This is a genomic window from Hansschlegelia sp. KR7-227, assembly GCF_049446035.1.
Classification (GTDB): Bacteria; Pseudomonadota; Alphaproteobacteria; order Rhizobiales; family Methylopilaceae; genus Methylopila.
The window spans coordinates 509,113-562,860 of the sequence record NZ_JBMSEA010000001.1 but is presented as its reverse complement, the minus strand read 5'-3'; the positions used below and the strand labels follow the sequence as shown (position 1 = coordinate 562,860).

Annotated in this window: 58 protein-coding genes, 2 tRNA genes and 2 pseudogenes (1 of these 62 only partly in view); 22 read left to right on the top strand and 40 right to left on the bottom strand. The window is 65.2% G+C overall.

The annotated features are described in order from the left end of the window. Positions 1–232: 232 nt before the first annotated feature. Entirely contained in the window at positions 233–1,582 is a 1,350-nt protein-coding gene (gene gdhA / locus ACO2RJ_RS02595) for an NADP-specific glutamate dehydrogenase (RefSeq protein ID WP_423266447.1), read from the top strand. Positions 1,583–1,639: 57 nt separating this feature from the next. Here gdhA and rnk read toward each other — a convergent pair whose 3' ends face one another. The 11 genes from rnk to ccoN all read right to left on the bottom strand — a co-directional run bounded on the left by rnk (position 1,640) and on the right by ccoN (position 11,208). Beyond that, positions 1,640–2,101, bottom strand: a complete 462-nt coding sequence (gene rnk, locus ACO2RJ_RS02590) for a nucleoside diphosphate kinase regulator (RefSeq protein WP_423266446.1) — start codon at positions 2,099–2,101, stop codon at positions 1,640–1,642. Positions 2,102–2,845: 744 nt separating this feature from the next. Next, complete coding sequence (locus ACO2RJ_RS02585; RefSeq protein ID WP_423266445.1) at positions 2,846–4,030, bottom strand: NnrS family protein; 1,185 nt, start codon at positions 4,028–4,030, stop codon at positions 2,846–2,848. Positions 4,031–4,095: 65 nt separating this feature from the next. Continuing rightward, the gene (locus tag ACO2RJ_RS02580; protein ID WP_423266444.1) at positions 4,096–4,227 is read right to left on the bottom strand and encodes a hypothetical protein; all 132 of its coding nucleotides are present in this window, start codon (positions 4,225–4,227) and stop codon (positions 4,096–4,098) included. Beyond that, positions 4,211–4,486, bottom strand: coding sequence for a cbb3-type cytochrome oxidase assembly protein CcoS (gene ccoS, locus ACO2RJ_RS02575; protein WP_423266443.1), 276 nt, complete (start codon positions 4,484–4,486; stop codon positions 4,211–4,213). Before ccoS ends, ACO2RJ_RS02580 begins: the two co-directional genes overlap by 17 nt. Beyond that, positions 4,483–6,732, bottom strand: a complete 2,250-nt coding sequence (locus tag ACO2RJ_RS02570) for a heavy metal translocating P-type ATPase (protein WP_423266442.1) — start codon at positions 6,730–6,732, stop codon at positions 4,483–4,485. Before ACO2RJ_RS02570 ends, ccoS begins: the two co-directional genes overlap by 4 nt. A 3-nt stretch (positions 6,733–6,735) precedes the next feature. Beyond that, positions 6,736–7,554 (bottom strand): DUF2189 domain-containing protein, encoded by an 819-nt coding sequence (locus tag ACO2RJ_RS02565; RefSeq protein ID WP_423266441.1) that lies wholly within the window; start codon positions 7,552–7,554, stop codon positions 6,736–6,738. Between the two features lie 11 nt (positions 7,555–7,565). Continuing rightward, a complete protein-coding gene (locus ACO2RJ_RS02560; RefSeq protein WP_423266440.1) occupies positions 7,566–7,757 on the bottom strand; it encodes a hypothetical protein in 192 nt (63 codons plus the stop codon). Further along, a complete protein-coding gene (ccoP, locus tag ACO2RJ_RS02555; protein WP_423266439.1) occupies positions 7,754–8,635 on the bottom strand; it encodes a cytochrome-c oxidase, cbb3-type subunit III in 882 nt (293 codons plus the stop codon). Before ccoP ends, ACO2RJ_RS02560 begins: the two co-directional genes overlap by 4 nt. Next, positions 8,626–8,796: a cbb3-type cytochrome c oxidase subunit 3 gene (locus ACO2RJ_RS02550; protein ID WP_423266438.1), complete on the bottom strand. Its 171-nt coding sequence runs from the start codon at positions 8,794–8,796 to the stop codon at positions 8,626–8,628. Before ACO2RJ_RS02550 ends, ccoP begins: the two co-directional genes overlap by 10 nt. A 17-nt stretch (positions 8,797–8,813) precedes the next feature. Continuing rightward, entirely contained in the window at positions 8,814–9,566 is a 753-nt protein-coding gene (ccoO, locus tag ACO2RJ_RS02545) for a cytochrome-c oxidase, cbb3-type subunit II (protein WP_423266437.1), read from the bottom strand. Between the two features lie 4 nt (positions 9,567–9,570). Continuing rightward, positions 9,571–11,208: a cytochrome-c oxidase, cbb3-type subunit I gene (gene ccoN, locus ACO2RJ_RS02540; protein WP_423268892.1), complete on the bottom strand. Its 1,638-nt coding sequence runs from the start codon at positions 11,206–11,208 to the stop codon at positions 9,571–9,573. A gap of 560 nt (positions 11,209–11,768) precedes the next feature. Here ccoN and napE point away from each other — a divergent pair. The 7 genes and pseudogenes from napE to ACO2RJ_RS02505 all read left to right on the top strand — a co-directional run bounded on the left by napE (position 11,769) and on the right by ACO2RJ_RS02505 (position 17,883). Continuing rightward, positions 11,769–11,951 (top strand): periplasmic nitrate reductase, NapE protein, encoded by a 183-nt coding sequence (gene napE, locus ACO2RJ_RS02535; RefSeq protein ID WP_423266436.1) that lies wholly within the window; start codon positions 11,769–11,771, stop codon positions 11,949–11,951. Positions 11,952–11,997: 46 nt separating this feature from the next. Beyond that, the gene (locus ACO2RJ_RS02530; protein WP_423268891.1) at positions 11,998–12,300 is read left to right on the top strand and encodes a chaperone NapD; all 303 of its coding nucleotides are present in this window, start codon (positions 11,998–12,000) and stop codon (positions 12,298–12,300) included. After that, positions 12,297–14,797, top strand: a pseudogene (gene napA / locus ACO2RJ_RS02525) (periplasmic nitrate reductase subunit alpha). The gene ACO2RJ_RS02530 and the pseudogene napA overlap by 4 nt, the downstream one beginning before the upstream one ends. Beyond that, positions 14,797–15,267, top strand: a complete 471-nt coding sequence (locus ACO2RJ_RS02520) for a nitrate reductase cytochrome c-type subunit (RefSeq protein ID WP_423266435.1) — start codon at positions 14,797–14,799, stop codon at positions 15,265–15,267. The pseudogene napA and the gene ACO2RJ_RS02520 overlap by 1 nt, the downstream one beginning before the upstream one ends. 11 nt (positions 15,268–15,278) lie before the next feature. Next, entirely contained in the window at positions 15,279–15,992 is a 714-nt protein-coding gene (locus ACO2RJ_RS02515; protein ID WP_423266434.1) for a cytochrome c3 family protein, read from the top strand. Positions 15,993–16,355: 363 nt separating this feature from the next. Further along, positions 16,356–16,595, top strand: a complete 240-nt coding sequence (locus ACO2RJ_RS02510) for an L-histidine N(alpha)-methyltransferase (RefSeq protein ID WP_423268890.1) — start codon at positions 16,356–16,358, stop codon at positions 16,593–16,595. An 832-nt stretch (positions 16,596–17,427) separates the two neighbouring features. Then, positions 17,428–17,883 (top strand): MucR family transcriptional regulator, encoded by a 456-nt coding sequence (locus ACO2RJ_RS02505; RefSeq protein ID WP_423266433.1) that lies wholly within the window; start codon positions 17,428–17,430, stop codon positions 17,881–17,883. Between the two features lie 249 nt (positions 17,884–18,132). Here the strand turns inward: ACO2RJ_RS02505 and ACO2RJ_RS02500 are convergent. From ACO2RJ_RS02500 to ACO2RJ_RS02485, 4 genes and pseudogenes are all read right to left on the bottom strand, one after another. After that, positions 18,133–18,727, bottom strand: a pseudogene (locus tag ACO2RJ_RS02500) (IS3 family transposase); the annotation flags it as partial. A 1,038-nt stretch (positions 18,728–19,765) separates the two neighbouring features. Then, positions 19,766–20,347, bottom strand: a complete 582-nt coding sequence (locus ACO2RJ_RS02495) for a hypothetical protein (RefSeq protein ID WP_423266432.1) — start codon at positions 20,345–20,347, stop codon at positions 19,766–19,768. 17 nt (positions 20,348–20,364) lie between these two features. Further along, complete coding sequence (locus ACO2RJ_RS02490; RefSeq protein WP_423266431.1) at positions 20,365–20,901, bottom strand: hypothetical protein; 537 nt, start codon at positions 20,899–20,901, stop codon at positions 20,365–20,367. Positions 20,902–21,621: 720 nt separating this feature from the next. Beyond that, entirely contained in the window at positions 21,622–25,635 is a 4,014-nt protein-coding gene (locus tag ACO2RJ_RS02485; RefSeq protein ID WP_423266430.1) for a bifunctional DNA primase/polymerase, read from the bottom strand. 652 nt (positions 25,636–26,287) lie between these two features. Here ACO2RJ_RS02485 and ACO2RJ_RS02480 point away from each other — a divergent pair. Beyond that, positions 26,288–26,941, top strand: a complete 654-nt coding sequence (locus tag ACO2RJ_RS02480) for a hypothetical protein (RefSeq protein ID WP_423266429.1) — start codon at positions 26,288–26,290, stop codon at positions 26,939–26,941. Next, positions 26,938–27,393, top strand: a complete 456-nt coding sequence (locus ACO2RJ_RS02475) for a dATP/dGTP diphosphohydrolase domain-containing protein (protein WP_423266428.1) — start codon at positions 26,938–26,940, stop codon at positions 27,391–27,393. Before ACO2RJ_RS02480 ends, ACO2RJ_RS02475 begins: the two co-directional genes overlap by 4 nt. Here ACO2RJ_RS02475 and ACO2RJ_RS02470 read toward each other — a convergent pair. The 7 genes from ACO2RJ_RS02470 to ACO2RJ_RS02440 all read right to left on the bottom strand — a co-directional run bounded on the left by ACO2RJ_RS02470 (position 27,390) and on the right by ACO2RJ_RS02440 (position 32,374). Beyond that, positions 27,390–27,887, bottom strand: a complete 498-nt coding sequence (locus tag ACO2RJ_RS02470; RefSeq protein ID WP_423266427.1) for a hypothetical protein — start codon at positions 27,885–27,887, stop codon at positions 27,390–27,392. The two genes, ACO2RJ_RS02475 and ACO2RJ_RS02470, sit on opposite strands and share 4 nt — an antisense overlap. Next, the gene (locus ACO2RJ_RS02465) at positions 27,884–28,927 is read right to left on the bottom strand and encodes a hypothetical protein (RefSeq protein ID WP_423266426.1); all 1,044 of its coding nucleotides are present in this window, start codon (positions 28,925–28,927) and stop codon (positions 27,884–27,886) included. Before ACO2RJ_RS02465 ends, ACO2RJ_RS02470 begins: the two co-directional genes overlap by 4 nt. A 163-nt stretch (positions 28,928–29,090) precedes the next feature. After that, positions 29,091–29,879, bottom strand: coding sequence for a restriction endonuclease (locus ACO2RJ_RS02460; protein ID WP_423266425.1), 789 nt, complete (start codon positions 29,877–29,879; stop codon positions 29,091–29,093). 106 nt (positions 29,880–29,985) lie between these two features. Further along, positions 29,986–30,867, bottom strand: coding sequence for a hypothetical protein (locus tag ACO2RJ_RS02455; RefSeq protein WP_423266424.1), 882 nt, complete (start codon positions 30,865–30,867; stop codon positions 29,986–29,988). A gap of 90 nt (positions 30,868–30,957) precedes the next feature. Then, positions 30,958–31,683 carry an SOS response-associated peptidase gene (locus tag ACO2RJ_RS02450; protein WP_423266423.1) on the bottom strand — a complete coding sequence of 242 codons (726 nt, stop codon included), beginning with the start codon at positions 31,681–31,683 and terminating at the stop codon, positions 30,958–30,960. Continuing rightward, positions 31,676–32,104, bottom strand: coding sequence for a GNAT family N-acetyltransferase (locus tag ACO2RJ_RS02445; protein WP_423266422.1), 429 nt, complete (start codon positions 32,102–32,104; stop codon positions 31,676–31,678). Before ACO2RJ_RS02445 ends, ACO2RJ_RS02450 begins: the two co-directional genes overlap by 8 nt. 45 nt (positions 32,105–32,149) lie before the next feature. Continuing rightward, positions 32,150–32,374, bottom strand: a complete 225-nt coding sequence (locus ACO2RJ_RS02440) for a hypothetical protein (RefSeq protein ID WP_423266421.1) — start codon at positions 32,372–32,374, stop codon at positions 32,150–32,152. A gap of 61 nt (positions 32,375–32,435) precedes the next feature. Between ACO2RJ_RS02440 and ACO2RJ_RS02435 the strand changes: the two genes are divergently transcribed. Then, positions 32,436–32,684: a hypothetical protein gene (locus ACO2RJ_RS02435; RefSeq protein WP_423266420.1), complete on the top strand. Its 249-nt coding sequence runs from the start codon at positions 32,436–32,438 to the stop codon at positions 32,682–32,684. Between the two features lie 783 nt (positions 32,685–33,467). On the opposite strand, the gene ACO2RJ_RS02430 is transcribed toward ACO2RJ_RS02435, so the two are convergent. From ACO2RJ_RS02430 to ACO2RJ_RS02390, 9 genes are all read right to left on the bottom strand, one after another. Beyond that, the gene (locus ACO2RJ_RS02430; RefSeq protein ID WP_423266419.1) at positions 33,468–34,451 is read right to left on the bottom strand and encodes a metallophosphoesterase; all 984 of its coding nucleotides are present in this window, start codon (positions 34,449–34,451) and stop codon (positions 33,468–33,470) included. Positions 34,452–34,619: 168 nt separating this feature from the next. After that, positions 34,620–34,958 (bottom strand): hypothetical protein, encoded by a 339-nt coding sequence (locus tag ACO2RJ_RS02425; RefSeq protein ID WP_423266418.1) that lies wholly within the window; start codon positions 34,956–34,958, stop codon positions 34,620–34,622. After that, a complete protein-coding gene (locus ACO2RJ_RS02420) occupies positions 34,955–35,248 on the bottom strand; it encodes a hypothetical protein (protein WP_423266417.1) in 294 nt (97 codons plus the stop codon). Before ACO2RJ_RS02420 ends, ACO2RJ_RS02425 begins: the two co-directional genes overlap by 4 nt. Then, entirely contained in the window at positions 35,248–36,807 is a 1,560-nt protein-coding gene (locus tag ACO2RJ_RS02415; RefSeq protein ID WP_423266416.1) for an AAA family ATPase, read from the bottom strand. Before ACO2RJ_RS02415 ends, ACO2RJ_RS02420 begins: the two co-directional genes overlap by 1 nt. 99 nt (positions 36,808–36,906) lie before the next feature. Next, a complete protein-coding gene (locus tag ACO2RJ_RS02410; RefSeq protein ID WP_423266415.1) occupies positions 36,907–37,236 on the bottom strand; it encodes a hypothetical protein in 330 nt (109 codons plus the stop codon). A 59-nt stretch (positions 37,237–37,295) separates the two neighbouring features. Further along, positions 37,296–37,457, bottom strand: a complete 162-nt coding sequence (locus tag ACO2RJ_RS02405) for a hypothetical protein (protein ID WP_423266414.1) — start codon at positions 37,455–37,457, stop codon at positions 37,296–37,298. Between the two features lie 262 nt (positions 37,458–37,719). Further along, the gene (locus tag ACO2RJ_RS02400) at positions 37,720–37,866 is read right to left on the bottom strand and encodes a hypothetical protein (protein ID WP_423266413.1); all 147 of its coding nucleotides are present in this window, start codon (positions 37,864–37,866) and stop codon (positions 37,720–37,722) included. After that, a complete protein-coding gene (locus ACO2RJ_RS02395; RefSeq protein WP_423266412.1) occupies positions 37,863–38,183 on the bottom strand; it encodes a hypothetical protein in 321 nt (106 codons plus the stop codon). The genes ACO2RJ_RS02400 and ACO2RJ_RS02395 overlap by 4 nt, the downstream gene beginning before the upstream one ends. Positions 38,184–38,236: 53 nt before the next feature. Beyond that, a complete protein-coding gene (locus tag ACO2RJ_RS02390; RefSeq protein ID WP_423266411.1) occupies positions 38,237–38,359 on the bottom strand; it encodes a hypothetical protein in 123 nt (40 codons plus the stop codon). Between the two features lie 333 nt (positions 38,360–38,692). Here ACO2RJ_RS02390 and ACO2RJ_RS02385 point away from each other — a divergent pair, with 333 nt between their 5' ends. From ACO2RJ_RS02385 to ACO2RJ_RS02370, 4 genes are all read left to right on the top strand, one after another. Then, positions 38,693–38,896, top strand: a complete 204-nt coding sequence (locus tag ACO2RJ_RS02385) for a hypothetical protein (protein WP_423266410.1) — start codon at positions 38,693–38,695, stop codon at positions 38,894–38,896. Between the two features lie 173 nt (positions 38,897–39,069). Further along, positions 39,070–39,987: a hypothetical protein gene (locus tag ACO2RJ_RS02380; protein WP_423266409.1), complete on the top strand. Its 918-nt coding sequence runs from the start codon at positions 39,070–39,072 to the stop codon at positions 39,985–39,987. Beyond that, a complete protein-coding gene (locus ACO2RJ_RS02375; RefSeq protein WP_423266408.1) occupies positions 39,984–40,277 on the top strand; it encodes a hypothetical protein in 294 nt (97 codons plus the stop codon). Before ACO2RJ_RS02380 ends, ACO2RJ_RS02375 begins: the two co-directional genes overlap by 4 nt. 188 nt (positions 40,278–40,465) lie before the next feature. Further along, the gene (locus tag ACO2RJ_RS02370; RefSeq protein WP_423266407.1) at positions 40,466–42,484 is read left to right on the top strand and encodes an ATP-binding protein; all 2,019 of its coding nucleotides are present in this window, start codon (positions 40,466–40,468) and stop codon (positions 42,482–42,484) included. Between the two features lie 272 nt (positions 42,485–42,756). Here the strand turns inward: ACO2RJ_RS02370 and ACO2RJ_RS02365 are convergent. From ACO2RJ_RS02365 to ACO2RJ_RS02355, 3 genes are all read right to left on the bottom strand, one after another. Beyond that, positions 42,757–42,833: transfer RNA gene (locus ACO2RJ_RS02365), tRNA-Arg, on the bottom strand. A gap of 16 nt (positions 42,834–42,849) precedes the next feature. Further along, on the bottom strand, positions 42,850–43,158 hold the full coding sequence (locus ACO2RJ_RS02360; protein WP_423266406.1) for an ETC complex I subunit: 309 nt from the start codon (positions 43,156–43,158) through the stop codon (positions 42,850–42,852). 37 nt (positions 43,159–43,195) lie between these two features. Next, positions 43,196–43,272 (bottom strand) — tRNA-Pro (locus ACO2RJ_RS02355). A 305-nt stretch (positions 43,273–43,577) separates the two neighbouring features. Between ACO2RJ_RS02355 and ACO2RJ_RS02350 the strand changes: the two genes are divergently transcribed. From ACO2RJ_RS02350 to ACO2RJ_RS02330, 5 genes are all read left to right on the top strand, one after another. After that, on the top strand, positions 43,578–44,930 hold the full coding sequence (locus ACO2RJ_RS02350; protein ID WP_423266405.1) for a DUF1800 domain-containing protein: 1,353 nt from the start codon (positions 43,578–43,580) through the stop codon (positions 44,928–44,930). 5 nt (positions 44,931–44,935) lie between these two features. Further along, entirely contained in the window at positions 44,936–46,219 is a 1,284-nt protein-coding gene (locus tag ACO2RJ_RS02345; RefSeq protein WP_423266404.1) for a DUF1501 domain-containing protein, read from the top strand. Positions 46,220–46,385: 166 nt separating this feature from the next. Next, a complete protein-coding gene (locus ACO2RJ_RS02340) occupies positions 46,386–46,949 on the top strand; it encodes a hypothetical protein (RefSeq protein WP_423266403.1) in 564 nt (187 codons plus the stop codon). Positions 46,950–47,008: 59 nt separating this feature from the next. Next, entirely contained in the window at positions 47,009–47,323 is a 315-nt protein-coding gene (locus tag ACO2RJ_RS02335) for a BrnA antitoxin family protein (RefSeq protein ID WP_423266402.1), read from the top strand. A 25-nt stretch (positions 47,324–47,348) separates the two neighbouring features. Then, on the top strand, positions 47,349–47,621 hold the full coding sequence (locus tag ACO2RJ_RS02330) for a hypothetical protein (protein ID WP_423266401.1): 273 nt from the start codon (positions 47,349–47,351) through the stop codon (positions 47,619–47,621). Positions 47,622–47,651: 30 nt separating this feature from the next. Here ACO2RJ_RS02330 and ACO2RJ_RS02325 read toward each other — a convergent pair whose 3' ends face one another. From ACO2RJ_RS02325 to ACO2RJ_RS02310, 4 genes are all read right to left on the bottom strand, one after another. Continuing rightward, positions 47,652–48,056: a DUF2177 family protein gene (locus ACO2RJ_RS02325; RefSeq protein WP_423266400.1), complete on the bottom strand. Its 405-nt coding sequence runs from the start codon at positions 48,054–48,056 to the stop codon at positions 47,652–47,654. 8 nt (positions 48,057–48,064) lie between these two features. Next, a complete protein-coding gene (locus ACO2RJ_RS02320) occupies positions 48,065–48,505 on the bottom strand; it encodes a DUF192 domain-containing protein (RefSeq protein WP_423266399.1) in 441 nt (146 codons plus the stop codon). Between the two features lie 193 nt (positions 48,506–48,698). After that, positions 48,699–49,292: a cold-shock protein gene (locus ACO2RJ_RS02315; protein ID WP_423266398.1), complete on the bottom strand. Its 594-nt coding sequence runs from the start codon at positions 49,290–49,292 to the stop codon at positions 48,699–48,701. 141 nt (positions 49,293–49,433) lie between these two features. Next, positions 49,434–50,195, bottom strand: coding sequence for an SIR2 family NAD-dependent protein deacylase (locus ACO2RJ_RS02310; protein ID WP_423266397.1), 762 nt, complete (start codon positions 50,193–50,195; stop codon positions 49,434–49,436). A 36-nt stretch (positions 50,196–50,231) separates the two neighbouring features. On the opposite strand from ACO2RJ_RS02310, the gene ACO2RJ_RS02305 reads away from it, so the two are divergent. Continuing rightward, positions 50,232–50,651, top strand: a complete 420-nt coding sequence (locus ACO2RJ_RS02305) for a VOC family protein (RefSeq protein WP_423266396.1) — start codon at positions 50,232–50,234, stop codon at positions 50,649–50,651. Positions 50,652–50,666: 15 nt separating this feature from the next. On the opposite strand, the gene ACO2RJ_RS02300 is transcribed toward ACO2RJ_RS02305, so the two are convergent. Continuing rightward, positions 50,667–51,707 (bottom strand): phytanoyl-CoA dioxygenase family protein, encoded by a 1,041-nt coding sequence (locus ACO2RJ_RS02300; RefSeq protein WP_423266395.1) that lies wholly within the window; start codon positions 51,705–51,707, stop codon positions 50,667–50,669. 540 nt (positions 51,708–52,247) lie between these two features. Between ACO2RJ_RS02300 and ACO2RJ_RS02295 the strand changes: the two genes are divergently transcribed. After that, a complete protein-coding gene (locus tag ACO2RJ_RS02295; protein WP_423266394.1) occupies positions 52,248–53,240 on the top strand; it encodes a crotonase/enoyl-CoA hydratase family protein in 993 nt (330 codons plus the stop codon). 105 nt (positions 53,241–53,345) lie between these two features. Here ACO2RJ_RS02295 and ACO2RJ_RS02290 read toward each other — a convergent pair whose 3' ends face one another. Next, positions 53,346–53,748, bottom strand: partial view of an ATP-binding protein gene (locus ACO2RJ_RS02290; protein WP_423266393.1) — the 3' end only. It continues 2,210 nt past the right edge of the window; 403 of the gene's 2,613 nt are visible here — the last part of the coding sequence; the start codon falls outside the window, past its right edge; the stop codon is at positions 53,346–53,348.

Genomic DNA, 53,748 nt, shown 5'->3' with positions numbered 1-53,748 from the left:
ACGCGTCAGCGGGGTCGATCTGAAACGCCCGGCAGAACGAGGCGCTGGCGGGCGCCTGCACGACACGAGGTGGCGATCACTCATCGCGCCAGCCCGGGACCGAGCTTTTGCGCTCAGCTGCGCTAAGGCGCCGACGGCGTAAAAGCCTGGGCGCTCGACAGAACTGGCGTGACCCGGCCTACCTCGGCTACAAGCGCCCTCTTTAATGGCAGATGCCTAGAATGAGGGCGCCTTGGTCAATATCGATGAGAAGCTGGAGCCTATCCTGGCGCAGGTGCTGAGCCGCAACGGCGGCGAGGCTGAGTTCCACCAGGCGGTTCGCGAGGTGCTGGAAAGCCTGGGCCGCGTCGTCGCCAAACATCCTGATTATGCCGACGACGCGCTGATCGAACGCATCTGCGAACCTGAGCGCCAGATCATCTTCAGGGTCCCCTGGGTCGACGATCAGGGCCAAGTCCAGATCAACCGCGGCTTCCGGGTTCAATTCAACTCTGCGCTCGGCCCCTACAAGGGCGGCATCCGATTCCATCCCTCGGTGAACCTTGGGATCATCAAGTTCCTGGGCTTCGAGCAGACCTTCAAGAACGCGCTGACCGGCATGCCGATCGGCGGCGGCAAGGGCGGTTCCGACTTCAACCCGCGCGGCCGCTCCCAAGGCGAGATCATGCGCTTCTGCCAGTCCTTCATGACCGAGCTGCACCGCCATCTCGGCGAGTACACGGACGTGCCCGCTGGCGACATCGGCGTTGGAGGCCGCGAGATCGGCTACATGTTCGGACAGCACAAGCGCCTCACCAACCGCTATGAGGCCGGCGTGCTTACCGGCAAAGGGCTTGTCTATGGCGGCTCCCAAGCGAGGCGGGAGGCGACCGGCTACGGCGCGGTCTATTTCGTCGAGCGCATGCTGGCGACGCGCAAGGAGGCGCTCGACGGCCGCCCCGCGGTCGTCTCCGGCTCGGGCAACGTCGCGATCTACACGATCGAGAAGCTTCAGCAGCTCGGCGCCCGGGTGATCGCCTGCTCCGACTCCAACGGCTATGTGGTGGACGAGGCCGGGGTCGACCTCGCGCTCCTAAAGGAGATCAAGGAGATCAGACGCGCCCGCATCTCTGAATATGCGACGTTGCGCGGCGCGGGCGCGCGCTATGTCGAAGGCGGCTCGATCTGGAGCGTGCCGTGCGAGATCGCCATGCCCTCGGCGACCCAGAACGAGCTCACCGGCAAGGACGCGAAGACTCTGGTGAGAAATGGGGTGGTCGCCGTCGGCGAGGGCGCCAACATGCCGAGCACGCCCGAGGCTGTCCGGATCTTCCAGGCGGCCGGAATCCTCTACGCGCCGGGCAAGGCAGCCAACGCCGGCGGCGTGGCCACCTCAGCGCTCGAGATGCAGCAAAACGCCTCGCGCGACAGCTGGTCGTTCGAGCAGACAGAGGCCCGGCTGGCCGCCATCATGCGCGGCATCCACGACCGCTGCGCGGAGACCGCCGAAGAATATGGCGCGCCCGGCGACTACGTGCTCGGCTCCAACATCGCCGGCTTCGTCCGCGTCGCCGAGGCCATGCGCGCGCTCGGCGTCATCTGACGCCGGCGCGAGCCGGCCAAGCGGCGGCATCCGCCGCCGCCGGCGGGAACAGCCGGATCAGCGCGGCGGGGACGCCGCCTCGGAGCCCACGGGCGCCCGGCCGACGCCGACGTTGTCTGGCAAATCCTGTCCCACTGCGACGATCAGCAGTCGCTTGAGATCGCCGCCCGTGGTCTTCCAAGGCATTGTCTGCCCTGGCGACAGGCCGAGAAGCGCCGTTCCGATCGGCGTGAGGATGGATACGCGACCGGCGTCGATGTCCGCCTCTCCGGGATAGACGAGCGTAACTGTCCGCGGCGCGCCTCCTTCGATCTGGTAGGTCACGGTCGCCCCCATCTTCACGACGTCGTCCGGCAGGCTGTGATCCGGCATCAGCTTGGCGCGCGACAATTCCGTCTGCAAAGCGTCGGCGATGTCGGGGCTTCGCCGGAAGATCGTTGCGGCCAGCAAAGCCAGACGATCATGATCGGCCTCGGAAAGAGCGATCTTCGGCTTATAGGTAGATGACGATTTGGACATATGGTCACCGGCTGCGGATCACCCGCCAACGCGCGTCTCCGCCGCGTTGGCGGGTCAATCGAACTGCGTGTTCTGTGAATGCCGCCCGAGGCTGCGATGAGGCAACGAAAGGCCGTGCGGCGCAGACCAGGTCTGGCCGCCTTTACAGTCCTGCGATAGGACAGCGCCGCAGCGGGCGGCGCGTGGCTTCGAGCTTTCTCATCGTGCCTGTCAAGGTAAGGACGACGCGCCCCCGGGTCAATCCGAGGAGATCGGGAGCAGCTCCGACTGACTGATCAGATTGCCTGCGGCGCGCTTTCCGCGCCGTCTTGCCTTGCACCCCGCGCCACGGTTGTCAGCGCGCCGTCCGCCAGCGGCCGTTGTGCTTGGCCTCGTCCAAGTTCGCCCGCAGCCACGCGTCGATCTCCTAGGGCGTCGTGAGATCACCGGCATGGCCTTCGGTGGATTGGATCACGACCGCGTTCGGCTCGATCGTGAGGAAGCCGTACAGGTTGCAGGTGACCTCGCAAACGTGACAAGCAGGAGGACCGTGCCCATCGAGTTGAGGCCGAGCTCAAGAGGGGCGCCGTAGGCGATCGAAAGCAGGGCCATCGCCGGAAAATCGTCAGTCCGATCGTCGCGCACGCCGAGCCGAGAGCAAGGTTCACGCTCTTCTGCAGCTTGTTCGCGCGCGCCGCTCGCACGGCCGCGCTGAACTCCGGGAGCAGGATGAGGAAGGCGACGAGACGTTCGGGACTGCCGGAACTAGCGGTGCCGTTTGGACTCGCCGCTGAGAATCGGCCCGAAGACGCAGCCGAACCCCAGGAAGGCCGCGGCCCAGGCGCCTGCGGCGACATGCAGAAGCGCATCGCTCTGCGACGGCTCGATCGCGGCACAGATGCGAGCGAGCGCGGCGACGACGACCGCGAGATAGATCGCCTGCGTCGCCGGCGACGCGACGAGCGGCCGCCCCGTGTGGCCGAGGGTCGCCCGGGTCATCACGGCGAGCGTCATGATTCCGGCTGCGCCGACCATCCAGGCGTGGAGCCCCGCGCTCCGCGGAAGAAGGTCGAACGCGGCGGCGGCGTTCAGCAGGAACCCGAGCGGCACGAAGAGATAGCCGACGTGGAGGATGAGAACGAGACGATCGGCCAAGGTCCGGTCTCCGGCCCATCGCCCGAGCCGCGCCAGCTGCAGCAGGCCGGCCAGGCCAAGCGCTGTTCCCGGAAGCGGCCCGTCGGGGCGGAACACCCAGAGCGAGAGCGCCGCCCCGCTGATCGCAAGGCTCGCCACGTCGAAGGGGCCGAACGCCGACGGCAGCCGTCCGGGATTTTCGCGGGCCAGCCAATTGCGCGTGAAGCTTGGAATGATCCGCCCGCCGATCAGGGCGATCAGGAGGACCACGACCGCGACGCCGGCGCGGATGCTGTAGTCCGCCGTTCCGCTGTAATGCGCCTCCAGATGGAAGGCGCAGTTTCCGGCCAGCAGCAGCCCGACAAGGAGGACGAGGCGGAGGTTGCGCCAATTGGCGCCCGCGACGATCTCGCGGGCTATGGCCGTCACGATGGCCGCGAGAAAGCCGACATCGATCACCGCCGCCGGCGCCCAGCCGAAGTCCGCGGACATCGTCACGGCGACCCGGCCCGCGAGCCAGATCACGACCAGGACGAGCAGCGGCCTCCCCTGAAGCGGAAGCCGCCCCGTCCAGTTGGGGATCGCGGTGAACAGGAAGCCCGCCATTACGGCGGGCAGATAGCCATAGAGCATCTCGTGGACATGCCAGTCCCGGGGCGAAAACGCGGAGCGCAGCGACAGTTCGCCGTAGAACGCCGGAAGCCAGACCAGAACGGCGAGGCCGGCGTAGACGCCCCCCAGCAGGAAGAACGGCCGGAAGCCGTAGGACAACAAAGCGGGCCCCTCATAAGGGCGCAGTCGCGGCACGGGGGTCATGACGGCGTCCTGATCGATCGGTCGGAAATCACCACGCGGCGGAAAGCCGATCCGCCGGCGGGCGCCTAAAGCAGCGCCACGGCCACCGCCAGAAGGGCCGCGGCCAAGGCGGCGAGGCTCGGAACGATCACCGCGACGCCGGATATGAGAGCCAGCGCCGCCACCCAGTCGAACGGCTTGTCAGCGGTCCCGGTCATGGCCTTCTCCTTGCGATCCGCTCGTTGCGACGACGTGCGCCTTCGGCGCGCTCCTGGCGCGCGCTGGCGCCTTCCTGGTCTCGCCGCCGACCCGCCCCGCCGCCGGCAAAGGGGCGTCGGCTGCCTGCGCGAGGAGGACCCTTTCGGCGGCCCCGTCGGGGTCGTCGTACTGGCCGCTCCGCATCGACCACATGAACGCCATGAGGCCGACCACGCCCATCCCCAAGGCTATCGGCACAAGCCAGGCGAGATAGCTCATGCCGCCTCCGCGAGGCTCGCGCCGACAGGGCGCGCCGATGGCGACGCGGGGAGCCGGTCTCCGGAGAGACGCAAAGCGTTGCCCACCACGAGAATCGACGAGGTCGACATGGCGACCGCCGCCATCAGCGGCGTCACGTAGCCCGCGATCGCGAAGGGCACGACCAGCACGTTGTAGACGACCGCAAGGGCGAGGTTCTGCCGCACCAGCCGCGCCGCGGCCCGCGCGACGCCGATCGCCTGCGGGACGGCTTCGAGACTTTCGCCCAGGAACACGAGATCGGCGGCGTTGCGCCCGACATCCGCCGCCGACGAAGGGGCCATCGAGACGTGAGCGGCGGCGAGCGCCGGCGCGTCGTTCAACCCGTCTCCGACCATCAGCACGCGCCGGCCGGCCGCAGCGAGCGTCTTCAGGCGCGCGACCTTGTCGTCAGGAGTCGCGCTGTGGCGAGACTCGCCGATTCCCACCGCCGCCGCGACCCGGCGGACCGCCTCCGCGCGGTCTCCTGAAAGCGCCTCCGTCTGGAGTCCGAGCTCCACCAGCCTACGGATGGCGGCGGCTGCGCCGGGACGCGTCTCGTCGGCGACGGCGAAGGAACCGGCCGCGCGCCCGTCCCTGGAGAGCCAGACCGCGGCGTCGCCGGCGCCGTCGGCCGCGGCGCCGGCCGCCCAGTCCTTCCGTCCCAGCCGGTACACGGCTCCGCTGACGCGTCCTTCGATCCCGTACCCGGGATGCTCGCGAAATCCCTCGAGCTCCAGGCCGGAGGATTGCAGCGCGGCGACCGCCCGCGCCGCGGGATGCTTCGAAAACGAGGCCAGCGCGGCGGCCGCGGCCAGATCGCGAGCGGCGACCGTATGTCCGACGACCCGCATGACGCCCGTGGTCAGGGTGCCGGTCTTGTCGAAGACGACCGCGTCGGCCTCGGCGAGGCGCTCCAGCGCGCCGCCGTCCTTCAGGGTGACGCCGAGATCGAACAGCCGACGGGCCGCCACGACCTGAACCATCGGAACGGCCAGCCCCAGGGCGCAGGGGCACGTGATAATGAGGACCGAGATCGCGGCCGTGATCGATCGATGCCAGTCCCCGGTCAGGAGGACCCAGGCGACGCAGGTCGCGAGCGCGAGCAGGTGAATGACGGGGGAGTAGAGCGCCGCCGCGCGGTCGGCGATGCGGCGGTAGCGGGCGCGGCCGCCCTCCGCCGCCTCCATCAGCCGCACCATGTCGGCGAGGAACGAGTCGCGCGCCCGCTTGTCGACGCGGATCGTGAGCGCGCCGTCGACGCTCATCGTTCCCGAGAGAACCGCGCCGCCCGCTTGCGCGACGACGGGGGCGGACTCGCCGCTGACGATCGAAAGGTCGAGCGCGCCCGCGCCCGAAACGATCGTCCCGTCGACCGGTATGCGGTCGCCGGGCGCCACGAGAATCAGGTCTCCGGGCTGGATCTCCGACAGCTCGCGGAAGTGGCGGCCGCCGTCCGGCCCGATCACCGTCGCGCCTCTCGGCATCATGCGGGCGAGGCCGGTGACGGCGTTGCGGGCTCTTTGCCTCATCGCGTGGTCGAGGGTGCGCCCGGCGAGCAGGAAGAAGATCAGGGACGTCACCGCGTCGAAATAGGCGTGGGGTCCGCCGAGCAGAGTGTCATAGAGGCTGAGCCCCAGCGTGAGCAGAAGTCCCACCGAGATCGGGAGATCCATGCTGGCGGCGCGCTTCCTCGTCGCCTTCCAGGCCGAGACGAAGAAGATCCGGCCGGAATAGACGACGGTCGGGGCCGCGATCAGCGCCGAGATCAGATGGAAGGCGTCCCGCGTTTCGGCGTCCGCGCCGGACCAGACGGACACGGACAGCAACATGACGTTCATGGCGGCGAAGCCCGCGACCGCTGTCGCCCGCAGCAGCCGCGCCATCTCGGGATCGCGCCCGCCGTCGTCCTCTTGCGCGAGGCAGGCGCTGTAGCCGACCTCCCTCAGGGCGTCGATCATCGGCGGAACCGCGTGGTCGCCGCTCCACCTCACGGCCACCCTGCGGGAGGTGAGGTTCACGCGCGCCCCGACCACGCCGTCGAGACGCAGCAGGGCGCCCTCGATCGCCGCGATGCAGGTCCCGCAGCGCGCCTCCGGCGCCGAAAGATCCGTCTGGAAGACGCCGTCGCCGAGGTCCCGGCTCGCGAGAACGATCTCGCGCGCCGGTATATGCCGGTCCGGCCCCAGCAGCAGTGCGGCCTCGGCTCCCGCCGCGCAGCAGCTCATGGCCTAATCCTCCGGACGCGCGACGGCCCGATAGGCGTGCCAGGTGGCGTGACCCAGCAGCGGGAAGATGACGATCATCCCGATCAGATTGCTCGCGACGCAGGCGGCGAAGAGCACGAGCACCATCGCGCCCCACGCCAGCATGGGCGCGAGGTTGTTCCACACCAGCTTCATGCTCTCGCCCATGGCGGTCAGCGCGTCCACGCGCCGCTCGAGCAGCATCGGCACGGCGAAGACGCTGACCGCGAAGGCGAAGGCGGCGAACAGGCCGCCGATCGCCGCGCCGACCACGAGCATCGTCCAGCCATAGACCGTGCCGAAGAGCATTCCGAGGATATGGCCAAGGCCGGGGAACGGCGTCACTCCGAAGAACAGAGCATAAAGGAGCACCGCCGCGCGCATCCACAGCAGCATGAGCAGGCAGAGCAGCAGGCCCGCGAAGAAGACCTGCGCGCCGGCGCGGGGCCGCACGAGGAGCATGGAGCCGAAGCCGATCGGCGCTCCGCCTTCGATCGACCGGCTCTTTTCATAGAGCCCGATCGCCAGGAACGGAGCCACGATCATGAATCCGGCGAGCGCCGGAAACAGGATGTAGTCGCGTCCGAACGTCACGAGCGTCCAGACGAAGGCGACGGACATGAGAAACAGCGCCAGCCCATAGGCCAGGCTCGGGGCGGGTCGCGTCCAGAGATCGCGCCATCCGGACGAAAGCCAGTCGAGACCCGCGAGCAGCGGAAGTCCGCGGTCGAGGCGCGGATCGCGCGTTTCCCCGACGCCCGAAGTCTCGCTGAGCAGCCAGTATGACTTGTCGGCCTCGCTCATCGTCCGCCTCCTCAGCACGCCGGCCTGGCGGCGCGATAGACTGGACCGTCGCCGGCGGCCTTCTGCTCGACGCAGTCCGGTTGCGACCGGACCGCCACGTAGACGAGATGCGCGTTGGCGCCGATCACCAGGAGAAGGCCAGCCGGCACGAGCAGCCAGACGAGCCATTTCATCCCGCTCGAGGTTTTTGCGCGCCCGCTCATGGCGCCCGCGTCCCGAGGTCGTGGACGTAGAGCGCGAGCGTCCTGATCTCGGCGGTGGTCAGCCGCTCGTCCCAGGTCGGCATGTGGCCCTGCCGTCCGCCATGCACGGAGGCGATGATCGTGTCCAGGTCGCCGCCATAGATCCAGCGCGCGTCCGTCAGGTTGGGCGCGCCGAGCTCCCGGCTCCCCTTGGCGTCTTCGCCGTGGCAGGCGGCGCAGGTCGTGGCGAACACCTTCCGCCCCGCCTCGATCTGCTTGACGTTCTCCGGCGTCGAAGCGCCGGGATTGCTCAGCGAGTGGACATAGGCCGCCACGCTTCCGACCTGGTCGCGGTCGAGCATCTTCTCGCGTCCGAAGGCGGGCATCTGGCCGGCCCGGCTTTCCGGGTGCTGGGCGTTGATCCCGACGCGCAACGTCCGCTCGATATTCTGCGGGCCCCCGCCCCACAACCAGTCGTCGTCGGTGAGGTCGGGGTAGTTCGCCCGGCCCTTGCCGTCCCGTCCGTGACAGGCGGCGCAATTGTCGCCGAAGAGTTGCCGCCCGGTGGCCCGCACGGTCTTCATCAGCGCTTCGTCGGCGAGGATCGCCTCGTAGCTCTCGGTCTCGATGCGGTTCGTCCAGCCGGCCCGATCGCGCTGGACCTCGACCAGCTTCGCCTCGACCGTCCGCTTCTGCTCGACCCCCAGAAGCCCCTTCGTATAAGTCGTTCCCAGGGGCCAGGCGGGCACGAAGAACCACCAGGCGATCGCCCAGACATGGGTCACGATCAGGAACATGAGCACGCCGCGCGGGACCGGGGTGTCCAGCTCCTTGATGCCGTTCCATTCGTGGCCCGTCGTCTCGCGGCCGCTGACGGGATCGCGCTCCGTCACTTCCATGGCTTGTCGTCCCGGTCGAGGATGCTGTGCTTGGCGCGATCGAAACGCCCCCGGTTCGACGGCCAGAACGTGTAGACAAGCACGCCGAGGGCGAGCGCGATCAGGTAGAACAGACCCCAGCTCTTGGCGAATGCGACGACGGCGTCGTGGTCGAGGTCCATCTCGAAATCCTTTGCCTTCAGCCGCCGGGTTGCGGCTCCTTCTCGGGAGCCGCGGTGTTTTCGTACGCCGCTCCCGTGAGCCGGCCGAGCACCTGGAGATAGGCCACGAGCGCGTCCATCTCGGTGACGTGCGTGGTCATGCCGTCGAACGCGCTGACCTGTGTCTTCTCGCCGTAGCGTTGGACGACGCCCGCCGCGAAATCCGTGTCCGGGGTCGCCTGGCCGTAGGCGTCCCGCGTGGCGTTCTCGACCATCTCTTCCGTGTAGGGCACGCCGAGCGCCCGCTGCGCCGCGAGGTGCGCAGGCAGGTCGTCGACGTCGAGCGGCGTGCGGGCCAACCAGCGGTAGGCGGGCATGTTCGACTCCGGCACGACGTCGCGCGGATTGATCAGGTGCGCGACATGCCAAAAGTCCGAATACTTGCCGCCGACTCGCGCAAGATCCGGTCCCGTCCTCTTGGACCCCCAGAGCATCGGGCGGTCATACCGCGACTCGACCGCGAGCGAGTACGGCCCATAGCGCTCGACCTCGTCGCGCAGCGCGCGGATCATCTGGCTGTGGCAGGCGTAGCACCCCTCGCGGACGTAGATGTTGCGCCCTGCGAGCTCCAGCGGCGTGTAGACGCGCATGTCCGGGGCCTTCTCGACCGTTTCGTCGATTGTGAAGAGCGGCGCGATCTCGACCAGCCCGCCGACGCTCGCAGCCGCGATGATGGCGATCAGGAACTTGGGCGCTGAGCGCTCCAGCTTGCGGTGAAGGAGCTCGGCCATCGCGTCACTCCCCCGGCGCGGCCGCAGGCACGGCCGGCAGATCGGCCTGCCACGGCGCCGCCAGCGGCGCGGACCGCACGGTCATCCACAGGTTGTAGCAGCCGACGATCGCTCCCAGCAGGAACAGCAGCCCGCCGAAGGCGCGGGCGATGTAATACGGGTACATCGCCACCAGGGAATCGACGAACGAATAGGCGAGCGCGCCTTCCTCGGTGTAGGTCCGCCACATCAGCCCCTGGATGATGCCGGAGTTCCACATCGCGAAGACGTAGATCAAGGTCCCGGCGATCGCGAGCCAGAAATGCACTTCGACGAGCGTCGCCGAATACATGCGCTCGCGCTTCCACAGGCTGGGCGCCAGCGTATAGAGCGAGCCGAAGGTCACCAGCGCGACCCAACCCAGCGCTCCGGCGTGGACATGGCCGACTGTCCAGTCCGTGTAGTGCGACAGCGAGTTCACCGGCCGGATGGCGAGAAACGAGCCCTCGAAGGTCGACAATCCATAGAAAATCACGGCCGCCGTCAGGAAGCGCAGCGTGGCGTCGTCCCGCACCCGGCGCCAGGCGCCGTTGAGGGTGAGGAGCGCGTTGCCCGCCGAGGCCCATGACGGAACCAGAAGCATCACCGAGAACGTCATGCCGAGCGTCTGAACCCAGTGGGGAAGCGCGGTGTAATGCAGGTGATGCGACCCCGCCCACATGTAGAAGAACGTGATTCCCCAGAAGCTAAGAATCGAGAGCCGGTAAGAAAAGATCGGCCGCTGCGCTCGGATCGGAAGGTAATAATAAAGCATCCCTAGGAAGCCGGCGGTCAGGAAGAAGGCGACGGCGTTGTGCCCGTACCACCACTGCACCATCGCGTCCTGCACGCCCGGCCACACGGTGTAGCTCTTGGCGTGCCCCAGCGAGATCGGCAGGGCGATGTTGTTCACGATGTGAAGAACCGCGACGACCAGTATGAACGCCATGAAGTACCAGTTGGCCACATAGATGTGCGGCTCCTTCCGGCGCGCGATCGTGGCGACGTAGAGGACGAAGTACGTGACCCAGACGATCACCAGCCAGAGGTCGGCGTACCATTCGGCCTCGGCGTACTCCTTGGACTGGGTGACACCCATCAGGTAGCCCGAGACGGCCAGGACGCAGAACAGGTTGAACCCGAAAAGCACGAACCATGGGCTGAGCTGGCCGGCGAGGCGGGCGCGGGAGGTGCGCTGGACGACGTGGAAGGACGTCGCGATCAGAGCGTTGCCGCCGAAGCCGAAGATGACGCCGGTCGTGTGGATCGGGCGAAGCCGCCCGAAGCTCGACCAGGCGGCGTCGAAAGCGAGATCCGGCCAAGCAAGCTGCGCCGCCACCCAGACGCCCATGAACATCGCGAAGACGGCCCACGCCATCGAGAGCGCTATGCCGACCTTGATGGGGTCGTCGTAATACGACGCCTCCCGATCCTCGGTCGGCTCGGGCGCATAGAACGAGGACATGACGGCGTAGAGCAGCCCGCCCGCGAACAGCATGACGATCACGCCATGGACGCCGAGCGCGTCGGCCCGTCCGAGCACGGCCATCGCCAGTCCGGCGAGCACGACGGCGATCGCGATGATGAGGGCGTTTTGGCGTTCCGAGGAGTTTAGCTGCCGTATCATCGGGCCTCCTCCGGGGCGTCGCTCCCCGGGCGAGCGACGCGTCGCCGCAGTTGACCGTGGCCGATGTCGAGCGGTTGGGCAAGCCCGACGCACGTCATTGCGCGAAGCCGGACAGGTCGCCGGCGACGCGATACGCATGGTCACCCGCTGTCCCTCGCGGTTGGCGCGGACGACTTTGAAGCGCCCCTCCAGCAGCAGGCAGCACAAGAACGCCGGCTCACCTTCATAAGCGCGTCCCGCCCAGGACGGCGGGGTCGATCGCCATGAATCTTCTTCAGTTCGTTTCGGGGCTTGGGACAAGCTCCGCCGCCTCCGGCGCCGTCAACGCCGCAGCGGGCGACCCGGACGGCGGGCCCTGACGCAGGAACGGCGCCACAGGCGGGGGCGAACCGCATTCGCGCGGCTTTGTTTGCACTTTGTCAAACAGGAACGCGGAACCGCCCTCGCCGCCCGAAGGCCTCATGGACAAGTCCGGCGAAGGGGCTATCCTGATTGGACCGGCTCTAAAACGGGCTCGGCGGCCATGCGGCCGCCCAAGACCTATGGAGCGTTCGTCAATGAACGCCGAGAGTTCCCAGAAGAGCGGCGCCGTCTCCCCGACGAGACGGGCCGAACTCTTCGCTTTCCTCACTCTTGCGGTCCTCATCTGGCCGATCCTCGCGGTGGGCGTGGTCGGCGGCTACGGCTTCCTCGTCTGGATGTCGCAATCGATCTTTGGCCCGCCCGGCCCCCCACATTGAGAACGAGATGACACGAAGCCACCACGGCATCGATCGACGCGGGTTTCTGAGGGGCGAAGTCCCGCCGGGACGGGAGGCCGCTCGGCCGTCCCGCTTTTTCCACATCTCGAGCGCCGTCGTGACCGTCCGTCCGGAGCGCGCGGAGGAGGTGGCCGGGCGCATCGCCCTCCTGCCGCAAACCGAAGTACGGGAGATCGCGGGGTCGAAGATCGTCGTCATCCTGGAGGGCGGGAGCACCGGCGAAGTCGGCAGCCGGCTCACGGAGATCGCGCTGATGGAGGGCGTGTTCGCCGCGAACCTCGTTTTCGAGCAGATCGAACCCGTCGACGACAACGGAGACGACGCATGACGCTGTCCCGCCGCGAGATGCTCAAGGCGCAGGCCGCGGGCGTCGCCGCGCTCGCCGCCAACATCGTTCCCTCGGCTCAGGCGCAGCCCGTCGCCGGCGGCGTCGACGCGCTGGAGATCACCTGGTCCAAGGCGCCCTGCCGGTTCTGCGGCACCGGCTGCGGCGTCATGGTCGGGGTCAAGGAAGGAAGGTCATCGCGACCCACGGCGACATGAAGGCCGACGTCAACCGCGGCCTCAACTGCGTCAAGGGCTACTTCCTCTCCAAGATCATGTACGGCGCGGATCGTCTGACGCAGCCCCTCCTGCGCAAGAAGGACGGCGTCTACGCCAAGGACGGCGAGTTCACGCCGGTCTCCTGGACAGAGGCCTTCGACACCATGGCCGCGCAGGCGAAACGCGTGATCAAGGAGAAGGGGCCGACGGCCCTCGGCATGTTCGGCTCGGGCCAGTGGACCATCTTCGAGGGCTACGCGGCGACCAAGCTGATGCGCGCCGGATTCCGGTCGAACAACCTCGACCCGAACGCGCGTCACTGCATGGCCTCGGCGGCTTACGCCTTCATGCGCACCTTCGGCATGGACGAGCCGATGGGCTGCTATGACGACTTCGAGCACACGGACGCCTTCGTGCTTTGGGGCTCCAACATGGCCGAGATGCACCCGATCCTGTGGACCAGGGTCGCCGACCGTCGCCTCGGCCATCCTCACGTGAAGGTGGCGGTGCTCTCCACCTTCACGCATCGCAGCTCCGACCTGGCCGACATTCCGATCATCTTTAAGCCGGGCACGGACCTCGCGATCCTGAACTACATCGCCCACCACATCATCGAGACCGGGCGGGTCAACACGGATTTCGTCGGCAAGCACACGACCTTCGTGCGGGGCGCGACTGAGATCGGCTACGGGCTGCGGCCCGACGACCCGCGCGAGGTCGCGGCCCGCAAGGCGGCGGATGTCGGCGCCACCACGCCGATCGATTTCGAGGCCTACGCCGCCTTCGTGAAGGACTACACGCTGGAGAAGGTCTCAGCCCTGACCGGCGTCGAGCCCGGCTTCCTCCTGCAGCTCGCCGAACTCTACGCCGACCCCACGCGCAAGGTGGTCTCGCTCTGGACGATGGGCTTCAACCAGCACGTGCGCGGCGTCTGGGCGAACCAGCTCGTCTACAACCTCCATTTGCTGACCGGAAAGATCTCCGAGCCGGGCAACAGCCCGTTCTCGCTGACCGGCCAGCCCTCGGCCTGCGGCACGGCGCGCGAGGTGGGGACCTTCGCGCATCGCCTGCCCGCCGACATGACCGTGACCAATCCGGAGCACCGCAAGCACGCGGAAGAGATCTGGCGCATTCCCCACGGCGTCATTCCGGAGAAGCCCGGCTACCACGCCGTCGAGCAGGACCGGATGCTCAAGGACGGCAAGCTCAACTTCTACTGGATCCAGGTGAACAACAACCTGCAGGCGTCGCCGAACAGCACGGGCGAGGCCTATCCGGGATATCGCAATCCCGAAAACTTCATCGTCGTCTCCGACGCCTACCCGACCGTGACGACGATGGCGGCCGACCTGATCCTGCCGGCCGCGATGTGGGTCGAAAAGGAAGGCGCCTACGGCAACGCCGAACGCCGCACGCATGTCTGGCGTCAGCTGGTCCAGGCTCCGGGGGAGGCCAGGTCGGACCTGTGGCAGCTGATGGAGTTCTCGAAGCGCTTCGTCACCGACGAGGTCTGGCCGGCGGAGATCCTCGACGCCAACCCGAACTACCGCGGCAAGACGCTGTTCGACGTTCTGTTCAAGAACGGTCAGGTCGACCGCTTTCCCGTGAGCGAGACCGACCCGGCCTACGCGAACGCCGAAGCCAAGGACTTCGGCTTCTACCCGCAGAAGGGGCTGTTCGAGGAATACGCCGCTTTCGGCCGCGGCCACGGCCACGACCTCGCGCCCTATGACCTCTACCACGAGGTTCGCGGCCTGCGCTGGCCGGTGGTCGACGGCAAGGAGACCCTCTGGCGCTACCGCGAAGGCCTCGACCCTTACGTCAAACCGGGCAAGGGCGTGGAGTTCTACGGCAACAAGGACGGCAAGGCGCGGATCATCGCCGTGCCCTATGAACCGCCCGCCGAAAGTCCCGACGCCGAATACGATCTCTGGCTGGTGACCGGGCGCGTGCTCGAGCATTGGCATTCGGGCTCGATGACGATGCGCGTTCCCGAACTCTACAAGGCGTTCCCCGGCGCGCGCTGCTTCATGCATCCGGACGACGCCCGAAAGCGGGGCTTCAACCAGGGCGCCGAGATCAAGATCATGTCCCGGCGCGGCGAGATGCGCACCCGCGTGGAGACGCGCGGCCGCAACAGGATGCCGCCAGGCGTGGTGTTCGTGCCGTGGTTCGACGCCAGCCAGCTCATCAACAAGGTCACGCTCGACGCGACCGACCCGATCTCCAAACAGACGGACTACAAGAAATGCGCCGTCAAGATCGTGCTGGTCGCGGCGTGATGCGGGGATCAGCCTTCCTCGGGGCCGCTCTTGCAGGCTGTCTCGTCCTCACCTTCGGCGCCGCCCTGTCGCAGGAGGGCGCCCCGGTGAAGATCGTGCCGCGGCTTACCGGCGCGGCGCAGCCGATGGCGCTGGAGCGGATCCCACCGCTCGGCAGGCCGGTCATCGACGATGTGAGGCGCATGCGCAACTACCCGGAGCAGCCGCCGGTCATCCCGCATTCGATCGACGGCTATCAGCTCACCCTCAACGCCAATCGCTGCATGGATTGCCACAAGCGCGAATTCACCGAGGGTTCCGGCGCCCCGATGATCAGCGTCACCCACTTTCAGGACCGGGACGGACAGGTGCTCTCCGACGTGACGCCGCGGCGCTATTTCTGCACCGCCTGCCACGTCCAGCAGACCGACGGGCCGCCGCTCGTCCCGAACCTGTTCCAGGACGCCAAAGACCTCGGTCGGAAACCATAGCGGCGGGCGTGATGGCTAAGTTGAAGTCCCTTCTCGCCTGGCTTTGGAGCGCGGCCGTCCGCTTCTGGACCGTCATTAGCCGGCCGAGCGCCTATCTCAGCCTTGGCTTCCTGACGCTCGGCGGCTTCGTCTGCGGCGTGATCTTCTGGGGCGGCTTCAACACCGTGCTCGAGGCCACCAACACCGAGAAATTCTGCACCTCCTGTCATGAGATGCGCGACAACGTCTATCAGGAGCTGACGCAGACGGCGCATTTCTCCAACCGGTCGGGGGTTCGGGCGAGCTGTCCCGACTGCCATGTGCCGCACGAATGGACGGACAAGATCGCGCGCAAGATGCAGGCCTCCAAGGAAGTGTGGGGCAAGATCTTCGGAACGATCGCGACGCGCGAGAAATTCCTCGGCATGCGCCTCGAGCTCGCCAAGCACGAATGGGCGCGGCTCAAGGCCAACGACTCGCTGGAGTGCCGCAACTGCCACTCCTCGGTCGCCATGGACTTTACGAAGCAGACGCGCAGGGCGGCCGACATTCACAGCCGCTTCCTGGTGAGCAAAGAAAAGACCTGCATCGACTGCCACAAGGGCATAGCGCACTTGCTGCCGGACATGAGGGGCGTCGAGCCTGGCTGGAAGGACGCTCCTGAACTCCAGGGCAAAGGCAGCGCCTCCCTGCACGATTCCGGCTACGCGGCGCGCGCCTACCTCGCCGAGGCCGATAAACCGTAGGCTGCAGATTCATTCGGAGCCAGAAGACGGGGATGACCGGGACGGCGTCGGCATTTCGGGCCAGACGCGGGAACGGGTCGAAAGCGTAACCCATTTCGTGGAGCAGGTGGCAACGCCGATTGGGTTTTAACTCGGAGCGGTTTCGCGCTGCAGGCGGCTGCGGCGCGGGTCAACGTTGGACTGCCCCCTGAGAGTGGTCCTCCCTGAGGTGCGACTCATGATCTCTCCTACGACGGTCGCGCGGACGACCGGTGTTGGGAACGAACAACGGAAAGCTTCGTTGGGCGTGGCGGCCGGGAGGAATTGAATTGACGGACTGGGAGAGGCGCGCGGCACGGGAGCGCGGCGGAGGCCAGGCCGTCGATCGACGAAGAGCCGAACCTCGCAGCGTTCAGTTTCGGTGAGTCGGTCGCCCACGGCATGACGCTGGAGCCGAAGCGCATCGGCAGCAAATGGCTTTACGACGCCGAAGGGTCCCGCCTGTTCGACGAGATCGTCGCCTCGCCCCGCTATTACCTGCCTCGCGCTGAAACGGAGATTCTGCAGGCGCGCGCCAGTGGTACAGCGCGACTGAAGCTCTTCAGCTCTTCCACGCTCTTTTGAAAGTCGGCGCAGCGCTCAAGCAGGTTCGCAGCGGAGCTCGATTGTTGAGGCAACGAGTGCCGACTTCCTCCTCAGCGCGATCCGGCCGCGAAACGAGGCCGCGTCATTGGCACTCGAATAGGCCTTCGTCAGCGCGGCCCTTAAGGGAGGATGCCTCGCCTACGGCGGCCGCGGCAGGCTGCAGCCCGGTTGCCTCGGCACCGCGCTAGAGGTCCCTACAGTTCTTGCTGCGCCAGCCGCTCCGCCCTCGCCGGCCTTCGCGGATAAGCCGTTGTCCGGGCACCCGCCGCCGTGCAGCCGGCGGGAGGAAGCCCAAGCTGCCGTCGTGGAGCCGATGCGCTCCCGCGCGGAGGAAGGACCCGCAGAGCGACGCGAGGCCGAAAGCCAGCGCGGCGGTCCTGTTTCCGATGCACGTCGTGCCGCCGGCGCAACCGAGATTGCCGACCCGCCGGAGCGCGTCGGGAGGACCGCTGCACCGAAACGGGATGCCGCGAAAGAACCAAGCGGCGGAGCTTGCGTCCGCTTCAGCGAAGCCGAGCATGATGCGTCGGAGATCGCGGCGCTGATCGTGAGGGAGAACCGAGCCTGATACAGTGGGGCCTGCGGCTGCCCCGATGATCGGCACAGAGCGGGAAGAAGTGTGGCGGCCGCTCGGCTTATTCGAGAGCAGGCGGGCGCAAGCTGTATTGCTACCCGGATGGCGTTCCAGCTTCTCTCGTCGCTGAATACGGTCTTTCTCGATCAGGTCGGTGAGTTGTGGGGCATTTGCACTTGCAGAACTCAGGATATAGGTTCATCTCACTCATAACCCCGAAGAGGAGTGAAGTGCGCGATGAACGATGAGATCGACTTCGTTGGCTATGCGGCGGATATAGTCAGCGCCTACGTCAGCAACAATTCAGTGGCGCCCGCTGATCTTCCCAGCCTGATCGGCTCCGTCCATGACGCGCTGGTCAAGACAGGCTCCGGCGCGGTGGCCGAGCCTGTCGCGGAGCTCAAGCCGGCGGTGCCGATAAAGAAGTCGGTGACGCCCGACTTCATCATCAGCCTCGAGGACGGCAAGAAGTACAAGAGCCTCAAGCGGCATCTGCGCACCGCCTACGACATGAGCCCGGACGATTACCGCGCCAAGTGGGGCCTGCCCTCGGACTATCCGATGGTTGCTCCGAACTACGCGGCCGCCCGCTCTGAGCTCGCCCGCAAGATGGGCCTGGGTCGCCAGCGCGCAGCCGCCAAGGCCGCTCCGGAGCCGGTTAAGGCAAAGCGCGGTCGCAAAGCCGCCGCCTGAGCTGATCGGGAGCACTCCTAGACCGGAAGGTTGTCGCACCCCTCCGATCGCGACGGGCCGGCGATGTCCAACCGTCGGCCCTTTGCCGCTCCAGGTCGTCTGGACGAGCGGCTGGCATGAGGAGGCCCGAAACACTGTCACTCGGCGTGAAATTTCCGCGCCGATTGACGTGACCCACGTTTCTCATCCAGCCGAAGCGAGAGTCCTCTTTTGATCTGAGATCGTCGATGGCGGGTGCAAGGGGCCGAAGCGCGCGTGGGGCAGCGACCGGAACAGCGTCTCGTTCAGAAGTTCGTCCCGCAGCCGGCCGTTGAAGCTCTCGATGAAGCCGTTCTGCTGCGGCTTGCCTGGCGCGATGTAATGCCATCCGACGCCGGTCTCATCCGCCCAGCCGAGGATCGCGTTGGAGGTGAACTCCGTTCCGTTGTCGCTGACGATCGTCGTCGGCCGGCCGCGCCGCGCGTACGATGTCGTCGAGCTCGCGGGCGACCCGCAGGCCGGACAGCGAGGTGTCGGCGGCGAGCGCCAGGCATTCCCGCGTGCAGTCGGTCGACCACGGCGAAGATGCGGAAGCGACGTCCGTCGGTGAGTTGATCCGACAGGAAGTCCAGGCTCCAGCGCTGGTTCGCTGCGACCGGCGTTTCGATCGGTCGACGCGTTCCCATCGCCCGCTTGCGACGCCGCGACGGCGGACCGTCAGCTTCTCCTCGCGATAGAGCCGCTGCACGCGCTTGCGGTTGACCGCATGGCTTTCCCGCTTGAGCAGCACGTGCAGTCGTCGGTAGCCGAAGCGCCGGCGCTCCGCCGCCAGCTCCTTCAGCCGACCGCGCAGGACGGCGTCGTCGGGCGCGACCCCTGATAGCGTCCGCTTGACACTTCCATAAGCGCCCACGACGCCGGCCTTAATTCCAGCAGAGTTCATTATGCCTAGCTGCACAGTCTGGAAGGTGCCACGATCTGTGTTGTAACTGATATCAACCCAATTCCTGTCGCATAAGCATTGACATTAAGCAGACTCTGATTATCACTATTAAAAGAGCTTTCGATACTCGCGCCCGCCACAATGGTGCCGATGCCATAGCCATAGGCCTGCGTCGCATCAATAGTTGCCGATTAACCACCAAATGGATTACTTATAAATCGACTTACTGTCGTATATAGACAGGCCTTAAGCTCCATACCTGGTAAAAGACGCATCAAAATTAAGACTATCCATGGTCGTCCCCTCTAATTATTTTTCGTTCACGCTCCACGCTCCGAGCTTACAAAGTTCGATTCCACGATACACGGGCACTGTAAGTAACGCTAACGTGCAAACTGACCCTATTGTTTGTATCGCAGTAAATGGTCGCGCAGGATCACCGAAAAAATAAAGCACACCCAACGGCAGCGCAACGAATATGTACATAAATGGTAGAAAAGTTCGGAGTAAAAATTCACGACCAATATTATTAATGTGATTTCTAAAAAGAAAACACTGCAAATATGTCGCGTATACACCAACGATCGCAATCGAATATGGATCGAAGTGGTGTGCAATATAAAAATCAACGCCGTAATACCTGTGAATTAGTTCTGCGGTAACATTTACAAAAATAGAGACATACATAAGTATTAATACCCATTTAATCCTTTTCTCGAATGAGATTACAGACCTAGGTATTGGATTGATCCTGGATAATTGACGCAGCATGTTCATTCACTTCAATTCGTCATTTTCGCCAAAGGCGCACTCGCTAAAAAATTCTAATTCTCGGAGTGCTACGCTAAAGAACAGTAATTCGCTTGGCACTTCTGGAAGCTGGCGCGGTTTCAGCTAACCTTGAGGTGAGACTATGGACGCGCCTAATTTGACATCTCAACCCCATATTTTACGTATTCGCTAGCGATTCTTATCGGTTTGATCAGATGGAAAGGTGATAAACAGTCGTAAAATTGCCGCAACAAAGATGAAGAGAAAAGACTGCGTCATGAGCAAAAACAAAAAAGGTAATATAACTTTCGCATCCAACACTCTAAATATGCCAGTTGGCGTAACAGGTACACCTTCAGACATGACCTTCGACGCGCCAACTCTCAACAAAATGAAAAAGGTAGCGCCGGCCAGCAGTATCGGCACGACTCTCGCCTTTGGTTGGTCGTAAGTGTTCCGGCGCACTTTGCCTTGAGCTGCGTTCCGCTTGAAATTCCTCGAATCTTCAACAATTTCGTACCGCCAGTAAATCCCCGTATATATATAATGCATCAAGTACGGAAGTATAAGAACAATTGAAAGCGCCACGAACTGGCGCGAATATGGATCGGGAAGACCTCCGAACCACGATTGCTCGAACGGTAACAGGCTGGATCGGGCAAGCCAGTCGACCATAGGTCCCGTAATAATCTCCCGGCGCTCGCTTGACAGCAGCAATACAGGTGAATACGCGATCCCCATGAGGCCGTAATTCAGCAAATACCGAACCAACTTGGGTCTCTTTCGCCTCACGTCCGGGCGTCCTCCGCCTCGCGAGCGGCCCGCGCAGCGGCGTCCTCTGTCTCGGCGAGCTTGGAGCGAAGCTCATCGAGCTGATGAGCGAGCTCTTCGGAGACATCGCGCGGTGGTTCCGGAGGCGAGAACGGCGGCGGCGCAAAGCTCGGATCGGCAAAGGCGCGGTGGAACCAGACGCCGAGCTCGCGAGGGAGCTTCAACGAAGACAGGGCCTGAGCCGCCGTGCCCTTGTTCTCCTGCGCGGCTACGTTTCCAAGCCGCCCGAGGTGGTGGAAGACGTCGGCGGCTTTCGTCGGCAGCAGGCCCGCCCGCTGAAGACGCGTCAGAATTTCGGCGAAGCCCTCACCTGAAGCGGAAAGCGCGTCTTGGCGGGCGGCGACCAGTCGCGCCAGCTCCTCCGTGAACTGACGAATCTTCAGGATGCTCGTCGGAGGATCGACGTGAAGCGACCATTCCGGCAAAGCGCCGAGCCGGGCTAGCTGCGCCGAGCTCGCCTCCAGGAACGTGAAGTTGGCCGAAGAGCTGATCATGCGTCCCGAAATCAGAGCGGATTCCACGGATCACGCCGAAGTCTGATCCAAACACAAGCGACGCAGCGCAACCCTAACGCGCCGCTTCGCAGAGCGGTATAGGTCTTGGCCTCGGAGGCGACGAAGAGGCGCCTCGGGCGACATGATCAAAGCGGGTCTCACCACGAAGCTTGAGCCGACCCATAACGACCTCTCCCGGGGAGCGACACCACTTCCCTCGGGTGTATCCCCATGGGCCGGGGACGCGGCGCTCGTTCAGCCGATCGGCGATCGGGTGTTGCGGCCATAGCCTTCAGGAAGGCCGCGGAGAGCCGCGCGCAGCTCCATCGCACTCGTGCGCGGCGCGGCTCTGAAGCGGCAGGAGCCAATCACGTGGCGCGACCGGATCCGGCGGCTTAGTCCGGCAAAGGGCGCTCGCGACGATTCGAACCTTTATTATCGTGGCGACCCGAGGCTGAAGAGATCACCCAGTCAGCGGACACAGTAAGTGTCCGCCTCGGGTCAACAACGGCTTTGGGGACGGTCCAGCCCAACTCTTGGCAATACCGCCCAGCTGCGGGTCGCGTAGTAAACGGACGCCCCTCACCAATCCGCCTTGCCGTACGTTGACTCCATGGAGAACGGTAGATCGGCCACGCTCCGCCACGAAATGCGCAGCTCGAAGAGGACAAACTCTCAGGGGCAGACCCGGCGATGGGCGTCATGCTCGGTCAAGTGGCTCTACTTCAATAGCGCTGCCCAGCACGCCTTCCGTAGTAGTTGGCGAGCGCCGGCACCAGCTCGAGCGGCTCCGGCTCGTCCTCGTCGGGCGACAGGTCCAACGGCGTCGGAATAGTCGAGCGCTGTGGGCCTCGATCGCGCCCAGGCATGCGCGGCTTCCTGGTCGAGCTGCCAGGCCGGCCGGCCAGTGATCCGCTCGATCTGGGCGTCATCGTCCAAGCAGGAGAAGACCGCGGGGTCGAGCCAGCGCAGCCACGGATAGTAGGTTGCGCGCCACTCGCCCATGATCTGCGCCTTGGCCTGGGCGAGCAGCGCCTCGGTCGGGGTCGAAGGATTCTTGGCCCGCATCTCCGAGAAACGGATCTCCAGATTCAGCGCGCCGGCCGCGCTGTGGCGGTCTTCCTCGGGGTCGAGCGCGGGCTCGGTGGAAACGATCCGGCCGGCCAGGCGGCGCGCCTCGGCGGGGGCGGAGTGCTTCACCATTGCGTCGTCGCTGAACAGCTCGTCTACGATGACATCGTCCGGCACCGCCGTGCTGTGAATCATGATGGTCGGCGGGACGCTGTCGGCAGTGCGATAGATGCAACGCGGGCGGCCGATGGTCTGCGCCATCTCCTGATCGCGCCAGCCTTCATCGATCCACCGACCGTAGCCCTCGGGCATGCTCGGCACCTTGCGGATGACGTCGTGCCCGTTCCGAAGCCGGACGACGCGATCCTCCTTCACACGGAACAGCTCGACTGCATTGCCCTTGTCGTCGATCGTGAGGCCGTCGCCGCGAAGATCGTAGGGCTGCGGCGGTACCTCGTCGTCATACCCGTAGGCCGCCGCGAGGGCATCGTTGGTCGAGATCGGAAATTGCGACCGTCCGACCGGCATCAGGCCGACATGGTTTTTCGCGCCGTCCCGCCCGCGGACGTCGCCATAGTGCATAGTGTCGAGATTATCCGGTGCGCGCCATCCGGCCTTGACGACCTTCAGGACCTTCTTCGTCGCGGTGAACAGCTGTCGGCCCGGTGCTGCGAAATCGGCGTTCATCGCGAGCGCCAGCCGGATCCTGCGGACGTTCGCTTCCTTGGCCGCGATCTGCTCGGCGTTGTCACCGCCGCGGGGTAGGATCTGGTAGTCGCTGTAGCTGCGGTCGACGCACAAGGCGACGCGCTGGTGCGGGATGACGGGCACGCGCACGGGCGTCGGCGTCCGGCCGAAGGCCTTCTCGACGAGCTTCATGTTCGCGCTGGCGTCGAGCAGCAAGCACGGCACGTCGGCCCAGTTCAGCTTCATCCGACGGCTGATGCGGAGGTGGCTATAGCGCTGGTCAGCGACGTGCAGGCCGACCAGCTCGAAGGGCTTGGCGACGTAGCCCGGCTGACGCGCGGCCTTGGCCTGCTCGCGCTCGTTGTGCTCCTGGGTCGCCTTGTAGACCGCCGCGTCCGGGTCGCGCAGCTGCAAGCGGGCGTCGGCGGCCCCGCGAGCCAGGGCGCGCGGTCGGGCCTTCTTCACGTCCTCGACCTTCTTTTTCAGATCCTTGAGGACGACCTCCGGGATGTCCTTGGTCGCCATGGCGACGTGGTTCTCCGCGCTCAGCAGGTCCAGCGCCCACGCTTTATGTGCGAGGCGGTCCTTCTCGATCATCTCCATCCGCTCGCCGATGACCTTCACGAGCGCGCGCTCGGCGGTCCGCCCGCGGCCGCCCTTCGGCCGAGCGTCCAGGACCGCCGTCAGCTTTTCCAGGGCCATGTTGGGCTCGATCTTGACGGCGTCTGAGCGCGAGACGCACGCCTTCGCGGCGAGGTACAGCACGCGGCCGGTCAGATGGCTGAAGCTGGGGTCGCGATAATCGAGGAGCACCTGGGCCGCGTCCTTGCCGGCCGCGAGCGCGTCGCAAACCATGCGGCCGAACTGCTGGCGATAGGCTGCAGCGTCGTCAGTGGAAATCGGATAGGGTTCGGCCTTCTCGCCCTTTCGGGGCTTCTTCCAGCCGAGTTCGATCGAGAGCTCCTGGCTCACGCGGCCTTCGCGCGCGCCGACCAGATCCTCCAGCCGGATGTTGTACTCGCGGGCGAGCGCCAGCGTCGGGTCCTCGTCAACGACCAGGCCGACGACGCGCTCCTTCAGGCTTTTCGGTGTCCCCGCCATCGTAAGATAGGCCGCGGGCGCGATCACGATCTGGCAGGTAGCGAGAATGGCCTTGAGGTTCTTGTAGCCACACCTGCCCTCCATCCAAATGGTGCACTTGCTGACGCTGCCGTCTTCATTCTTGCTCTCGCACAGGCCGGCGCCGGACAGGTCGTTGTCGGACAATCGCTGGAACAGAGGGGCGTATGGGCAGCCCATCTCGCCCACGCAGCTCGCCTTCCCCGTGGCGATGCCGATCCGCACCTTGGCGCTGGGCCCGGTCGGAATGGGGCTCCTGTAGTCAAGGATCTCGACCCCCGGCAGGCCCTCGGCCTGCAGCTTGCGGCCGGCGTTCAGCAGCTTGTCTGCGAGCTCGCCCACGAGACGCTTGGTCTTGACGCTGAACATGATGCGTCCGTCGTGGCGGCGTTCTTCGTCCTGCATGATCGTGGCCAGGCCGGTGCCGACGTTCGTGGTCTTGCCCGAGCCAGGAGCCAGGATGATCGCCTGCATCCAGCGCGCCATGGACTCGGCGGTGCCGGTGACGACGCCCTTCTCTTTCTCCTCGCGGTGCCTTTCGATCGCGGCCATGAAGTCGTGGGCGGCCTGGAGCGGCGCAGCGGCGACGACCCTGAAGATATCCGAGCGGTCGGTCGGCAGGGCGCGCGCGATGCGGTCGGCCTCGACCTGCTCGGGCGTCTTCGGGACGACGGTGAACTGCGCCTCTCCGGTCGTCGGATTGAACCGCGGCTTGAACGTCTGGGGGCCGATCAACTCCGCGAGACGCGAGCCCTCCATTCGGTCGAACACGCCGGCGGGCGTTACCGGCCGAGCCTTACGATCGCCGCGGCTCGGCGTGATCCGACCTGCTGCCAGGTCTCGCGTCTTGAGTGCGATCTTGCTGTTGATCTCGCGCAGGAGGAAGTTGTCGCCCCAGCCGCCGCGATCGATCTTCGGCGCGATCGCATCGAACGCCAGTCGCGCGAGCTCGGCGCGGTCCTGGCGCGAGTATTCCTTGGCGGGGTTGACGCGGACGAGCTCGAAACAGAACGCGTTGACGTACTTCTCGCGGCCATCGGTGATCAGGCCCGTGACGGGATCCGCCGTCCAGTCGCTGTGGTTTCCAACCTTGACCGATCGCTTGGCGTCCGGCGTGGCCGGCAGGTCGCCGAGCTCGACGCCGTAGCCGACAATCGTCGGCTTGTAGATCGCCCGCAGCTTGCCCAGCGCCTCCTCGAACTGGGCGAGCTGCGCCTCCGTAATCACGATGAGGGCCTCGGGGCTGACCTTGGCCGGGTGTTCAAGCCACTGGAAGCGTGCGCCCGTGGAGTGATGGCGACCGTAGAAGGTCACGGTGGAGTTTTTGGCCAGGATTTCGACCATGTGCTCCGAGGCGACGGTCTCGTCGTCCTCGACGGCCAGCCTCAGCGTCCGCTTGTTGAACGAGGCCGTTTCAGCAAAGCGGTAGAACATCATGATCTTCGGCGCATTGCCGATACGGCGGTATTCCGTGTCCCCGAGGATGGTGGTCGCGAGGTTCTCGATCTGGACGGACAGCTCCTCATCCGTCACGTCGACGTCAATGGCGATCGCGTTGCCCGAGCTCGGACCCATGATGACCGCGACGTTCGAGGTTGGGGAGTGAAGTGACCACTTCGCGCCCATGGCCTTGGACGGACGCTCGGTCTGGTACTGGCTCCAGGCGATGACCTCGCCTTCGATGCGCGCCGGCAGGCGGCGGCCGGTCCGCTCCTGCGGATAGGTCGACCAGCCCTTCTCGAGGAGGAGCGGGCCGTAGACCGAGAAGAAGGACTCGCCGATCTGCTCGCTGGTGACGATGATCGGTTCCTCACCCTCCTTCCGTCGGTTGGCGAAATATTCCCGAAGGTCGAGCATCAGCTCAAGCCCCCGACGGCGAGCTGAGTCACTCCCTCAATGGCGGACGCGCGATCGCGCTCCGCGAAGCCCTCGGAATTCATGGGATCGCCGCACTCTTAGATAGCCAGGACCCCGGAGGCTGCGCGCTGCCATACGCGCTGGGGTCGATGCAGATAGAGTACCCACCGATCCGCGCGATCCGCAAGAGCCATGGATAAGAAATAGTCGCGTAGAAATCACACTTCCTGCGACTTTCAAACTATCTCCGGAGAGCCCAGTCCGAGACCCCCTGCAACTCTTAGGGTCCTGCCGGTAATTTGTAGTTTGCAACTTGCAAGTTACGGCTCGAAAATTTTCAAAAGCGGTGCTGGAGGGCGTGCTGCTTGGTCTGATGAGGGATAGTGGCAAAAGAAATTTTGTCTACTAAGTCGCTATCCCTCATTTGGACATAGATTCGTGTAAAAACTCGTGGGACTCTGGGACAGTTCGGTGCAGGCACCGATTTGGCTTAGTGGTTCTACGTAGAGCATGCGACGTGGCTGGAAGATCGGTTTCTCCCAAGACCGGAGAGCTGAAAAAGAAGGTTCTCGACGAGGTTCAGCGGCTGATCATCAGCCACAACCTCACTCCGCGGCGGGTCATGTACTCGGGCCGTCCGATGGAGCGGAAAATGTTTGAGCGCCTCGCGGTGCTGCACGTCCGGGACATCGTCGCCTGGGGCCTGCGCCGCATGGCCGACGCGTTTGGCCGGGTCTACGTGCCCTGCGTCGCCGGCAACCATGGCCGCTCGACGCACAAGCCCGAGTTCAAGCGCTACGCCTACAAGAACTTCGACTGGCTGATCTACCAGCTGCTGATCCGCGAGTTCCCTGGCGACGACCGCATCACGTTCGATGTCCGCCCCTCGAACGAGGTCTTCTATTCGGTCTACGGCCACCGCTTCCTGCTGATGCATGGCGACATGCTGGGCGTGAAGGGCGGCGACGGCATCATCGGCGCCCTGGGCCCAATCGCCCGCGGCGAGGTCAAGGTCCGCGGCTTCGCGGCCTCGAGCGGCATGCCCTATGACACGCTGCTCATGGGCCACTGGCACCAGCAGCTCTGGCTGCCGCGCGCGATCGTGGCCAACACCCTCAAAGGCTATGACGAGTACGCCAAGAACGCGCTCCGGGCCGGCATCTCCGCCCCGTCGCAGCCGCTCTGGTTCCTCCACCCCGACCGCGGGATCACGTCCCGCTGGGAGGTCGCCGTCGAGGAGCCGAGGAAGGGCCCGATGACTGATTGGGTGAGCGTGTTCAATCCGACCGAGGGGGTTGCGGCGTGATCAATCAGGGTCCGGAGAACCCGAAGGGCGCAGCTGGCCGGGCGAAGCTGACCTTCTGCAACATCCCTCCGCTGGCCCAGCTCTATGACGCCGCGGCGCATGACAACGGTGGGGTCAAGTATGACCCTTATAACTGGCGCGAGGTCCCGATCCTGGCGTCGGTCTACATCTCGGCGATGGAGCGGCACCTCGGGCTCTACAAGGCCGGCATCGACATGGACGACGGCCCGAAGGGCTCTGGCCTGCCTCACATGGCGATGGTTCGCGCGAACGCCGCTATCCTGATCGACGCGGGTAACATGGGTGTGTTGGTTGACGACCGACCGAAGACGCCGGGCTACGAGGTGTTTGCCCACAACCTGGCGACGCTGAAGGCTAAGTGGATTGCCGACGAGCAGCGCCGGCGCGACGCCGAGGAAGCCCCATACAACGAGGCCCTCGACGCGGCCTAGGCTTCGGCGTCCTCGCCCTTTGGGGGATCCGGCTTGTGGATCCGCTTCAAAGTCGGCTTGTTGCTGTGCGACGCATAGATCGCGACATAGGCCTTGCCGGTCTCGATGAAGGCTCGGACGTCGTCCTTCGGCTGCGCCATTCCCATCCATTGCTTCCCCGGCTGGAGATCGCCAGGGATGACCGGTGGATGGCCTCGGGGCTGGGGGTGGAGCACTAAGTAGCTGGGGTCCATTCTGTAGAGCAGGCAGTCTATCGGATTCTTGAAGCCGACGATTCCGAAATGTGTGATCGTCGTCGGCTGGTCTCCACGGTTCGTCACCGTCGCGACGAGGTACCGGCCGCGATCGATCTCGCCGCCGCCAACCATAGATGCGTCGGCCATCACGGACACCACGAGCTTCGGCCCGCTCTCGAACCAACGGCGGATCTCTAGCGCTGCCGCTCCAGTGGCTACCACGGCGGCATAAATGGCGATCCAGTCGGCTGGCGTCATGCCGCTTTGGGCCATTCAACATGGTGACCAGCGAGCTCGGGCCCGGGCTGCAGCCGGACCCTGCTCGTCTTGCCGATAAACATGATCTCGCGGCGACCGTCATCGGCGTCGTGGTCGACGACGGTGATGGTGTGCATGTTGTCCCGATGAAGCGACCAGCGCCTGATCGCGTCGATATTCCTGGGAGCGAAGAATGCCTCGACGTCTCCCAGGCTCTTCATGATTTCCATGAACTCCTTGTCAGCCTCCTTGAGCCAGATCACCGCGCGCCGCCTGTCAGCTTCCTCAAGGCCTATGACGAAGGTCAGGGTCGCGTCGTCCGTATCGCCGCAATCGAGCAGCCGGAGTTCCCGTTCGAGGCGCTCTAGCTTGGCCACGGGATCGAACTTGGACTGGAGCACGGTCAGGCCGCGGAGGTAGCCGAACGAAACATCGCGGGTCTGCACGCCCGATGTTCCGCGGAAGCCCGCCGGTCCCGATCCGAACTTCCGCTCGATTACCTCTGGGACGACTAGCCTGCCCACATCCTTGCCGACGGCCCGTAGGATCCGCTGCACCTCACCTCCTTTGGAGGCGAATTGCCGGTGCAGCCGTCGAGCCTCGACTGCTGTTATCTTGAGCTCCTCGATCGCCGCCAGCATGCGGGGTACTGCCGGGAGCACGGTGAGCAGGTAGTTGTGATCCGCGATCTCGAGCTGCTCGTGCTTGTAGATCCTCTCGGCTTCCGCCGAGTTCTCGCGGCTCGCGCAACAATGGCCGATTACGGCCGCGAAGCGCTTTTCTGGAAACCAGCACAGCCGTCCCTTCAGGAAGCGGTTCGGCGTGCACATGGGGCAAGGAGCCTTGTCCGCCTCCGGCCGCTTTCGCTGGTTGACCGTGATCTCGCAGACGATGCGGAAGCGTTCATCTGGCGAAATCGCGCCATGGTAGAGCTCAGCCATCGTTTCCGGCCGGCCGGTCTGGGCTACGTGATCCCTGACCTTCTGGGAGAAGCCGGGATCAGGCTTGTCGTCGAATTTTCGATACGTCGGATCGGACACGCGGGCGCCTCCGAGAACGGAAGAGGAAACTCACCCTTCGTTCTCATTACACCAACCAGGGCGTGTAGAATGCGACTCAATATGTTGCCATGCAAGCGCTGGCAACCCACTATATATTCGCCTCCACAGGAAACGCCTGTCGACCGTGTTCCCACTCCGTTTCTCACGCCACCCGCGTCCAGGGAGTGCCCATAAGCTCGTCGAAGCGGTCGAGGTCGTGGACCGTCAGCAGCGCGACGCCAGTAGACCCGGCGAGTGTGCGCGCCGATGACGTGTAGCCCGCGTTCGTGACGACCGCAGCGGCATCACACCTGTAGTGCTGCCGCGCAGCGTACACCTCTTGCACCGACTTATTCCCAACCGGAGACGTGTAGTACTTGCACTGAACGACAGCGCGGAAGCCGTTCTTATCGGCGAGCACGTCGGCGCCCTGATCACCAGTCGCCCGCGTGGTTACGGCCGTCCAACCCAGCTTCCGGAGCCTTCGCTCGCACCACTGCTCAAAGCCAGTCGGCGTCATGAAGTCCGGCATCGCGCTGTCGCCTGCGATCTCCTCGGACCTCTTCACGACAGGCGCGATGACTGCGTCCTTGAAACTGTTCAGCGGCTGGCGCTGCATCGCGTCAAAGGCGCTGCGCTCGTTGTCGTCGAGTTTTGGGTAGATGACCTTCTCGATGAAATAGCGCCATTCCTTCTGCCAAGCGGCCTCGTGCAGAACGCCGTATTCATCGGTCCGCACCATCGCCAGCCTCTTTCGAGCCAGCGTTTCGAGATGCTCCTGGACCAAGGCAGCAGCCTTGTCGGTTGCTGCCTGGAAATGATTGGGGCCACCCGACGCTGCTACGAACGAATACAAGACTACGCCGATCACTATGACGATCACTATGATCGAAATCGGCCTAGTGTACTCGAAGAACAAACCGGCGATGATAAGGCCAAGGACGGCCACCATCTGTATGATAACGTCTACTACTCCGGCGCGACTCAATTTGATCCCCGAACTAATACAATAAGATGACCGTCTGGCGGGACTCGGACGCGATCCGACATCGGCTTGATCAGCGCGCCGGCGTCATCGTCACCAGGCGCTCGTGGACCGACGGTCCGCGGGTCCAAGTGTAGCGCAGAGTGTAGCCGTTGGCGGCCATCTCGACCGGGGCCGAGCCCGCGAAGGCCGCCTTCATGCGCGGCCAGGCGTCCGGAGCAAGGACGGCCAGCGTCCCGTAGAGATGGGCCCCGGCCTCCGTGGAATCGGCGTGGAGGCCCCATGGGCCGTCCCTGAAGTAGTCGTTCCACATGATCTTGATGTTCTCGACACCGCCGCCAGCGGGCGTCTCGTTCACGAAGACCTTCGCCGTCTCTTCGGAACCCGAGATGCAGCCATAGAGCCTGCCGTCGCCGTACATGGCCGGAGTGATCTTGTCGCGCCTGCACGACAGCGTACCTCGCAGGCGCCGAACGACATCGTCAAACCGAGGCCCTGAGAGGGCCACTGGCTTCGGAACGATGATCGGCGCTGGCGCGGGGACCGCCGCCCTCTCCATCCTCGCCGGAGCCGGACTTGCGGCGGCCTGCTCTGGCTCGGCAGCCTGCCCCGTCAGGTAGCTCCAGCCCAGGAACCCCACCAAGAATAGAGCCATGGCGCGCAACAAGACGCCACCCATCCGTCCCGCAGTCGAGGGCTCATCGTATTCATCTGGGCGAGGACGTCGGAACAGCTTCGGCCCAAACAGGATCGTCACGACCACACCGAGCGCTGCCCCGGCTCCGGCGCCCTGGAGGCCGCCGATCATTCCCCCAACAAGGGCGAGGAAAATCGTCGAACCCAAGCCCAAGCCAACAATGGCATTCGCCGCGACACCGCGGGTTTTGTCAGCGCCGCAATACTGGCAGACTTGGCCGATGGCCGAGATCTTGCCCCCGCAGTTGGAGCAAATCATGTGACGTTCCCCGAAAGCCGAATCCACGGCAGCCGGATGGTAGCGGTGGGGTAGTTGCCATATCGTAATGGGGTCCGCGAGCGGGCGCGGTCACGCCGCCTCTTCGACCCCGTCTTGCTTCGGCCCTCGCGCCACGATCATCAACGCGTCGTCCGGCAGCGGCCGCTGCAGCGCCTTCGCCTCGCTCCAGTCCGCCCGCAGCCAGACGTCGACCTCCTCGGACGTCGTCAGGATCACCGGCATGGCCTTCGGGTGCACCGGCGCAACGACGGCGTTCGGCTCCGTGGTCAGGAATCCGTAGACGTCGGCAGTGACCTCGCCCTCGCGCGCCTTCCGGACTGATGTCCATGACGTCCAGATCCCGGCGAACACGACCGGCGGCCGGCTCTCGTCGAGCGCGAACCACGTCACCTCTTTCGTCCTGACATCGTATTCGGAGAACGACGTGAACGGCACGACGCAGCGGTTCGCGGGCCCCAGCCACCGCTGCCAATGTCGGCTCGAGACGTTGCGGATGTTGGTCGTCCCGCTGTCCGGTTCAGCCTTCAGCAGCGCCGTGAAGTCGACCTCTTTGCCCTTGGCGCGCAGCTTGTCGGCGCGCTTGGTCGCGGCGTCCAGGAGCGCCTTTTGGGATGACGGCATGCCCCAGCGCGCCATCGCCAGCTCGCGCTCGCCGTCGACGGTGCGGACGATCGGCGCCGGGTAGTCGGGGAAGATCCCGGGCATTGGCGGCAGGTTGCCTGTGCGATCGGCCATTGCCCGCGTGAGCTGGCGGATCGCCGCCTGGCCCTTGGTCAGCGAATAAAGGTTACACATCAGGAGCGGCTACGAGTTTCTTGCGCATCCAGAGCTGGCGATGATCGTCAGGGAACCGTTCCAGCTCTCCGAACGTCTCGTAGCCTCTCCGTCGATAGAACTCCGGAGCCTGGAAACTAAAGGTGTAAAGGAAGGCGTCGGTGCAGCCTTTGTCCACTGCGATCTGTTCCGCCTGTCGCATGAGGCAAGAGCCCACGCCGGCGCCGCGAGCTGACTCATCGACCCAAAGCATGCTGAGGTAGAGCCACGTCCACGATATGAAGGCTTGTACGCCGCCGATAAGCGCGCCGTTGTCGTCGCGGGCGACCACCCAGATCGGCGAGGCCGGGAAAGGGCCGACCTGTACCTCGTTGAATCGGGACAGTCCTTCGGAGACCAAATTTTGTGCGGCTTCGTCGGGCGTGTCATCGAGCGTGATCATGCAATCTCTCCCGCGCGGCTATCGCGGCCTTTTGTGCCCCAAGCATCAGCTCGGCCTGTGGGAGCGCCAGCCTCCACCCTCCCGCACGTAGATCTTTCCGGCCCGGCCGTCCTTGGTGAGCAATATCTCCTGGCAGGACGCGTCGTCCTGCGCGAACTCGATCTCATCGGTGAGATCGATGATGGTGGGGCAGTCCTCGACGGCGATCATCCGACGGGCCCCGTCGGTAATCGTGCGTGCGCCGGCATCGGCTGGCTGGCGACTGAACATGGCGCCACGGTCATGGACAATCCGCGCCCTGTCCATACCTAGTAGTGCAGGAGATATCCCCATGCACCCCACCACAGCCATCGTCGGCAGCGGCGACTTCCTCCGCGACCAGGGGCATGCGGCCCCTGACATCGTGCGCGCACGCAATCTACTGTCCAACGAGGTCGACCTCCTCGTCGAGGCCCACGGCTCCATCGAGATCGCTCGGCGCGCTGGCCTGACGGTGTACGAGATCGAGCAAGTCGCCGCTGGTCATGTCTCGGACTGGAGCGTGGCCGGCCTCAAAGCTGTCGTTAGCTACGCGTCCTGATCCTGCCGCGCGAATAGCCCCGCGACGTCGTCGCGGACAGCCGCGCGACCTCCTCCTCAAGGGCCGCGTTCGCCACCAGCAGCGCCCGGACCGCGGCCCAGGCGTCGCCGTCTCAGGCCTCGATCGCCTGGTCAGTGGCCAGATCGAGCGGGCTACCCTCGGGGCTTAGATTCTCGGTAGCTTCAGCCATTTCTGTCGCCCCTCACAACGCGTTTTCCGCAGGCTCAATGCGTTTTCTGCAGACGTGATCATGCCGCGAGTCGGGTTGACGCCGCCAGTCTTTGTTCTCTTTGCGTTCTCATGGGAGCTGTGGAAACGATAGGCGACGCGATGTCGGCCGGCTGGCGCGTGCGGGCCAGGTGCGTCGATGGCCTAGTCGACCACCAGACCTCGAGCCGCAAGTGCGACGTCTTCGAGGAGCTGCCTCTACGCGCGCTTGCCTGGACGCGAGGGCTGGCCTTCCCGCTGTCGCGGCTCGAAGGATGCCTGAAGTGCCCGAGGTGCGGGAACAGGCGGATCAGCTTGGTCTTCGAGCCGCCAGCACCGACCCAGGCGAACGCCAAAAAGGCGGTCTACGGGCGATGATTATGTGATCAGCAACATATCGGGTGGATATGTGATTAGGACCATGTCCGGGCCTAAAATGTTGAAACAACAGATTTGGTTGTTATCCCCGTTCATGGGCGGCGATAGAAATGGGATAATATCGGAAAGTGATATTATCTGAGGTTACCCCCTACATATGTTGTAACAACAAGGTTGGTTGTAATGGGGGATGCGAGATCAGCGCGGCTTAAGTCCCCAGCGCTCCTCGACTGCATCGATCTCAGCCCTGATTGCCGCGTCAGTGCGGCCGCTCTCACGATCGTCAACGATCTCAGCCACCATCGCCGGCAGGTCGCTCGTGTCGCGGCCGAGAGGATCGATACGGTGGCCCATCGGGACGTCGATCGCGAGATCAGGCTGGTGCGCGGGGTTCTCGACCTCGACGGTGGCGTTTTTCCCTCGGCCGCGCGTGATCACGTAACCCCTCGGATTCGAGACGATCCGGGTGTCGGCGACACGATAATCGCGGTTCTTGTGCACGTGACCGTGGATCCAGAGCGCCGGCCGCCAGCGCTCGATGAACTCGGTTAGATCGCTGGCGTAGCTGGCGTCGATTGTCTCGGTGACCTTGCTCTCCCGCAGTGATCTCGGGTGCGGCGCGTGGTGGGTCACCACGACCGTCGGGCCGTCGAAGGGCTGCGCCAGGTGCCAAGCCAAGCGGTCGAGCTGCTTACGGTGCGCGGCCAGCGCGTCGACCGGGCGGAAGCGGCCGTAGCCGCTCGACTGCAACTTGATCCTGCGGTGGTCGTTCATCCCGCCGATCTTTTGATCGGCCGTAGACATCGCGAGCTTGGCGTCGCCGCCGACCTCGTAATCGGTCCAGAGGGTCGCCCCGACGAAGCGCGCGCCGCCGATGACGACGGCCTCACCTTCGGCGAGCAAATGCATGCCCAATTCGGCCGCCAGCTCGCGGGCCCGCGGCAGGTCACCATCGATCGTAGACGTGTGGCCGAACGCGCGGTTGCCGTAGTGGTCGTGATTGCCCGGGACGTAGATGACCTCGTGGCCCCTCGCGCGGACCTGCTCCGCCATCCAGGGTAGGCTCTTGTCGAGGCGCTCGCAGACATCGCCGGCGATCACGACAACCGCGGCGTCCGGCGCCAGCGCCACGGTGTAGGGGTGGATGTCGATGTGCAAGTCGCTGAGTACCGAGATTTTCATGGGATCCTCCAGATCTCCGATTCACGGAAACCGAGATCCCTGAAAGTCACAAACGGCCCCGTTTTCCGTTAACCGGCGAAAGTTATTTCAACGTACGGGCGCGTCTTCGGCGAGTTGCCGACAACTCCTGGAGAAAGGCGCAAGCACTATTTGCTGCGTCATCCTGACTCACTCTCGTGCTGCGCGGATGCGCGCGAGGACATCTGCCCAAGATTTCTGCGCTCGCGTCCAGGCGCGGCTGGCGTCCGGATCCTCGACCACGGCCTGCCACCCACCGGCGACGACGATCAGAGACACCGCCTGCAAACATTGCCACGCGGCGTCGCGGTCGCCGCCGAGTTTGAGCTGGTTGACGAGCTCGACGGGGTCGGGCTCATCGATCGACAGCAACCTAGCGGCTGTCTCGCCACCCACCAGCGCGATGCGGCGCTCTGCGATTGCGCGCGCGAAAACCCCGATCGTCGCGACGGCCTCGCGCAGGGTTTTTGGCTCGAACAAACTCGTCATCGCAGCATCTCCTCACACGCCGCCCACGTCTCGCGGGCGTAATCGGCCGCCTGAGCCATCGCCTCGTCCCAGCCACCGACGGCGCGGATGACCTCGATCTGGTGCGCGAGGCCATCCGCCCGGGCATGCTCGCCGGCTCCCCGGAGCTCGACGATGGCCCGCGCGATCGACACGCATGACCGCGTCCGGATGATCGACGCGAGCAGGGCCCTGTCGACCAAGGCGCGCTTTGCCAAGTCGCCCAGTGCGATCGCCAGGGAGACGACGACGGCTGAATGCTGCACGCTCATCACGCGCGCCCCATCAGGGCATCGCGACCGTCGACGAGGACCTCCAGCGCACGGCGGAGCTTCCGGATCGAGCCGCCCGGCCACGCCGATTTGAGGACATCAAGCTCGTCGGGTGCGAGGTCCTCGATCCAACGCTCGTCGAGGCCACGCTCGGCCGCGATGTCGCCGAGGATTCGGCGGGAGAGATCGCCGACATGGGACCAAGTCGGGTCCGGCACGGTGATCACCCGCAGGCGATCGCGGAGCGGCGTGGGCACGTCCTTGAGCGTGTTTGCGGTGGCGATCCAGCTGACGTGGCTGAGGTCGACCTCGATCTCAAGCGCGAGATCCCGGTAGCGGGCCGCCGTGCCGCGCTCCAGGAAACCCAGTAGCGCGTCGGCCAGCGAGCCGTTGCGTCTGTCGAGATCGATCTTGTCGACCTCGTCGAGCACGATGAGAGGGTTCGCGATTCCGCTCGACCGGATGAGGTCGAGGGCTACGCTCGGACGAGCCGAATGCCACTGCGCTGAGGTCCCCATGGCCGAGCTGTCGGCGGCCCCGCCGCAGGCGTAGATCGTGGACGGCAGGCCGATCACCTCGGCGATGGCGCGGGCCAGGCTCGTCTTCCCGCACCCAGGCGAGCCGATCAAAAGCGTCGGCCGGATCCAGGGCGTCTCGGCCGAGGACAGATCGCGCAGGATCGTGCTGATCGCCTCGCGGGCATGGGGGAAGCGGACGGCGAGCTCGATCTGCTGGCCGATCGGGTCGACGCGGCCGGCCAAAGGAAGCTGCCTGCCCGCGATGCCCTCGAAGCTCCTCCACAGGTCCTTACGCGCGCCGGCGGGATTGGCAGGCGCCGCCGGCACCACCAGGACCGAGGGTGCATGCCGGAACCGTGACCCGCGGAACTCGGCACGGTCCTCCGCGACATCGGCCAGTGCGTCGGCGATCGCATCTTCGTCAGCGGGAGGCAGCTCAGTCTCTATCGGGGCGTCCAGGAGATCACCGGCGGCATCGGCCTGATTGACCATGCTAGCGAGGCGATTGAGCGCCGCCTGACCCACGAGTAGGACATGGCTCGGATCCTCGAAACCGACGGTGTATCGGCTTGCGAGGAGGCCAAGGGCGAAGGCAAACTCCTCGGCCTCTGCGTAAGAATTCGGCCCCCGCTGGATCAGGTGTCGGACGAGCTCGATCCGGCCGCCCTTACCCATGGCAGCGAGGTAGACACGGCAGCGCACGATGCCGTCTGCCAGCTGTCGTCCCAGGTCTGCATCTGTGGCCGAGGTCTCCACCTCGACGCGTGTGAGCTCCGAGATCGCGCTGGCCAGCAGGCCTGGAGAATGCGCTGCAGATATCAGCTGCAGGATCTCGCGGAGGTCAGGATCGGTGAGCTCGGGCTCGGCAAGCAGCGAGCGCGACCAGGTCGTGATGTCGTGGATCAGACCCTTGGGCCACGGAAAGCCGGTCAGGAGCTCGTGCACCGTCGGCAGGCGGCCCTCGCGGACCTCGTCCTCGGCCTGACGGCGGGCGGCGACGTGCGATATCGCCAGCGGGGGCGGATTCTTTCGGGATGTCATAGCGTCTCTCGCGATGGGCGAACACAGGTCGCGAAGGGCAACCTGCTGAGACCGTAACCTACGGGGAGTCCGGGCGTCTAGCCGCAACCGCGGCGACGGTTAATCGATCCTGCGGCCACCCACATTGTCCCCCGCGGCCTGCAGCGCAGCCACGATCAGCTCGTCATGCAGGCCGGCCGCGCGCCACTCCGCGATCAGCTTCGCCAGGGCACCATCGGGGTCGAGCTCGCGCTTCTTCGCGACGGCGGCATCGAGCTTATCGATGACGGCTGCTGGGATCGGGCTCTCGCCGGTGAGCCAGTAGGCCGCGCGCCGCGGCTTGCCGTCCACAACCGCGGCGATGCGCTCGACGAGGTCGGTCTGTGAGAGCCCACGGCCAAAGGCATCCTCGGCGGCGCGGCGCAGGCGGCCAGTGATTTCGTCGTCCAACGCAAAAGCCCCCGCGATCGACTCGCGGGGGCCATCATATGCGCTCTCGCCGGGCGCGGTCACTCGCACCAGCGCAGGTCCTCGAGCATCATGCTGTCGATCTCGCGGCAATCGTCATCGCTCTCGGGGTCGAGCCCATTGTCGGCGGCGATCTCAAGCCAGCGGCGCTCGACCTCCGCTGCCCATTCGTCGTCGGTCGCGGTCCACCAATTGCGAGTCATGAGCTGACATCCTCGGCGGGCGCGTCATGGGTCCGCGCCTTGAGCCAGTCGGACCACTTCTCGGCGTCAACGAGTAGCCCGTTGTCTCCGTAGCCCCACCTGACGCGCCGACTAGCTCCATACCCACCCCAATAGCCAGTGGCGCCGCAAGCGGAGCAGATCACCCAACCATCATGCCGGCCGACCAGGGCGGCGACCGCCGCTGCAGTGTCTCCTACCGGCGGGTGGTCAAACAGCCTAGCCGGCGAATGACGGCATGCCATCAGTGAGCCTCCACCAGGCCGTCGAGGTGGCGGGTGACGAAGCGCCGGCTGTCCGCGAGCTCGGCCTCGTGCTGGCGGTGGCGGTGCAGGGCGGCCAGGTAGTCGACGCCGGCGGCCGCCGCCTGGGGCGTCGGGCAGTCGATCATGCCGTCGTCCAGAGAGCCGCCGGCATCGAGGAGCGCCTGTCGGGCGGCCGCGACCGTGACGGGCTGGAGGAGACCTTCACGGCCTCTGGCCACTCGGGGGCCTGAGAGGCCTCGTCTCCGATCCGGTAGACGATGGCGACCTTATTGGAGCCCGGCTTTCCCATCCGCAGGGCGCCTTCGGACTCATCCATGAGGGAGGCCAGCCGGGCATCCATGTCGACGTCGATGTCGACCGCGACGCCGGCGGGCACCTGCTCGAGGTAGGGGCAGCGCGCCAGATCGATCGTGCAGCGGCCGTTGGAATTCTTGGTGTTCATGGTCATCCTCGCGATGGGCGATGCGGGCCGCGATGGGCGAGCCGCCGATGGGTTCAGTCGTTCTTTTCGAGTTTGGAAATGCGGTCCTGGGCGATGACGAGCTCGCTCTCGGCGACCTGCAACCTCATCAAGACGTCCTCGAGGTTGGCCTCGAGCTCCTTTACGCGATCATCCATGTTTACCTCCTCTGTGTCGAGGGTCCGTGCCTTCGACACATTAAGGATAGGCACGACGATTCGAGACCCACAAGAGGCCTCTGAAAACATTCGCCATCGGAAAATAAGCCTCCTTATTTTCCGATTCGAGACATCGATTGCTTGGGGTCTTTAAGCCAGCGCCACTGGCGAGAAAACCTATGTCCGATAATGGGGGGTTATCGGACATCGACCCAGTTGTGAATGAAATGTTCTCTCCCTGATTGACATAGCGCAGCCTGTGCATAGATTATTCACATGGCTGACGGGGAGCGACTGACGCTCCCGGGCCAGCCTCATAGGAGGCCCAGCACCATGAATACGCTCACCCACTTCAATGCCGACGCTGTACGGGCACAGATCGCCGAGGCCGGCTACTCGGACGCCGCAATCTCGAAGGGCATCGCGTACGCCGCCGATCAGGGCGCGTCCGATGATCACGAGGCCTTCGTCCTCGCCGTCAGCCGCATCCTCTACTCCGACGAGGATCTCGCCGAGGGCGCGCGTTTCGCGGCCTGACGATCCATTCCCCGCCAACGCGGGGCTCATCCAGCCTCACAGGAGGCCCGCACCATGGCTCACCAGATCATCGACACCGTAAAGACCCTCGACGTCGTCGAACGCGTCAGCGAGGTCAGGCACACCCTGATCGACGCCGTCCAGCCGACCGGCGGTTCGGTCCGGGAGATCTGATGATGCGCTCCCGCGCCAAGCTCACCCCCGCCCAGATCGCCGCAAACGCGGCGATCTCCTCTCTTCCCCCGCCGCTGCGGGCGCCGGCCGTGGCCGCCACGATGGAGCACACCGCTGAGATCACGCTTGCCTCCCTCAAGCCTGTCACCAAAGCCGCGGTCCGACGCGCTTTGGCCGCGATCGCCGATCGCGGCATGTCGATCGAGGCGGCGGTCGAAATTGTTCGCGCAGCCTCAATCGAGCTGCAGTTGGCTCGCCGGGGACTCCCCCTGAAAAGGACGCGGCCCGGCAATTCCGCCGCAGCCCCCGGAAGGGCTTCGCTCGCAACCCGACTCGACAGCCAGCGGCCGGCGGAGAGGCTGCATCAGAAGCGCCGCGACACCGTCCTCGCTGCTATCGGGCGCGGGCTTAGGACGGGGCGCCGCCGCGAGGGCGATATTTCCGTCGCGGCCCCCGGCGAGGCCCCCGAGTTTCGGACGACCGTCGGAGAATGGTACCCGCGGGCGAATGGCTGGCCGGAGACGATGACTACATATCGCGTCAGGCTGCCGCCGCGCTGGCTGACGCTGGTCAAGCGCGTCGGCCTCAGGTCGTCCCGGCCGGGGAGCGGGACGCTCAATGACGGGTCGTTTGTGCTCGACTGCCTCGCGGCGACCACGAGCGCGATCTACGGCGACAGCTACATTTACGCCGCGACGATCGTCAAAAACACCCGGGGATTGAGCACGCGGACCAAGGACATCTACGTGAGGGTGTGGCCCACCGGGCACGAGACTTACCACACGCGACTTGTAGCCGCCTTCCGCGCCTCGGAACCGGCGGGAGTGCAGATGGCGCTCCAACGGGAACGCGACGAGATCATCCGGCGCGAGATCGTGCGTGAGGACATGGCGGCCCTCGAGGGAGTGTTCGGGTGATAGATCCCAAGGCCGCCCGCATTCGGCAAATCGGCATCTTGCTCTACGGCAAGGTGGGCTGGCAGGCCCGCCTGGCGAGGGCCTTGGACCTGTCGGTCAGCTACATGTCGTCCATGATGTCGGGCGCGCGCCGCGTGACGCCCGACGTCGAGGAGTTGCTCGCCCGGCGCCTCCACGAGATCATCATCCCTCGACTCGAAGAGACCGAGGCGCAGCTGCGACTGCATGTCTCCGACATGAGCGCCGAGCTCGGCCTGGACCTCGAGCCTCCGTCGATCACGCCGGGCTAGACGACAAATCGGGCACCGCGAGGGGTCTCGGACATGGCGCCTCGAGGCATCATATTCGCGTGACTAACCTATAGGCGTGCTGGATAACTCGTCGGGGGTCGCCGGCTTGCCGGCGAAGCCGCCACCATGGGAGGTTGTGCGCATTATCCGCCTGGCTGGTCCGGGCCGTCCCGGATCAAGGCCTCGCCGTGACCTCACTGCGCCCGAACCTCGTCAAACGAATTGCCCGCCTACCCAAGCCGGCCAGCGTTGCCGATGCGCTTCAGCCACTCTTTGAGGCCATCAGCAACGCTATCCACTCCACACAGGCTCGATTTGACAGAGAGGTCTCTGAGAAGGGTCGCGTTCAGGTCACGATCAAAACTGATCGGAGAAAAGACAATGTCTCTGCCATTGTCGAGGACAATGGCTTGGGGCTTAATGAAGATAATTGGGATGCTTTTATTACCACCGACACAGATAACAAGATCGCAATAGGCGGCAAGGGCGTTGGACGACTGCTTTGGCTCGATTGCTTTCCGCTCGTTAGAATAGACAGTGTCTATAAGGACGGCGAAGCCTTTAAGCGCCGACAGTTCGAGTTCGTGCTCGAATTAAATGACCAGATCAAAAACTTAAAATTCGACGACTACGAAGATGCGCGGGACTCGTACTTTCTGGCCGAATTTAAGGGTCTTCGCTCAAATGGATATCACGAGAGGTGGCCCGGCAGAGGCAGCTTTATTTTCCAGCATCTAACGTCCCATTTCTTGCCGACTTTCATCGGCAAGCGCTGTCCGCAGATCTACGTTCATGTCGGAGACGAAAGCCGCGTATATCCGGGGGCGATAAATGAAATCGTTTATCGGCGCGAAGATATTGAGAAGATTGAAACGGAGGAGTTCGGAGAACTCAAATTCACAATGATGGAGTGCGACAAAGTCGCATCCGCAGATCTAAAGGGCTCTCACTTTATGCATTTTATCGCACATGATCGAACGGTGCATTCCCATAGTATCGACTCGAAACTTGGCTTGAAGTATTTTGGTGATTCCGAGAATCTTGTATTTCATGCAATACTCACTGGAGCCTTTCTAGATAAGAACGTCAATCAAGAACGGACGAAGTTTCAGTTTGAAGACGCTGTCCTCGAAAGGATGGTAAATGATGTCTGCTGGAGCTACGTGGAACAGTTTTTATCTGAGCCGATGGCTAAACTCCTTGGGGAGCAAAGGGTCAAGATAGAGTCGATTACTGCTACATACCCTTCCGTCGCGTTCGGAGACGTAGAGGAGCTACAGGAGAAAGTCCCCTCAGGCGAGCTGAAGGAGGACGCCCTCTATGGTCACCTGTCCCGGGAGCGCTTCAGACGTGACGAGCGTCAGGCTGAGAAGATCCGGTCTGTGCTCACGAGACTGAAGAACGACGACATCGACCCCTCGATGTTCGCCAACGCCATCAAGGATGCTGGAAAGGCCATCGAGGAGGCCGAACAAAAGAGCCTTGCGGAGTACATCGTCCGAAGAAAGGTCGTCCTCGATTTCATCGAGCTTCTGCTGGACAAGGTGCGAGACCAAGGCGGGGACGCTTCATACCAGCGGGAAGACGTACTGCATTCATTTATCTGCCCCATGAAGGTCAGTACCATCACCGGGGCTGGCAAGAAGGTTGAGCCCGCATCGTCACATGATTTGTGGATCGTGGATGAGCGCCTAACGTTTGCTCAGTATTTCAGTTCTGACGTCGACTTTGCATCGCTGTCACAGGCCGCTACCAGCGAAGATAGGCCTGACCTGCTGATCTTCGACTACGTTCACGGTCTGCGACAAAAGAAAGACCCGTCAAAGGTCTTGCTTGTGGAGTTCAAAAGGCCTGGGCGGAAGGGCTATGACGATGATGAGAATCCGCAATTGCAGGTCGAGCGATATGTTCGACGCCTCCAGTCAGGTGAGCTGACCGACGTTCGAGGGCGTCCCATCACGCTCGATCAGAACACGATCTTCTACTGCTTCATCATCGCCGACATCATCGGGAAAATGGCCGACTGGACGTTCACCTGGCAGAGAACCGCTGACGGGCGCGGACGGGTGTTGCGGCCGAGTGATGGCTTCCGCGGATCGATCGAGCTGATCGGCTGGGACGACCTCCTGAAGGACGCTCGAGAGCGGAACCAGGCCTTCTTCGATAAGGCTGGTATCACCGGCAAAAGCTTTTTCAGCGCCGACTGAAGCGCCTTTGCCGCCCATCTGTCACAAGTTTGTGCACACGTTTGTAACAGATCACCGTCGTGCGCCGGCCGCCGTCTGTCTGAAAGTCGCTGCGAGTTTCTGACAGACCCGTCTCCCGAGAACGCCTCGTGAACAGGCCGTAGGGGAAAACGTAGGGACTTTTGCGCCGACGTGGGGATTTTTGGGCAACTCGGAGCCGTTTTGTTCCCTCTCGCCCACGTCGCGCCGGCTCCCGGCGGCCTCAGAAATCGTTGAAAACTGAGGGAGAAGTTTGGCGACCCCGGCAGGATTCGAACCTGCGACCATCAGCTTAGAAGGCTGGTGCTCTATCCGGCTGAGCTACGGGGCCAAAGGGGGGCCGACCCTCAATGCGTCCAGGGCTCGGCGATGTTGGCGCGGAAATTGTCGGCGTAGGCGACGCCACGGCGCGTCGCGGCGGGCTTCGGCTCTTCCACGCGGTAGGCGAGCCCCTCGCGCGTCGCATAGGCGATCGCGTCCTCTTTTGAGGCGAAGAACAGCCGGACCTGCTGGCGCATGTCGCCGGAAGACGTCCATCCCATCAGGGGCTCAACCCGCCGCGCCTCGGCGGCGTCGTGCTCGAGGACCCAGCGTTTGGTCTTCGCGACGCCCGACTGCATGGCGGTGCGGGCGGGCTTGTAGATGCGCGCCGTCATCGGAAGATCCTGTCCTTCTCCGCCGCTGGCGCGGCGCTGGTCGGGGCGACACGATTCGAACATGCGACCCCCTGCTCCCAAAGCAGGCGCTCTACCAGGCTGAGCTACGCCCCGACATCGCTGAACCCGAGCGTTTATGCGGGATCACGTTCCGTTCGGCAAGGCGTGCCCCCGGGGACGCGCGGGAACCGGCGGCAGCCCGCAATGACTGAGACCGCGGCCCGAAAACGCCTGGCGTCGGGCCGGATTCTCCCAGGTCCGCCGCGCTTTTTCGCGCTTCGACCGCAGAATACCGCGAACCCGGAGGAGTTTAGTCGCTCTGTTAAGAGTTGGATATATTATTATACCACATGGTGTCGTCGCTCGGCGGTCCGAATCGGAGCGCGCGAACCCTCCCGTGTGAACGAGTCGACGACAATATGGCGCTCACAAGAGCACAGGCGCAGAAAGCCTCTCTGGTCTTCCAACGTTTCGGCCTTGGCGCCAAACCTAAGGCCCTCGCCCGGATCGCTCCCGATCCGAAGGCCGCCCTCATCGCGGAAGTCAAAAAGCCCCGGGTCGCGCTGATCGTCGACGACGCGCTGCCGAGCTACGCTCAGGCATGCCAGGAGGGCATCGCGCCCTATCCGCGGCCGGACACGGTCCGCGCGAAGGAGTTCGACGCCCGGCTCGCGAAGCACATGGCCGCCGACATCGGATTCGTCGAGCGGCTGGTGATCTTCTGGAGCAACCACTTCTCGATGTCCTTCCACAAGGCGCTGATCATCCGCGCCACGATCGGACAGCTCGAGCGCGACGTGATCCGCGCCAACGCGCTCGGGAAGTTCGGCGACATGCTCGCCGGCGTCATGCGCCATCCCGCGATGATCAAGTACCTGGATAATGAGGAATCGATCGGCGAGGAGTCGGTCGTCGGCTTCAAGCGCCGGGTCAGCTACACGGAGAACCTGGCGCGCGAGATGCTGGAGCTCCACACGCTGGGGCCCGGCAACTACGAGGAAAGCGACGTCAAGGCGCTCGCGAAGATGCTGACCGGCTGGTCGTATGTCCGGCCGAACGAGGCCGCGAACGGCGTTAATGGCGGGACCCCCCAGAACGGCGGCCAGTTCATCTTCCGCAGCGACTGGCACCAGCAGGGGCCGCAGACCTTCCTCGGCAGGAAGATTCCGGAGGGCGGCGTCGAACAGGCCGAGACGGCGTTCGCCATGCTCGCCGCGCATCCGGCCACGGCGCGAAAGATCGCGAAGAAGCTCCTCCTGCATTTCGTCACGGACGAACCGAGCGACGACATGATCGCTCCGATCGCCCAGGCCTACACCGACTCGGACGGCGACCTGAAGCAGGTCGCGCTCGCGCTGATCGAGCTGCCTGAGGCCTGGTCGGCGCCGATGACGAAGATTCGGACGCCATACGAATTCCTGATGGCGCAGTTCCGGGCCCTGGGGACCCTCTTCACCAAGGAGGAGGCCGGCTCGCTGATGAAGATCCTGGAGTCGCTGAACCACGCGGCGTGGGATGCCCCCTCCCCCGAAGGCTATCCCGACGACACGCTGTATTGGCTCACACCAAACGCGCTGTCGTTCCGCCTCGACGCCGCGCAGCTGGTCGCCAGGGTCATCGGACGGAGGGTCAAGGTGGATCCCGTCACACTTGCCCGCAGCCTCTACGGCGCCAGCATGACCGCCCCGACGCGCGAGCGCATCGGGGGCGCCGGCTCGCAGCTGGCGGCGCTCACCATTCTGTTCGTCTCTCCCGAATTCCAGCGAAGGTAGCCCCCGTGTCCGACGATCGCGGCTCTGACCCCGCCGACCTGCGGATGCGCGCGCGCGCCGCGGAAGGCTGCGCCGAATCCAAGCTCCTGTTGTCCCGCCGCAGCATGCTCGGCGTGACGGCCGGCCTGTTTTCCTGGGCCTGCATGCCGCGCTACGCGCACGCCGCGGGGTCGAGCGACCCCCGCTTTCTTGTCGTGATACTGCGGGGCGGCATGGACGGGCTGTCGACCGTCGCCCCCTATGGCGAGGGCTCCGCCTATATCGAAGGCCGCGGCGAACTCTACATCCCCAAGAGCAGCCTTATCCCGCTCAAGAGCGGCAAGTTTCCCGACTTCTTCGGGCTGCACCCGTCGCTGAAGACCTTCGGCGCGATGTATGCGGCCGGCGACGCGTCGATCGTGCACGCGACCTGCGTGCCGCTCTGGAACCGCTCCCATTTCGACGGCCAGGACAATCTCGAGAACGGCATGCCCGGACTGGTCACGGGGCAGTCCACCGGCTGGCTCAACCGGTTGCTGACGAAGCTGCCGACGGGGGGCACGATCCGGCAGGGCGGAGCCATGGAGATCGGACAGGCGCCCTTGCTGCTGCGCGGCGAGGCGCCCGTGCTCGGCTGGACGGCGAGCACCGTGCCGCATGTCGAGGATCCGACCCTCTATCTGATCCGCAGCCTGTACCGGCAGCGCGACAAGCAGCTCTCGGCTATTCTCGAGAACGGCCTCAAGGCGCAGCGCTTCGCCGAAGGGCTCGGCTCGGATTCCGACAAACTGTCCGAGCTGCAGAAGGGGTTTCAGGGCGCCGGACGGCTTCTGGCCGCTCCCAACGGACCGCGCATCGCCACGCTGTCGGTTCATGGCTGGGACACGCACACGAACCAGGGCGGCGTCGAAGGCGAGCTCGCGGATCGGCTGGCGGCGCTGGACGACGGCCTCGCCCGCTTCCGCGTCACGATCGGCGACGCCTGGCCTCAGACGGTCGTGATGATCGTGACGGAGTTCGGCCGCATGGTCGCGAACAACGGCAATGACGGCTCCGACCACGGCGTCGGAACCGTGGCCCTGCTCGCCGGCGGCGCGGTCGACGGCGGCAAGATCTTCGCGAAATGGCCGGGCCTTGCTCCGCGGTACCTCTACGAGAAGCGCGACCTGCGCTCGACCACCGACCTCCGATCGGTCTTCAAGGGCGTCTTGCGCGAACATCTCGACGTGCCGGACAGCGTGATCAACAGCGCGATCTTCCCGGAAAGCGGCCTCGTTCGCCCTCTGACAGGACTGATCAAGGGCGCTTGAGGCCGGGGAAGCCAAGGATTGGCCGCAGCGCCGCCTCTCGCGGCCGGCCCGCGTCGCGTCGCCCTGGACGACGACGGTTCGCCACTTGCACGTACGGCGAGAGGCTTTATGACCTGCCCGCGGCGGCGCCATGCGCCGAGCGGGACAGGATGAGGCGACGGCTCACATGAACATTCGCATGAGCGAAAAGGAGGCCGCGTTGTTCAAGGCCTTCGTTTCCACCGCAAAGTCGTATTTCGAGTTCGGCATCGGCGGCAGCACGGCCTTCGCGGCCGAAGTGGTCCAAGGGCCGCTCGTGGCCGTCGATTCCGATCAGGAGTGGATCGCGAAAGCGAAAGAGAGCGTCCCGGCGTCGCCGCACGAGCGCACCTTCGTGTTCGTCGACATCGGCCCGACCAAGCAGTGGGGCTATCCCACGTCCAACGAGCACCGGCCTAAGTTTCCCGACTACCACTCGACCATCCACGCCTTCAAGGACATGGATTTCGACCTCTGCCTGGTCGACGGGCGCTTTCGGGTCGCCTGTTTCCTGCAGGCGCTGAAATGCCTGAGAAGCGACGCCGTCATCGGCCTGCACGATTACCGCTCGCGCAAGAACTACCATGTGGTCGAGAACTTCGCGCGACCGATCGCCGAAGCCGCCGACATGACGTTCTTCGTGAAGCGCCGCGGCCTCGACCTCGCCAAGGTGGACGCCGCGCTGGAGAAGTACCGCTACGCCGCGCCCTGAGCGATCCTGCGCCGGCGCCGCCGTGCTAGTGTCGATTCTGATCTTTTCCGCCGTTCCGGATGGCCACCTCAATGTCTCGACGTCCCACCGACCATCGCGCCGCTGCGGAGGCCGCCTTCAAGCCCGCCAAGCCGAAGCCCGTGGCGGCGGCGCCCGAGCCGAAGAGGCGGGGCGTTCCCGGCGCGCGCGAGATCGTGACGCTGAGAATCGATCAGGACGTGCTGGAGCTGTTCCAGTCCGACGGTCCGGGATGGCAGGACCGGATGAACCAGACGCTGCGCGAGGCCGTGCGCGCGCGTCTCGCCGCCGCCGGCGACGGCGGCTCGATCAAGGTCGACGAGCTGAACAGCTCCAATGACGACGGCGCCGGTTGAGAACGGAACGGCAGGAGCGCGAGCGATGACCACCCCGCTTGAGGCCGGCGCGCCCGCAGCGCCTTCGCCGGCGTCCGAAGCGACGCCCGCCGGCTGGCGGCTGTTCCTCCCACTGGCCAATCTGCGCGGTCCCGAACGAGCCAAGGCCGGCGCCTGGGCTGCGGCCATTCCCGACAAGGCGGCCGCGCGCAAGGCGATCCCCTATGGCGCCTCCGTGCCCAGCGCTCCGCTTCAGCCGCTGACCGGGGCCGACCTCGTACGGCTCGGCGTACCGCCCGGCGGCGTGAAGCAAATCTGACTCTGTGGGGAGGCCCGGCCGCCGGGCGGGTCAGGCCCCGAGGGCGCGGGTGACGAAGAAGCCCGCCGTCGCGGCGATCCCTGTCAGGCAGGCGCCCCACGCCATGTCCACGAGCGACAGGGCGACCGGCCAGTCCCGCACGACCGCAAGATTGGTGAGATCCCACGTGCCGTAGGCGACGAGGCCGAGCAGCGCGCCCGACACGAGCGCGGTCGCCCAGGAGCCCGTGGCGAGCGCCGGCCCGACGGCGAAATAGACGATTCCGACGACATAGAGCGCGTAGAAGGCGACGGCCGCGATCATGCTGGGCTGCGGGGCCAGCAAAGCGCCCATCTGGGCGCGATAGAACTCGCGGGCCACATAGCCGAGCCAGACCGCGTCGAGCGCGGCGAAGACGGCGGCGGTCGTAACGTAGGCGACGATCCAGGTTTTCATGAACTCGTCTACGCGCCGACGCGCGGATGGACCACCTTGTCGCCGCGCTTCAGGCCGAGTCGGGCGGCCGCGCCGGCCGCAAGCTCGACGACGTAGCGCGCCGGCCCGTCGGAGGAGATGATGCGGGTCGAGAGCGGCTCGGTCTTTTCGGCGATCCGGGAGATGCGCCCGTCGGCCCCCACGAACACCATGTCGAGCGAGACATAGGTGTTCTTCATCCACATCGTCACCTCCTGCGCCTGGCCGAAGTCGAACAGCATGCCGTGGTCGGCAGGAAGCGAACGGCGGTACATGAGCCCGACCTCGCGCTGCTCGGGGGTGTCCGCGACTTCGATCAGGACCGGTTTGGGGCCGGAGGAGGTTTCGAAGATCAGTTTCTCGAGAGGGGCCGCGGCCGACAACAGGACGATCGCGGCGAGGCAGAGCACGAGGCGCAGGGCTGAGGACATGGGATCGCCGGATATAGCGGGGCTCGCGGCGCGGCGCGCCGGCACAACGGAGCGCTGAAGATCGGGCCGACGGCCGCGAAGTCCAGCGCGCAACGAACCGCAGACGAGGCCGCCGAACGGAGCCGGCAGCCGGCCGAAGCCGCCGGACGGCTGGAGAGGCGGATTTTTCGGGCGATTCCGGGCCGGCGGCCGCTCAGTGCGACGAGGGGCCGCCGCCCGGGCCGTCCGGCCGGATCTCCGCCGCCATCAGCCCTTTCGGGCCGTCGCCGAAACGGACCAGCACCTTCTGGCCGGGGCGCAGCTCCATGATGCCGTAGCGGCGCAGCGTCTCCATGTGGACGAAGATGTCCGGAGAGCCGTCGCCGCGCGTCAGGAACCCGAAGCCGCGCAAGCGGTTGAACCACTTCACTTCGACGAGTTCGAGCCCGCTTGTCGGCGTCACGGAGACATGGGTGCGCGGCGGCGGCATCTCGCCGGGGTGCCGGGCCGTGCTGTCGTCGATCGAAATCACGCGAAAGGCCTGCGCGCCCTTGGGGCGCCGCTGCGCCTCGCACACGATGCGGGCGCCTTCGTTCGCGGTCTGGAAGCCGTCGCGGCGCATGCAGGTGACGTGCAGCAGAACGTCGGGCCCGCCGCCATCGGGTACGATGAAGCCGTAACCCTTCGCGACGTCGAACCATTTTATGACGCCGGAGACCTCGTAGAGATCGACGGGCGCCTGCTCCGACGCCGGCTCGAGCCGATCGCCCGCCGCCAGCGCTTCGCGTCTTACTCTGTCAGCGCCCATACTGACCGCCCGCCCGGATACAACGCCACAGGAGCCGCCGCGTCGACTCGCTTACCCCAGACGATAGCATCGGAGCCGGCGGGGGGAAGTAAAAAATGGCTCAAACAAGGCGCCTCGATCGCGCGTAGGGCGAAGATGGGGTTAAGACCGATCGGCGAAGGGCGCCAGAAGTTCGACGAGGTCGCCCCTCAGCACGAGATCGGCGAAGGGATCGAGCTCGGTCGGCTCGCGATTCGCGATGACCAGCGTCGCTCCCGCCCGTTTGGCCGCGACGGGCAGCGCGGCCGCGGGATAGACGACAAGCGACGAGCCCAGGACGAGGAACAGATCCGCCTGCTCCGCAGCCTCCTGAGCGCGCGCCATCGCTTTGACGGGCATCGCCTGGCCGAAGGAAATCGTCGCGGATTTCACCACGCCGCCGCAGCGTCGGCAGCGCGGCGGATCGCCTGTCGCGTCGAACGCGGCGCGGAGGTCCTCCAACTCGTGCCGCTCCTCGCAATCGAGGCAGGCGGCGTAGGTCCCGTTGCCGTGGAGCTCGATCAGGCGATCCTCGGGCACGCCTGAGGCGCCGTGCAGTCCGTCGATGTTCTGGGTCACGACGGCGGCGAGCGCGCCGTTCGCCGCCAGACGCGCGACCGCCCGATGGGCGGCGTTGGGCGCGGCGCCTCGCGTGGCGTCGTCTATGGCGAACTTCCGTCGCCACGCCTCGCGGCGCATCTCGGCCGAGCGCACGAAATCGGCGAAGTCGATGGGGCGGTTCCGGCTCCACAAACCGCCCGGAGAGCGGAAGTCCGGGATTCCGGAGCCGGTCGAGATCCCCGCGCCGGTGAAGGCGACGCCGGAGCGCGCACGCCCGACAAGTTCGGCGAAGCGCGCGACCTTGCGGTCGTCGTCCCGCTCCATAGCTACCTCGACGTCCGATCAGGCCGGAGTTTTCCCATGAAGTATCTGCACACCATGGTTCGCGTGAGCGACATCGACGCCTCGCTGGAGTTCTACTGCGGCAAGCTCGGACTCCAGGAGATCCGGCGTACGGAGAGCGAGCAGGGCCGGTTCACCCTCATCTTCCTGGCGCCGCCAGGCCAGCCGGACGCCCAGATCGAGCTGACCTACAATTGGGATCCGGAAACCTATGGGGAAGGCCGCAATTTTGGTCATCTCGCCTATGAGGTCGACGACATCTACGCGCTCTGCGAGCGCCTCATGAAGGCCGGCGTCACCATCAACCGCCCTCCCCGCGACGGCCGCATGGCCTTCGTCCGCTCGCCCGACAATATTTCGATCGAGCTGCTTCAGAAAGGCGGAGCGAAGCCGCCGGCCGAGCCCTGGGCGTCGATGGCGAACACGGGCAAATGGTGAGGCGGCGTCAGCCGGTCACTTCCGGACCGGCGGCGACGCCGCGGTGATCACGCCGGCGTCGCGCCACGGGCTCTTGCCGAGCCCGAGCTTTTCCAGCCGGTCGAGCGCGGCCCAGAACAGCGGCGCCTGGCGGCCCTTGAACGGCTTCAGCGACCAGACGTCGAGCCCGGTCCAGGGCAGGAACGGGTTGCGGCGGGCGTAGGCCCAGATCTCCACGCGGGTCGAGGGCCGCTCGCTGCGGCCCCGGGCGTGGAACCCGCTGGTGTCGGCGACGACCAGAGTGTTCGCCGGAACCGCGAATTTCTGCGGCGGCGGAAGGCGCATGCGCTTCAGATCTTTGGCGCCGACCCGGAACGATCCCCGCGACGACAGCCGGTCGAGCTTCGACGCCCGGACGCTCATCGCGCGCTCCCAGACGAGCTTGCGCGGCGTCGGACGGTGCGACCCGGGCACATAGACGAAGGGTCCGGCGTCCTCCTCGACGTCGTGCAGGAACAGCCAGGCCTTCATGGTCGGATGGAAGCAATCCGCATGCACCGACGTCTGCGGATCGACCGCCGACCGGTCGACCTGCGCGAACACCGTCTGCACATAGATGATCGGATCCGCATCGTAGCTCGCGACGTAGCGGAGCAGGTTCTGGAACTCCGGCGAGGCGACCAGCGCCGCGCAGGCCGGCATGCGCTTCAGGGCCGCGGGATCAAGCGCGATGCGCCGGGTGATCGCGTCGCCCTGCTTCATCTCGCGCGCCGGCGCGGTGGAGGTCTCGATCTCCGAGGCGATCGCCCGGAACAGCTCCGGCGGCAGGAAGTCGCGCTTGAGCACGAAGCCGTCGCGCGCGAACGCCTCCCGGTCCGCGGCGGGCACGCGCCCGGCGAGCCGCGCGCGGCGGCTGTCGGCGAGCCGGTTCGCAAGCTTCACCCGCCAGACGTGCAGGCCCCTGCGGTTCAGTCGCTCGCTGCCGAGCACCGCGTTGTCGGTGAAGGACTTCGCGCCGGTGAAGATCTGCGCCGCCCAGAGCGGCGCGAGCAGCCATCTCAGGCTTGAGGTCGTCATGGGCAAGCGGTCCTCGCTCGGCGCGGCGGTGCGCGGGACAAAAGCGCGTTCGGCGCGCCGCCGCAAGCGTTGCGACAACGGCGATCCCAGCCGCGGCTTATGCGACATTTTGACGCTTATGTCTCGGAAGTCTAGACTTCCTCATCCGCGCCGCGCGCGTTCCCGACGAGCGGGACCCGTACAATGTTAATCATTTGTTAACGAACCGAATGAGTTGAACGCGTCTCAAGGCAACGTGCAACGGCACGTCTCGTTGCGATTCCTCGTGGAGAGGCAGGCTCCAACACCTGCCTTAGTCTCGCCATTTTCAGCAACAGAGCGATTCGCTACTAGCGCCCTCGCGTCGCGGCAGGCCAGTTCTCAAAATGAGACAAATCAATACGTCGACAAATACTTGAAAGTGAATCTCAGCGGATAGTTAATCGCCGTTTGCCGTCTGAAGCCAAGAGTCCTTAGGCTTCACATCGGTAAACAAAAGCTTAATCTTTGGAGCACGCGGACAGCGGGACTGAACGGAAGAGCCGCGTTTCTGGAGTTGGCATGGCGACCCCTCTCAGTTTGACCGACTATGAACCCTTCTCTGGACTTGAGCGGGCGCGCAGGCGCCTGAGAGACGCTGTCGCGACCGCGACGACGTCGCTGAAAGGCGCGGAAGCGCAGCCCGCGCCGGCGACGCGCGGCGGCTACGTTCCCGGCGTCTACGACGAGATCGACGTCGAGTTCGACGCCTCCGACGGCACCGCCTGGTGCTGGATGAATCCGCATGGCGCGCCGAGCTTCACGGTCGGCATGCTGGAGGATCTCCGAACGCATTGCCGGGACATGCGCGACGTCGGCTTGCGGGCGCCGTCCTTCGGCGCGAGCCCGATCAAGCACTCCGTGCTGGCGTCCCGGATCCCGGGCATCTTCAATCTCGGCGGAGACCTCGCCAGCTTCACGCGCTGGATCCGCACCGGCGACCGAAAGAACCTCACCGCCTACGCCCGCGCCTGCATCGACGTAAGCCACGACAATTCCGGCGGCTTCGGCGGACAGACGATAACGATCTCGCTCGTGCAGGGCGACGCGCTGGGAGGCGGGCTGGAATCGGCGCTGTCGTCTCACATGGTGGTCGCCGAACGCGGCGTGAAGTTCGGCATGCCGGAAATCCTGTTCAACCTGTTCCCCGGCATGGGCGCCTACAGCCTTCTCGCCCGCAAGCTCGGCGCGGCGGGGGCGGAGCGGCTGATCATGAGCGGCAAGCTCTACACGGCCGAGGAGTTCTACGAGATGGGCCTCGTCCACGTCTTGGCGGAGCCCGGAGACGGCGTCGCGGAGACGCATCGTCTGATCCAGCGCAATCTGCGCCGCCGCAACGGCCTTCTCGCGATCGAGGCCGCGGCGAGACGCGTGAACAAGCTCGATTACGACGAGCTGCGCGACGTCACCGACATCTGGATCGAGGCCGCGCTCTGCCTCAGCGCCTCCGATCTTCGAAAAATGGAGCGGCTGGCCTCCGCCCAAGACAAGAGGGTGGCGGCCGGGTTCGCCTGAGGCGGCCCTGCCCGTTCGGCTCCGGCGTTTCGTCGGAGCGGCTTGGGCGGCGCGCGGGATGTCTGCCGGCGTCCTGCGCGCCGCCGTCGCGAAGGTCCGGAGCGCTCAGTCTCGCGCCGCGGCGCCGCGGACGGCGTATTGCCGCTTGAGCGTCTTGCTCACCCGTTCGAACTCGGTTTCGAGCCGCCGGACATGCTCGGCGCCTTCCTGGGCGAGCGCGTGGGCGTCGAGGTTTCTGAGCGACAGACAGATCTCGTACATGCCGCGCGCGCCGATGTTCGCCGCCCCGCTCCGGAGAGCATGGGCCTGGTCGCGGAACACGGCGGGCTCGCCGCGGTCCACGGCCTCGTGCAGCGCCCGCAGCACCAGCGCGGCGTCTCCGATGAACTCGGCGACGAGGTCGTTGACGAAGTCCCGCCCTCCGAGCTCCTCCAGCTCCTGAAGCGTCCTGCGATCGACGACGGCCCGGCGCGCCGGACGGAAGCCCGGGTGCTTCGAGATGTTGGCG

Excerpts from the sequence above, each read along its gene's own strand:
- ACO2RJ_RS02560 (WP_423266440.1), bottom strand. The coding sequence starts at position 7,757 with ATGAGCGGGCGCGCAAAAACCTCGAGCGGGATGAAATGGCTCGTCTGG.
- ACO2RJ_RS02515 (WP_423266434.1), top strand. The coding sequence starts at position 15,279 with ATGGCTAAGTTGAAGTCCCTTCTCGCCTGGCTTTGGAGCGCGGCCGTC.
- ACO2RJ_RS02425 (WP_423266418.1), bottom strand. The coding sequence starts at position 34,958 with ATGACGAGTTTGTTCGAGCCAAAAACCCTGCGCGAGGCCGTCGCGACG.
- ACO2RJ_RS02400 (WP_423266413.1), bottom strand. The coding sequence starts at position 37,866 with ATGATCGACTGCCCGACGCCCCAGGCGGCGGCCGCCGGCGTCGACTAC.
- ACO2RJ_RS02405 (WP_423266414.1), bottom strand. The coding sequence starts at position 37,457 with ATGACTCGCAATTGGTGGACCGCGACCGACGACGAATGGGCAGCGGAG.
- ACO2RJ_RS02395 (WP_423266412.1), bottom strand. The coding sequence starts at position 38,183 with ATGAACACCAAGAATTCCAACGGCCGCTGCACGATCGATCTGGCGCGC.
- ACO2RJ_RS02310 (WP_423266397.1), bottom strand. The coding sequence starts at position 50,195 with ATGGAGCGGGACGACGACCGCAAGGTCGCGCGCTTCGCCGAACTTGTC.
- ccoO (WP_423266437.1), bottom strand. The coding sequence starts at position 9,566 with ATGGCCGAGCTCCTTCACCGCAAGCTGGAGCGCTCAGCGCCCAAGTTC.
- ACO2RJ_RS02520 (WP_423266435.1), top strand. The coding sequence starts at position 14,797 with ATGCGGGGATCAGCCTTCCTCGGGGCCGCTCTTGCAGGCTGTCTCGTC.
- ACO2RJ_RS02390 (WP_423266411.1), bottom strand. The coding sequence starts at position 38,359 with ATGGATGATCGCGTAAAGGAGCTCGAGGCCAACCTCGAGGACGTCTTG.
- ACO2RJ_RS02485 (WP_423266430.1), bottom strand. The coding sequence starts at position 25,635 with ATGCTCGACCTTCGGGAATATTTCGCCAACCGACGGAAGGAGGGTGAG.
- ACO2RJ_RS02295 (WP_423266394.1), top strand. The coding sequence starts at position 52,248 with ATGGCGACCCCTCTCAGTTTGACCGACTATGAACCCTTCTCTGGACTT.
- ACO2RJ_RS02505 (WP_423266433.1), top strand. The coding sequence starts at position 17,428 with ATGAACGATGAGATCGACTTCGTTGGCTATGCGGCGGATATAGTCAGC.
- ACO2RJ_RS02335 (WP_423266402.1), top strand. The coding sequence starts at position 47,009 with ATGGCCACCTCAATGTCTCGACGTCCCACCGACCATCGCGCCGCTGCG.
- ccoS (WP_423266443.1), bottom strand. The coding sequence starts at position 4,486 with ATGAGCTATCTCGCCTGGCTTGTGCCGATAGCCTTGGGGATGGGCGTG.
- ACO2RJ_RS02580 (WP_423266444.1), bottom strand. The coding sequence starts at position 4,227 with ATGACCGGGACCGCTGACAAGCCGTTCGACTGGGTGGCGGCGCTGGCT.
- ACO2RJ_RS02380 (WP_423266409.1), top strand. The coding sequence starts at position 39,070 with ATGATGCGCTCCCGCGCCAAGCTCACCCCCGCCCAGATCGCCGCAAAC.
- ACO2RJ_RS02565 (WP_423266441.1), bottom strand. The coding sequence starts at position 7,554 with ATGAGCGAGGCCGACAAGTCATACTGGCTGCTCAGCGAGACTTCGGGC.
- ACO2RJ_RS02385 (WP_423266410.1), top strand. The coding sequence starts at position 38,693 with ATGAATACGCTCACCCACTTCAATGCCGACGCTGTACGGGCACAGATC.
- ACO2RJ_RS02585 (WP_423266445.1), bottom strand. The coding sequence starts at position 4,030 with ATGACCCCCGTGCCGCGACTGCGCCCTTATGAGGGGCCCGCTTTGTTG.
- ACO2RJ_RS02480 (WP_423266429.1), top strand. The coding sequence starts at position 26,288 with ATGTTTGAGCGCCTCGCGGTGCTGCACGTCCGGGACATCGTCGCCTGG.
- ACO2RJ_RS02435 (WP_423266420.1), top strand. The coding sequence starts at position 32,436 with ATGCACCCCACCACAGCCATCGTCGGCAGCGGCGACTTCCTCCGCGAC.
- ccoP (WP_423266439.1), bottom strand. The coding sequence starts at position 8,635 with ATGGAAGTGACGGAGCGCGATCCCGTCAGCGGCCGCGAGACGACGGGC.
- ACO2RJ_RS02340 (WP_423266403.1), top strand. The coding sequence starts at position 46,386 with ATGAACATTCGCATGAGCGAAAAGGAGGCCGCGTTGTTCAAGGCCTTC.
- ACO2RJ_RS02415 (WP_423266416.1), bottom strand. The coding sequence starts at position 36,807 with ATGACATCCCGAAAGAATCCGCCCCCGCTGGCGATATCGCACGTCGCC.
- ACO2RJ_RS02350 (WP_423266405.1), top strand. The coding sequence starts at position 43,578 with ATGGCGCTCACAAGAGCACAGGCGCAGAAAGCCTCTCTGGTCTTCCAA.
- ACO2RJ_RS02470 (WP_423266427.1), bottom strand. The coding sequence starts at position 27,887 with ATGACGCCAGCCGACTGGATCGCCATTTATGCCGCCGTGGTAGCCACT.
- ACO2RJ_RS02570 (WP_423266442.1), bottom strand. The coding sequence starts at position 6,732 with ATGAGCTGCTGCGCGGCGGGAGCCGAGGCCGCACTGCTGCTGGGGCCG.
- ACO2RJ_RS02305 (WP_423266396.1), top strand. The coding sequence starts at position 50,232 with ATGAAGTATCTGCACACCATGGTTCGCGTGAGCGACATCGACGCCTCG.
- ACO2RJ_RS02450 (WP_423266423.1), bottom strand. The coding sequence starts at position 31,683 with ATGTGTAACCTTTATTCGCTGACCAAGGGCCAGGCGGCGATCCGCCAG.
- ACO2RJ_RS02330 (WP_423266401.1), top strand. The coding sequence starts at position 47,349 with ATGACCACCCCGCTTGAGGCCGGCGCGCCCGCAGCGCCTTCGCCGGCG.
- napE (WP_423266436.1), top strand. The coding sequence starts at position 11,769 with ATGAACGCCGAGAGTTCCCAGAAGAGCGGCGCCGTCTCCCCGACGAGA.
- ACO2RJ_RS02315 (WP_423266398.1), bottom strand. The coding sequence starts at position 49,292 with ATGGGCGCTGACAGAGTAAGACGCGAAGCGCTGGCGGCGGGCGATCGG.
- ACO2RJ_RS02325 (WP_423266400.1), bottom strand. The coding sequence starts at position 48,056 with ATGAAAACCTGGATCGTCGCCTACGTTACGACCGCCGCCGTCTTCGCC.
- ACO2RJ_RS02320 (WP_423266399.1), bottom strand. The coding sequence starts at position 48,505 with ATGTCCTCAGCCCTGCGCCTCGTGCTCTGCCTCGCCGCGATCGTCCTG.
- ACO2RJ_RS02430 (WP_423266419.1), bottom strand. The coding sequence starts at position 34,451 with ATGAAAATCTCGGTACTCAGCGACTTGCACATCGACATCCACCCCTAC.
- rnk (WP_423266446.1), bottom strand. The coding sequence starts at position 2,101 with ATGTCCAAATCGTCATCTACCTATAAGCCGAAGATCGCTCTTTCCGAG.
- ACO2RJ_RS02445 (WP_423266422.1), bottom strand. The coding sequence starts at position 32,104 with ATGATCACGCTCGATGACACGCCCGACGAAGCCGCACAAAATTTGGTC.
- ACO2RJ_RS02550 (WP_423266438.1), bottom strand. The coding sequence starts at position 8,796 with ATGGACCTCGACCACGACGCCGTCGTCGCATTCGCCAAGAGCTGGGGT.
- ACO2RJ_RS02460 (WP_423266425.1), bottom strand. The coding sequence starts at position 29,879 with ATGGTGGCCGTCCTTGGCCTTATCATCGCCGGTTTGTTCTTCGAGTAC.
- ACO2RJ_RS02440 (WP_423266421.1), bottom strand. The coding sequence starts at position 32,374 with ATGTTCAGTCGCCAGCCAGCCGATGCCGGCGCACGCACGATTACCGAC.
- ACO2RJ_RS02490 (WP_423266431.1), bottom strand. The coding sequence starts at position 20,901 with ATGATCAGCTCTTCGGCCAACTTCACGTTCCTGGAGGCGAGCTCGGCG.
- ACO2RJ_RS02300 (WP_423266395.1), bottom strand. The coding sequence starts at position 51,707 with ATGACGACCTCAAGCCTGAGATGGCTGCTCGCGCCGCTCTGGGCGGCG.
- ACO2RJ_RS02360 (WP_423266406.1), bottom strand. The coding sequence starts at position 43,158 with ATGACGGCGCGCATCTACAAGCCCGCCCGCACCGCCATGCAGTCGGGC.
- ACO2RJ_RS02420 (WP_423266417.1), bottom strand. The coding sequence starts at position 35,248 with ATGAGCGTGCAGCATTCAGCCGTCGTCGTCTCCCTGGCGATCGCACTG.
- ACO2RJ_RS02455 (WP_423266424.1), bottom strand. The coding sequence starts at position 30,867 with ATGATTTGCTCCAACTGCGGGGGCAAGATCTCGGCCATCGGCCAAGTC.